46 protein-coding genes and 2 tRNA genes (1 of these 48 running past the window's edge) are annotated in these 47,788 nt (G+C 64.4%); 27 read left to right on the plus strand and 21 right to left on the minus strand.

Translation table 11 applies throughout. The features are described from left to right. Both QZM35_RS35040 and QZM35_RS35045 read right to left on the minus strand, forming a co-directional pair. Nucleotides 1-781, minus strand: partial view of an MFS transporter gene (locus QZM35_RS35040; RefSeq protein WP_301777633.1) — the 5' portion only. 587 nt of this gene lie to the left of the window's left edge; only the first 781 of its 1,368 coding nucleotides appear in the window; its start codon is at nt 779-781; its stop codon lies beyond the left edge, outside the window. A 159-nt stretch (nt 782-940) separates the two neighbouring features. Further along, the gene (locus QZM35_RS35045; protein WP_039368496.1) at nt 941-1,321 is read right to left on the minus strand and encodes a DUF5594 family protein; all 381 of its coding nucleotides are present in this window, start codon (nt 1,319-1,321) and stop codon (nt 941-943) included. Between the two features lie 117 nt (nt 1,322-1,438). Between QZM35_RS35045 and QZM35_RS35050 the strand changes: the two genes are divergently transcribed. Further along, nucleotides 1,439-1,840 carry a hypothetical protein gene (locus QZM35_RS35050; RefSeq protein ID WP_011352835.1) on the plus strand — a complete coding sequence of 134 codons (402 nt, stop codon included), beginning with the start codon at nt 1,439-1,441 and terminating at the stop codon, nt 1,838-1,840. Nucleotides 1,841-2,023: 183 nt separating this feature from the next. On the opposite strand, the gene QZM35_RS35055 is transcribed toward QZM35_RS35050, so the two are convergent. Further along, on the minus strand, nt 2,024-2,332 hold the full coding sequence (locus QZM35_RS35055) for a hypothetical protein (protein WP_089426063.1): 309 nt from the start codon (nt 2,330-2,332) through the stop codon (nt 2,024-2,026). A gap of 144 nt (nt 2,333-2,476) precedes the next feature. Here QZM35_RS35055 and eco point away from each other — a divergent pair, with 144 nt between their 5' ends. After that, nucleotides 2,477-2,977 carry a serine protease inhibitor ecotin gene (gene eco, locus QZM35_RS35060; RefSeq protein ID WP_089426062.1) on the plus strand — a complete coding sequence of 167 codons (501 nt, stop codon included), beginning with the start codon at nt 2,477-2,479 and terminating at the stop codon, nt 2,975-2,977. A 29-nt stretch (nt 2,978-3,006) separates the two neighbouring features. Here the strand turns inward: eco and QZM35_RS35065 are convergent, their stop codons facing one another. Then, the gene (locus QZM35_RS35065) at nt 3,007-3,621 is read right to left on the minus strand and encodes a TetR/AcrR family transcriptional regulator (protein ID WP_089426061.1); all 615 of its coding nucleotides are present in this window, start codon (nt 3,619-3,621) and stop codon (nt 3,007-3,009) included. A gap of 115 nt (nt 3,622-3,736) precedes the next feature. Between QZM35_RS35065 and QZM35_RS35070 the strand changes: the two genes are divergently transcribed. Further along, a complete protein-coding gene (locus QZM35_RS35070) occupies nt 3,737-4,477 on the plus strand; it encodes an SDR family NAD(P)-dependent oxidoreductase (protein WP_089431554.1) in 741 nt (246 codons plus the stop codon). Nucleotides 4,478-4,531: 54 nt separating this feature from the next. On the opposite strand, the gene QZM35_RS35075 is transcribed toward QZM35_RS35070, so the two are convergent. Together QZM35_RS35075 and QZM35_RS35080 are read right to left on the minus strand one after the other, a co-directional pair. Continuing rightward, entirely contained in the window at nt 4,532-4,864 is a 333-nt protein-coding gene (locus tag QZM35_RS35075) for a hypothetical protein (RefSeq protein ID WP_301777634.1), read from the minus strand. Between the two features lie 212 nt (nt 4,865-5,076). Then, nucleotides 5,077-5,153, minus strand: a tRNA-Met gene (locus tag QZM35_RS35080). Between the two features lie 699 nt (nt 5,154-5,852). Here QZM35_RS35080 and QZM35_RS35085 point away from each other — a divergent pair. After that, nucleotides 5,853-7,481, plus strand: coding sequence for an RNA-directed DNA polymerase (locus QZM35_RS35085; RefSeq protein WP_301777635.1), 1,629 nt, complete (start codon nt 5,853-5,855; stop codon nt 7,479-7,481). Nucleotides 7,482-7,636: 155 nt separating this feature from the next. Here QZM35_RS35085 and QZM35_RS35090 read toward each other — a convergent pair whose 3' ends face one another. After that, on the minus strand, nt 7,637-8,212 hold the full coding sequence (locus QZM35_RS35090; protein WP_217071201.1) for a recombinase family protein: 576 nt from the start codon (nt 8,210-8,212) through the stop codon (nt 7,637-7,639). Nucleotides 8,213-8,456: 244 nt separating this feature from the next. Between QZM35_RS35090 and QZM35_RS35095 the strand changes: the two genes are divergently transcribed. The 10 genes from QZM35_RS35095 (at nt 8,457) to QZM35_RS35140 (ending at nt 17,242) form a co-directional block, all read left to right on the plus strand. Next, nucleotides 8,457-10,871, plus strand: coding sequence for a DUF4238 domain-containing protein (locus tag QZM35_RS35095; protein ID WP_301777636.1), 2,415 nt, complete (start codon nt 8,457-8,459; stop codon nt 10,869-10,871). Between the two features lie 467 nt (nt 10,872-11,338). After that, complete coding sequence (locus QZM35_RS35100) at nt 11,339-11,851, plus strand: hypothetical protein (protein ID WP_059458612.1); 513 nt, start codon at nt 11,339-11,341, stop codon at nt 11,849-11,851. Between the two features lie 137 nt (nt 11,852-11,988). Beyond that, a complete protein-coding gene (locus tag QZM35_RS35105; RefSeq protein WP_081052901.1) occupies nt 11,989-12,252 on the plus strand; it encodes an AlpA family transcriptional regulator in 264 nt (87 codons plus the stop codon). Beyond that, nucleotides 12,252-12,536 carry a hypothetical protein gene (locus tag QZM35_RS35110; protein WP_301777638.1) on the plus strand — a complete coding sequence of 95 codons (285 nt, stop codon included), beginning with the start codon at nt 12,252-12,254 and terminating at the stop codon, nt 12,534-12,536. Before QZM35_RS35105 ends, QZM35_RS35110 begins: the two co-directional genes overlap by 1 nt. 364 nt (nt 12,537-12,900) lie before the next feature. Then, nucleotides 12,901-13,077, plus strand: a complete 177-nt coding sequence (locus tag QZM35_RS35115) for a hypothetical protein (protein ID WP_301777639.1) — start codon at nt 12,901-12,903, stop codon at nt 13,075-13,077. Then, the gene (locus QZM35_RS35120; protein WP_049035714.1) at nt 13,070-13,372 is read left to right on the plus strand and encodes a hypothetical protein; all 303 of its coding nucleotides are present in this window, start codon (nt 13,070-13,072) and stop codon (nt 13,370-13,372) included. The genes QZM35_RS35115 and QZM35_RS35120 overlap by 8 nt, the downstream gene beginning before the upstream one ends. Next, on the plus strand, nt 13,365-13,577 hold the full coding sequence (locus QZM35_RS35125) for a hypothetical protein (RefSeq protein WP_301777640.1): 213 nt from the start codon (nt 13,365-13,367) through the stop codon (nt 13,575-13,577). Before QZM35_RS35120 ends, QZM35_RS35125 begins: the two co-directional genes overlap by 8 nt. Then, the gene (locus tag QZM35_RS35130) at nt 13,570-13,917 is read left to right on the plus strand and encodes a hypothetical protein (RefSeq protein ID WP_011545898.1); all 348 of its coding nucleotides are present in this window, start codon (nt 13,570-13,572) and stop codon (nt 13,915-13,917) included. Before QZM35_RS35125 ends, QZM35_RS35130 begins: the two co-directional genes overlap by 8 nt. 9 nt (nt 13,918-13,926) lie before the next feature. Further along, nucleotides 13,927-14,253, plus strand: a complete 327-nt coding sequence (locus QZM35_RS35135; protein ID WP_004556769.1) for a hypothetical protein — start codon at nt 13,927-13,929, stop codon at nt 14,251-14,253. 127 nt (nt 14,254-14,380) lie between these two features. Beyond that, the gene (locus tag QZM35_RS35140) at nt 14,381-17,242 is read left to right on the plus strand and encodes a DUF927 domain-containing protein (RefSeq protein ID WP_301777641.1); all 2,862 of its coding nucleotides are present in this window, start codon (nt 14,381-14,383) and stop codon (nt 17,240-17,242) included. A 1,721-nt stretch (nt 17,243-18,963) separates the two neighbouring features. Here the strand turns inward: QZM35_RS35140 and QZM35_RS35145 are convergent. The 3 genes from QZM35_RS35145 to QZM35_RS35155 all read right to left on the minus strand — a co-directional run bounded on the left by QZM35_RS35145 (nt 18,964) and on the right by QZM35_RS35155 (nt 20,753). Further along, nucleotides 18,964-20,178: an integrase arm-type DNA-binding domain-containing protein gene (locus QZM35_RS35145; protein WP_301777642.1), complete on the minus strand. Its 1,215-nt coding sequence runs from the start codon at nt 20,176-20,178 to the stop codon at nt 18,964-18,966. A 163-nt stretch (nt 20,179-20,341) separates the two neighbouring features. Further along, nucleotides 20,342-20,416 (minus strand) — tRNA-Arg (locus QZM35_RS35150). A gap of 154 nt (nt 20,417-20,570) precedes the next feature. Then, a complete protein-coding gene (locus QZM35_RS35155; protein WP_006398668.1) occupies nt 20,571-20,753 on the minus strand; it encodes a rubredoxin in 183 nt (60 codons plus the stop codon). A gap of 199 nt (nt 20,754-20,952) precedes the next feature. Between QZM35_RS35155 and QZM35_RS35160 the strand changes: the two genes are divergently transcribed. The 5 genes from QZM35_RS35160 (at nt 20,953) to QZM35_RS35180 (ending at nt 28,950) form a co-directional block, all read left to right on the plus strand. Then, nucleotides 20,953-21,357, plus strand: coding sequence for a DUF4399 domain-containing protein (locus tag QZM35_RS35160; RefSeq protein WP_089426058.1), 405 nt, complete (start codon nt 20,953-20,955; stop codon nt 21,355-21,357). A 284-nt stretch (nt 21,358-21,641) separates the two neighbouring features. Then, nucleotides 21,642-23,627, plus strand: a complete 1,986-nt coding sequence (locus QZM35_RS35165) for an ATP-binding cassette domain-containing protein (protein ID WP_174976244.1) — start codon at nt 21,642-21,644, stop codon at nt 23,625-23,627. A 241-nt stretch (nt 23,628-23,868) separates the two neighbouring features. Then, nucleotides 23,869-25,851, plus strand: a complete 1,983-nt coding sequence (parE, locus tag QZM35_RS35170; protein WP_089426056.1) for a DNA topoisomerase IV subunit B — start codon at nt 23,869-23,871, stop codon at nt 25,849-25,851. Between the two features lie 69 nt (nt 25,852-25,920). Next, entirely contained in the window at nt 25,921-28,242 is a 2,322-nt protein-coding gene (gene parC, locus QZM35_RS35175) for a DNA topoisomerase IV subunit A (protein WP_301777643.1), read from the plus strand. Between the two features lie 249 nt (nt 28,243-28,491). Continuing rightward, complete coding sequence (locus tag QZM35_RS35180) at nt 28,492-28,950, plus strand: CopD family protein (protein WP_069248551.1); 459 nt, start codon at nt 28,492-28,494, stop codon at nt 28,948-28,950. A gap of 53 nt (nt 28,951-29,003) precedes the next feature. On the opposite strand, the gene QZM35_RS35185 is transcribed toward QZM35_RS35180, so the two are convergent. Further along, on the minus strand, nt 29,004-29,888 hold the full coding sequence (locus QZM35_RS35185) for a LysR family transcriptional regulator (RefSeq protein WP_089426054.1): 885 nt from the start codon (nt 29,886-29,888) through the stop codon (nt 29,004-29,006). A 114-nt stretch (nt 29,889-30,002) separates the two neighbouring features. On the opposite strand from QZM35_RS35185, the gene QZM35_RS35190 reads away from it, so the two are divergent. Continuing rightward, nucleotides 30,003-30,449 (plus strand): multidrug/biocide efflux PACE transporter, encoded by a 447-nt coding sequence (locus QZM35_RS35190; RefSeq protein ID WP_089426630.1) that lies wholly within the window; start codon nt 30,003-30,005, stop codon nt 30,447-30,449. A 57-nt stretch (nt 30,450-30,506) separates the two neighbouring features. Here QZM35_RS35190 and QZM35_RS35195 read toward each other — a convergent pair whose 3' ends face one another. The 7 genes from QZM35_RS35195 to QZM35_RS35225 all read right to left on the minus strand — a co-directional run bounded on the left by QZM35_RS35195 (nt 30,507) and on the right by QZM35_RS35225 (nt 38,864). Then, nucleotides 30,507-31,715 carry a chromate transporter gene (locus tag QZM35_RS35195; protein WP_089426053.1) on the minus strand — a complete coding sequence of 403 codons (1,209 nt, stop codon included), beginning with the start codon at nt 31,713-31,715 and terminating at the stop codon, nt 30,507-30,509. 202 nt (nt 31,716-31,917) lie between these two features. Continuing rightward, nucleotides 31,918-34,257 carry an EAL domain-containing protein gene (locus QZM35_RS35200; protein ID WP_089426052.1) on the minus strand — a complete coding sequence of 780 codons (2,340 nt, stop codon included), beginning with the start codon at nt 34,255-34,257 and terminating at the stop codon, nt 31,918-31,920. Nucleotides 34,258-34,476: 219 nt separating this feature from the next. After that, the gene (locus tag QZM35_RS35205) at nt 34,477-35,358 is read right to left on the minus strand and encodes a PhzF family phenazine biosynthesis protein (RefSeq protein WP_089426051.1); all 882 of its coding nucleotides are present in this window, start codon (nt 35,356-35,358) and stop codon (nt 34,477-34,479) included. A 13-nt stretch (nt 35,359-35,371) separates the two neighbouring features. Next, nucleotides 35,372-35,830 carry a RidA family protein gene (locus QZM35_RS35210; protein ID WP_011352811.1) on the minus strand — a complete coding sequence of 153 codons (459 nt, stop codon included), beginning with the start codon at nt 35,828-35,830 and terminating at the stop codon, nt 35,372-35,374. A gap of 42 nt (nt 35,831-35,872) precedes the next feature. Beyond that, a complete protein-coding gene (locus QZM35_RS35215; RefSeq protein ID WP_047852437.1) occupies nt 35,873-37,054 on the minus strand; it encodes a PLP-dependent aminotransferase family protein in 1,182 nt (393 codons plus the stop codon). A 151-nt stretch (nt 37,055-37,205) separates the two neighbouring features. Next, nucleotides 37,206-38,114, minus strand: coding sequence for a DMT family transporter (locus tag QZM35_RS35220; RefSeq protein ID WP_089426049.1), 909 nt, complete (start codon nt 38,112-38,114; stop codon nt 37,206-37,208). A gap of 57 nt (nt 38,115-38,171) precedes the next feature. Beyond that, the gene (locus QZM35_RS35225) at nt 38,172-38,864 is read right to left on the minus strand and encodes a VOC family protein (RefSeq protein WP_089426048.1); all 693 of its coding nucleotides are present in this window, start codon (nt 38,862-38,864) and stop codon (nt 38,172-38,174) included. 230 nt (nt 38,865-39,094) lie between these two features. Between QZM35_RS35225 and QZM35_RS35230 the strand changes: the two genes are divergently transcribed. From QZM35_RS35230 to QZM35_RS35245, 4 genes are all read left to right on the plus strand, one after another. Next, nucleotides 39,095-40,555: a PLP-dependent aminotransferase family protein gene (locus QZM35_RS35230; RefSeq protein WP_089426047.1), complete on the plus strand. Its 1,461-nt coding sequence runs from the start codon at nt 39,095-39,097 to the stop codon at nt 40,553-40,555. A 158-nt stretch (nt 40,556-40,713) separates the two neighbouring features. After that, nucleotides 40,714-42,612, plus strand: coding sequence for a molecular chaperone HtpG (gene htpG, locus QZM35_RS35235; RefSeq protein ID WP_089426046.1), 1,899 nt, complete (start codon nt 40,714-40,716; stop codon nt 42,610-42,612). 8 nt (nt 42,613-42,620) lie between these two features. Then, complete coding sequence (locus QZM35_RS35240) at nt 42,621-43,217, plus strand: chorismate lyase (protein WP_089426045.1); 597 nt, start codon at nt 42,621-42,623, stop codon at nt 43,215-43,217. Beyond that, the gene (locus QZM35_RS35245; RefSeq protein ID WP_089431546.1) at nt 43,217-43,693 is read left to right on the plus strand and encodes a DNA-deoxyinosine glycosylase; all 477 of its coding nucleotides are present in this window, start codon (nt 43,217-43,219) and stop codon (nt 43,691-43,693) included. The genes QZM35_RS35240 and QZM35_RS35245 overlap by 1 nt, the downstream gene beginning before the upstream one ends. A gap of 19 nt (nt 43,694-43,712) precedes the next feature. Here QZM35_RS35245 and QZM35_RS35250 read toward each other — a convergent pair whose 3' ends face one another. Genes QZM35_RS35250 through QZM35_RS35260 form a run of 3 tightly spaced genes read right to left on the minus strand, consistent with a single transcriptional unit; the run spans nt 43,713 to nt 44,564 of the window. Further along, nucleotides 43,713-43,967 (minus strand): hypothetical protein, encoded by a 255-nt coding sequence (locus tag QZM35_RS35250; protein ID WP_174976241.1) that lies wholly within the window; start codon nt 43,965-43,967, stop codon nt 43,713-43,715. A 13-nt stretch (nt 43,968-43,980) separates the two neighbouring features. Beyond that, nucleotides 43,981-44,289, minus strand: a complete 309-nt coding sequence (locus QZM35_RS35255) for a type II toxin-antitoxin system RelE/ParE family toxin (protein ID WP_089426040.1) — start codon at nt 44,287-44,289, stop codon at nt 43,981-43,983. Beyond that, nucleotides 44,286-44,564, minus strand: coding sequence for a YlcI/YnfO family protein (locus QZM35_RS35260; RefSeq protein ID WP_301777644.1), 279 nt, complete (start codon nt 44,562-44,564; stop codon nt 44,286-44,288). The genes QZM35_RS35255 and QZM35_RS35260 overlap by 4 nt, the downstream gene beginning before the upstream one ends. Before the next feature lie 169 nt (nt 44,565-44,733). Here QZM35_RS35260 and QZM35_RS35265 point away from each other — a divergent pair, with 169 nt between their 5' ends. The 3 genes from QZM35_RS35265 to mctP all read left to right on the plus strand — a co-directional run bounded on the left by QZM35_RS35265 (nt 44,734) and on the right by mctP (nt 47,638). Further along, entirely contained in the window at nt 44,734-45,651 is a 918-nt protein-coding gene (locus QZM35_RS35265) for a spermidine synthase (protein ID WP_174976239.1), read from the plus strand. A gap of 197 nt (nt 45,652-45,848) precedes the next feature. Further along, nucleotides 45,849-46,091, plus strand: coding sequence for a DUF3311 domain-containing protein (locus tag QZM35_RS35270; protein ID WP_011352801.1), 243 nt, complete (start codon nt 45,849-45,851; stop codon nt 46,089-46,091). Continuing rightward, the gene (mctP, locus tag QZM35_RS35275) at nt 46,088-47,638 is read left to right on the plus strand and encodes a monocarboxylate uptake permease MctP (protein WP_089426038.1); all 1,551 of its coding nucleotides are present in this window, start codon (nt 46,088-46,090) and stop codon (nt 47,636-47,638) included. The genes QZM35_RS35270 and mctP overlap by 4 nt, the downstream gene beginning before the upstream one ends. Nucleotides 47,639-47,788 lie beyond the last annotated feature (150 nt).

The raw sequence follows: 47,788 nt of genomic DNA on the forward strand, positions 1-47,788 counted from the left end.
TCAGGTCGACCGGCAGCAGCGGCGCCGGCTGCGACAGCTGGCGCTTCACGAAGAAGTAGCCGACGACGAACGCGACGGCCAGCTCGACCGCGACATACGCATGGCTTTCGCCATGGCCGAGCCCGTCCACGGCCGTGATCAGCAGCCCGAACACGCACGCGTTCATCACCGCGCTCGCGAAATCGTACGGTGCGTCGTGCAGCGGGTTGGCCGGCAGCGCACGCACGCTGCCGACTACCGCGGCGATGCCGATCGGCACGTTGACCGCGAACAGCCACGGCCACGACGCGAACGACAGGATCGCGGACGCGACCGTCGGCCCGATCGCCGACGACAGCGCCACCACCATCGCATTGATCGACAGCCCGCGCCCGAGCATCGACGACGGGTAGATCATCCGCACGAGCGCCGCGTTGACGCTCATGATGCCGGCCGCGCCGAAGCCCTGGATCACGCGCATCACGGCCAGCATCGGCAACGAGCCGGCGAGCGCGCAGCCGAGCGACGCAGCGGTGAACAGCGCGAGCCCCGCGATGTAGATGCGGCGATAGCCGATGCGCTCGCCGAGCGACGCGAGCGGCAGCAGCGTGATCGTGACCGCGAGCTGGTACGCGTTGACGATCCAGATCGAGGCGGCGTCGGATGCGTGCAGGTCGCGCGCGATCGTCGGCAGCGCGACGTTGGCGATGGCGCCGTCGAGCACGGCGAGCGTGATGCCCAGTGCGACGCAGACGATCGCCCAGTAGCGTTGCGGAAGCGGCAGGCCGGTATCGGCGTTCATGGCGGGAGCAGAGGCGTGGTTGTCCGCGCGCCCGGTTGCCGGTTGCGTGCGCAACCATGCGCAAGGGTGGAGGCGGCGATGAGCGGCCCGGCCGGCGCAACTGCACCGGAGCGGGGCCGGTCGAGTGTATCACCGGGCCGCATCGCGCGACGCCGGCGCTCAGCCTTCGAAGTCGAGGCCGCCGAGCCGCACGAGCGGGTCGGCCTGCGTGCGCGACAGGAGATCGATGTCGCGCGCGCTCTGCCATGCCCCCAGCTTTTTCGGCAGCGCGGCGAGGTAGTGCTCGAAGCGTTGCGGGCCGTCCGGCTCCATCAGCCGCTCGATTTCGTCGGTGTCCCAGGTCAGTTCGAGGTTCAGCGGATGGTCGAAGCCGCTGACGTGCTCGTGCGGCGCGCTGCGGATCTGCACGCGCGTCGGGTGACCGTGGCCGCCATACGGGACGACGTCGGTCAGCACGTGTTCGGCGAAGAAGGCGGCGATTGCCTGTGCGATGCGCGGGGCGAATTCGGTATCGAAACGGCGGGCGGTTTCCGGCTGCATGACGGCGTCTCCTGTATGCCGAAAATCGTAGCACGGCGACGGCGCCTTTCGATGGGCGTGATACCGGTAATCGCGCGTTACCACTTGCTGCATCTATTACGGCCGCAAGCCGCCACAATGCATCGCATCCAGTACCACTTCGCGTGGGAGTCCATCATGAAAAAAATTGCCGCAGTGTGTGTCCTCGCCGGTTCGCTTGCCGTGGCAGGCCCGGCGTCCGCGCATGGCCGCGACGGTGGCGCCGTCATCGGCGCGTTGATCGGCGGCGCGGTGCTCGGCGCGATCGTGACGTCCGCGATGAATCCGCCCGTCGCGTATCAGGCGCCCGCGTACCAGGCACCGGCTTATCAGCCGCCGACGTACTACCAGGCGCCCGCGTATCAGCAGCCTGCGTATCCGACCTACCAGCAGGCGCAGTACCAGGACGACGGCCCGAACTATTGCTACGACCGCTACCAGCGCGCGTATGTGTGCGGCGCGCCCGTCTCGGGTGGCTACGCGCAGCCGGCCGGCTGGTGAGCAGGCTGACGCGCGAAGCGTGAGCAGGCGGCGGTGGCGCCGTTCGCTTCACCGCACCGAACGACAAAAAGGCCCTCGCTTCATGCGAGGGCCTTCGTCTTTTGCGTGGCCGTCCGTTCGTCCGCGTGACGCGTCGGCCATCGTGGCGCGCGGCACGCGGATACAAACGGTTGCAAATGCGCGTCAGTGGCGATGGCCGCCGCCACCTCCGCCGCCATCGTTCCAGTCGCCGCGGTGTCCGCCGCCGCGCCCCCAGCCGTTGCCGCGGTTGCCGCGATCGCCGTCCCAGCGATGGTAGTCGCGCCGGCCGCGATCCCAGTCGCGTCCGCCGCCACCGCCCCAGATATTGACCGTGCCGTACACGGGCGAAGGGGCGTACGCGTAGCCGGGATCGGAATAGTAAGGCTGCCCGTAGCCGTATCCGGCGTCCGGGGCGACGACGCAGCCGGCCAGCAGGGTGGCGACGCCGGCGGCAGCAATGAGCTTCAGCATGATGTTCTCCGTTGGTTCCCGTATAAGTACCGCGCAAGGGGATTGCCAGCTGTTTGCAATTGTGTCGTCAAATTACAGCGGCGTAAGGTCGTGTGACGGAAGTGTTAGCATCCGGGGCTCATTTTGTTTTTCAGGAGTACATCGATGAAATTCGCGATCCGGGCCGCACTGGCCGCCTTCTGCGTGACGACAGCCGCCGCCTGCGTGGCGGGGCCCGCTTCGGCGCCCGCCGTGACGGCCGAGTCGATCAAGATGTTTCCGCAGGCAGCGGCCGGCCAGCAGCGCGTCGTGATCGCGCTGCCCGCGCTCGAGAACGAAGGCGATGCGCGCGTCGAGCTGATGATCGGCAAGACGCTGCAGACCGACTGCAACCAGCAGTGGTTCGGCGGCGAGCTGACCGCCGAGGACGTGAAGGGCTGGGGCTATACGTACTACCAGCTCACCGACGTGAAGGGGCCGGCCTCGACGCTGATGGCATGCCCGGGCCAGGCGCCGCAGCAACGGTTCGTGCAGGTGCGCGGTGACGGCCAGCTGCTGCGCTACAACAGCCGCCTGCCGCTCGTCGTCTATGTGCCGGACGGCTTCGAGGTGCGCTATCGCGTGTGGCATGCGTCGAAGGACGTGCAACACGCAGCAAAGCAGTAACGTTACGGCGCGGCCGCGGCCTCCTGCCGCTACGCGCCGCCCGTACCGACGAGCGCTGGCCATGCGGCCAGCGCGGCTTGCGCGACGGCCTCCAGATCGCGACGGCTCGCACCGTCGCGCGCCTGGATCGACATCCCCTGCTGGACCGTGACGTAGTACCGCGCGATCGCATCGAGGTTCGCTTGTGCGGCGATCTCGCCGGTCGCGACCCCTTGCATGAGACGTTCGCGCAGGTGCTCGACCGTGCGCTCGCGCATCGCGATCAGCGTTTGCCGAACCGTATCGGAGCGCTCGGCCGGATGCAGTGCCGACAGCACGATCAGGCAGCCGGCCGGCTTCGACCGCCGCGTGAACACGCGTGCGGTATCCATCAGGTAGTTCCGTACGGCGTCGTGCGCGCTGCCGGCCTGTTCGACGCCGCCCCAGATTTCCCGCCCCTCCGTTGCGCTGTAATGCTCGAGCGCCAGCCGGAACAACGCTTCCTTGCTGCCGAATGCCGCATACAGGCTCGGCGACGCGATGCCCATCGCGGCCGTCAGGTCGGCCATCGACGCGCCTTCGTAGCCGAGGCGCCAGAACACCTCCATCGCGCGATCCAGCGCCGCTTCCTTGTCGAAGCTTCTCGGTCGGCCCCGTTCAGCCATTGCGTCCGTTCCTTCATCGATTTCTGTATCGATCGATAAATTAAATCAATTGACTGTGTCGCGCAACTTGCCACATTCTGTGTCGGTCGTTACATAAATTAGGAAAGGAACCGACATGAACCGACTTCAGGGCAAGCGTGCACTCATCACGGGCGGCAGCCGCGGCATCGGTGCGGCGATCGCGAAACGGCTGGCGGCCGAGGGCGCGGACGTCGCGATCACCTATGAGAAATCGGCGGAGCGGGCGCAGGCCGTCGTCGCCGGCATCGAGGCGCTGGGCCGCCGCGCCGTTGCGATCCAGGCCGACAGCGCCGATCCGGTGGCCGTGCGCGACGCGGTCGATCGTGCGGCGGAGGCGTTCGGCGGTCTTGACATTCTCGTCAACAACGCGGGGATTTTCCGGGCCGGCGCGCTGGACGACCTCACGCTCGACGATATCGACGCGACGCTGAACGTGAACGTGCGCGCGGTGATCGTCGCGTCGCAGGCGGCGGCGCGGCATCTCGGGGAAGGCGGGCGCATCGTGTCGACCGGCAGCTGCCTCGCCACGCGCGTGCCCGATGCGGGGATGAGCCTCTATGCCGCGAGCAAGGCCGCGCTGATCGGCTGGACGCAGGGGCTTGCGCGCGATCTCGGCCCGCGCGGCGTCACGGTCAACATCGTGCATCCGGGGTCGACGGATACCGACATGAACCCGGCCGACGGCGAACATGCCGGTGCGCAGCGTTCGCGGATGGCGATCCCGCAGTACGGCAAGGCCGACGACGTGGCGGCGCTCGTCGCGTTCGTGGTCGGGCCGGAAGGGCGGTCGATCAACGGGACCGGGTTGACGATCGATGGTGGTGCGAACGCGTGAGTGCGTGAATGCCGACGCCCGGCGTGAGTTTTCGACCGGGCGGCGTTGCGTTCGTTATCGGCAGCCGAGCCGGTGATGCTCGGTTTCGAGATCGGCGCGCTTGTCGTAAGCGCGCAGCTCGTTGCGGGGTTTGCCGTCCGGGGCCATTCCGCGCACGACCTTCTGGCCGCGGTCGGGGGCGTGCGTGACGGCGTCGATCCCGGCGGCCAGTTCACGGCAGCGTGCGTTGGGGGAGGGGTTTTCCGCGTGCGGGGCTGCGGCGTTCGTGATGTTGGCGATGCCGGGGCTGACATAGCGCGGCTTCGCGGGTGCGGTAAGGGTGTCGGCGGCGTTTGCCGTGCCGGTCATCGCTGAAAGCGCGGCGAGTGCCGCGATCGCTCGAATCATTGCGGGAGTCCGGATGCTGAAGAAGGTTCGGAATTCTACGCAATATGGGGCGCAGGGCCGTGGCGATCGGGCGGGATGCGATCGTGTGTCGCAGGGGACGTCGGCGGCTGAATGCTCCTCGACCCGTATGTGATGCTGGCAGGCCTTGAGCACGCAGCAGTGCATGCGCAAAGCAAAAAGCCCGCTTGCTTTCGCAGAGCGGGCTTCGGTATTGGTTGCGGGGGTAGGATTTGAACCTACGACCTTCGGGTTATGAGCCCGACGAGCTGCCAGACTGCTCCACCCCGCGGCGCGAAGTGTACTAGGGCTGATGTGGAGAGTCAATCGATTGGTGATTTGCGTCGAATGGAATCGGCGGCTCACTTTCAACAAGCGCGAGATCCGGCGTGCAGGTTGGCTGCCGATGCTTCCCGATCCGCTTCGACGTCAGGCGCTTTTCGTCGCCGCCGTTGCGGTATGCGATCGTGGGAAAGTGGATGAGGCCATGAGGATGGCTGGTCCCCGACAGAATTCATATCGCTAGGCTGGTAGTGCTTTTTAGGCTCCGCTCTTTCCAAGATACCAACAAAAATACCAACAGATATCTAAGCATAGGCTCGATCGGGTGCGAGGCTAGCTGTACGCAACCATCTAGCGCGGCCGGAAGCGAAAAACTCTGGAGATTTGGAGACAAGAACTCGTTTCTTCCTGTCGGCCTTGTCTGGTAAGGCTGTGACTATCTCCAAGTCTATCTCCAGAACACACATTTTCTTGGAGATAACGTTGGAGATACATCGCCACGGGCATGGCGATTGCGCGGCTGCTTTACGAGTTGCCTCGCAGTCTGGGACGTTGCGCGCAAAAGAACTCCCCGCACCGCCGCCTTCCGGCGCGTGAATAGGGTGCCATGGATTTTGTATTACTATGCAAGCGAAAGTTGGGGCGTCGATCCGGGGGGCGATCTTGTGGGAAATCGCTCGATGCCAACGTAAGACATTGGGGAGATTCGATGAAGATAGATAATGCGATTAATTTGGCAATCGAAAATATCCTGAAAGAAGGGTTGACTGACGTCGAGGTATTCGCTCGGCCGTTTGAGGTGGATTTGCTGAAAAATCAAGACATCTTGGATGATGTAAAGGCGAATATAAAAACGACTCTAAAGGAGTCTCAGATTAAGGGGGTGGGGTTTACTCCGATATCGCATATTTTGGTGCCAAAGAAAGAGCTTTTTGATTTTAGAAAATGTGCGATTATTGAGCCGGTGGATGAGGCGAGGTATTTGTCTCTGGTGCTTCAAATTGCGGATCTGATTGAAGTCAAGAGGCCGAATAAAAGTAAGAATAATGTGTTTTCTTACAGGTTTCATCCTTCCAAGGGGTACTTGTTCGATCAAAAATACAACTACACCTCATTTAGAGAGCATGTTTCAAGGAAGTCGAGGCAAAGAAATGTAAATGTCGTTGTCTCTTGCGATATTTCGAATTTCTATGATCGATTAAATTTGCATAGGCTTGAATGCATTCTTTCCTCGAATCCGAAGATTGATAAAAAGATAATTCTTCAGATCAACGAGCTTTTGTTGTTTTGGTCTGGTCGCGATTCATATGGTATCCCGGTTGGTTCCAACGCAAGCAGAATATTGGCTGAGGCTGCTTTAATAGAGGTCGATAATTTTCTAACCTCTCATAAAATCTCTTACTGTCGATTCGTTGACGATTTCAAGTTATTCGCTCCTGATGCGGCGACCGCCCACAGGTGGCTGGCACTTTTGGTTGATCGACTTTCCAAGGAAGGGCTGTTTCTAAATACGGGGAAAACACAGATCAAGGATGTGTCTGTCGTCGCTGAACCCGAGCCCGAGGCAGAGGCTGACGCAGCGGTAGTGCCAGAGGCGGACGCTCAAAGCGAGGATGAGACGGCCAAGTCATCCGATCCAGTGCCGGAAAGGAATCGAGACGAAGTTGCGCGCATCATCAGAGGATATTCTGGTCTGATTCCAACAAAATTCAGGGCACTTACAGCATCTGAGCTAAATAGACTCCGCGAAGAGGATATATCGGATCGGCTTGATAAGATTTCATCATCGGTGCTGATTGATCCAACTAATTTGGTTGCGTTGGTGAAGGCATGTGTCGCTAAGGCCGACCCTGTTGGGTTAATGGAGGTTGTTAAGAATTTGAATAAATTCCCGCAATTTATCCCCTACGTGATTGATGCGATTATCAAGAATGAAGGTATTTTTGGTGACTCGCACGTGAATGAATTGAGTGGGTACTTGTCATATTGGCTTGATAGGGATCATGCTCCGGAGTTTGTGTCGATATTCGTTATCAGGTTTTTTGGTCATGGGAGATTCAAAAGCAAGTCCATGTTGATGGAGTGCTTTAGGAGGCTAAGGCGGAATGACGGGAGCTATATCGGTCGGGCGCTCTTGGAGCAACTGGAGCCAATCGTGGAACGTGGGGAAGTTATTGAAATTAGAGACTATTTTGTACGGGCTGATCAGTCTGAGCGGAGGCAGATATCGAAGATGGTGGACATCCATCTAACGAAAGGTGAAAAGCGGCCATTCTTCAAAAATTCACTGTCTCAGTCGCAGGATATTTTTTTGAGGCACATGGAAAACTTATTTTAATAATAAAAAGAATTGGTCGACTGCTTCGGAGTGAGTGTAGGCAGTCAATCCGATAGTCGGTCGGCTATCGCGAGTTCCGCTCTTCGTTGTTCTTTTGATGGAATGCATGCCGAATGAAGGCTACTTCGTGAAAAGTAACTTTGACCGATTAAGCTCTAGGTCGCGTCGCGTATCCGCATGATCGTCTGGCGGCTTGTGCCGTAGCGCTTCGCGAGACTCGCTACGCTCGCGCCGGCGCTCAGGTGTCGACGCACTTCGCCATGCTGCTGCTTGCTTAGAGCAGATGGCCGCCCAATGACTTTTCCTTCTGCCTTCGCCCGTGCGATACCAGCCTGAGTCCGTTCGATCAGCAGGTCGCGCTCGAATTCGGCAACGGCGTTCAATACTTGCATTGTCATCCGTCCGGCCGCGCTGCTCAGGTCAACGCCGCCGAGTGCAAGGCAATGAATCCGGATGCCTCGATCGGCCAAAGTTTCGACGGTTGCGCGGACGTCCATGGCGTTCCGGCCGAGTCTATCGAGTTTGGTTACGATCAGCACGTCGCCTTCTTCCATCTTCAGTAGCAACTCCGAAAACCCCGGCCGCTGGTCTGCGCTGACGCTACCAGAGATGCTTTCGGTAACGACTCGTCGTTTATCGACCGAGAAGCCGGCCGCTTCGATTTCACGTAGTTGGTTGGCTGCAGTCTGATCGGTCGTGCTGACACGGGCGTATGCGAAGGTTCGCGACACGGTACGTACTCGATATGTTCGAAAGGGGTGTCCGAATCATACCCTATGTCCGAAAATATAAATAGCTTACTTTCGGACATGCCTGCGCACCCGTGTCCGAAAGGGTTCGGTTTCGGACATGCGGTTAGATTGACGGCCGACAGCCGAGCAATCGATCCGCATCGTCTGTTGAGTATGTCCGCTCACACGAGCGCATTAGAATGACTGTTCATCGAGCGCTCCCATACCCCAGCGTATTGCGAACATGGACCAGCAAATAACGCGCAAGAATCACTATGTCCCGCAGTGGTATCAACGAGGTTTCCTGACGCCGCAGCAGTCACGACTGCATGTGCTCGATCTCGCACCGCAAGACAGGACTCTCCCGAACGGAATGGTCGTCTCTGGCTCGCCGCTCAGTGAGTCCTCACCGAAGTACGCGTTCGTCGAACTTGATCTTTATACGACCCGCTTTGGAGACATTCTGAACGACGAGGTTGAGAGGTTGCTCTTCGGTCCGATAGACAAGAGTGGTGCTGAGGCTGTTCGTGCTCTGATCGAAAATAAACCTCAGCAGATACATAACTATTTCTCAGCCCTGTTCGATTTCCTTGACACGCAGAAGCTCCGAACACCGAAAGGGCTTGACTTCCTGCTAGAACGCTATGGTCAGATAGGGCAGACTGCCCTAATGGTCGAGATGCAACGCTTGCGCGACATGCATTGCACTATGTGGACCGAAGGTGTTCGCGAAGTCGTCTCGGCCACAAACTCGCCTGTCAAATTCGTTGTCTCGGACCATCCGGTTACTGTGTATCACCGAGAGTTTGCCCCCGACCACAGCGCTTGCAAATATCCGAACGATCCCGGTGTCGAATTGGTCGGCTCACAGACCATCTATCCTCTCAATGGCAACTATTGCCTAATTCTCACTCATATCGAGTACGCCACGGCTCCTTCGTCTGTAGATGTTCTGGCGAAGCGAACGCATGCACGCTATAGGGGAACCGGCTATGTCCGGACGGACGCCTTCATCCGGACCCGCGAACTATCGTCCGCTGAGGTAACCGCGGTTAACTACGTGCTCAAGGCGCGCGCCAAAAGGTACGTCGCTGCAGCAAAGCCTGAATGGCTCTATCCCGAAGATACCAACGCGTTAAGCTGGCGCGATATTGAGCAGATCTTGTTGCCGCGTGACGAACTGTGGAGATTCGGTGGCGAGATGGTCATGGCGTTCAACGATGGAACCTATCACTTCCAAGATGCCTTCGGTCGGACTTCAAAGGCTCACGAGTACTTGGCGAAGACTCCGCCTGAGGGTGAGCCAGCCGCAGATGATTACTGCCCTTGCGGAAGTGCACGACGATACGCCGATTGCTGCCAACTGCTCCCGACGCATGAGCGGCCAACCTGGACAATATACGGAATACGCGAGCGCAATATCGCTCTTTGCAACGCAGTTTCAGACATTCTTGGGCTGAACAAGGGCAAAGACTGGATCGACGTCCGTCGCGAGCTCTGCGACGATCAGGTGAAACGCATTCACGAGATCTACGAATTCTTGTGGCCGACGGATACGCTCCTGCGTGAATTGCTACCGCGTCCCAATGCAAATATTTCCCGGGGTGTCTTCTTGGGGCCGGTAGATGTACGTTCACTTCTATTGGAAGTCACGCCGTGGCTTGATTACTTTGATGAGTTAGTCATTCCACATCCTTTCCCAAATGCCGCCGGTTTGCGGCCAGAAAGCAGTCCGACGAAGTCCCCGGCGCTGTTTAGAGATCAAACGCTAAGGAATGCGCTCATGCTGCTTGAGCTTGAGCGCTACATACGGTCTGGGAGGATTCATCTCATCCCTGATCCAATGGACGTCGACGAGTTTTACCGTGCCGAAATACTCGCGTCAGTGAAAGGAGTACCGGAGCGCGTGCAGCTCAGCGAGCGCGACAAGCGCCACACGAGTGCGCTGGCCAAAGACGATCATATGAGGTGGACGCTCCGCGCGGAAGCAGACAACCTACTTGCATTCGTCAAACGTACTACACCCGATATTGCACCAGACTTGGCCGAAAAGGTCGTCGAGCGTTTGAAACGGGAAATCGAGGCTGATCCGCTGATTCTGCTCCAACCATTCCCGAAGGGAAAAAATGGTGGGCAAATGATGATGTATAAGTCCTTTGGCGTCGACACGGGACTCTTCATCGCCTCGATGACAGGCGCCGTCCCGTACTGCCATTTGGACGCGATTTGGGGAAGACTTCATGCAGCCACTGACGAGCGAGCGAAGGGGCGAGCGGTTGCTGAAGACCGAATTGCGGCAAAGTTTCGAACGGTGGATGTGTCGTTACGTGTCCCGGGTATGAACGAGCAAGGTGATGAGGACCTGAACACGGATAGTCTGCGGGAAGTTATCCGTCTGTTTGTGGCCGTGGCGGCAAGTAATGACCCGAAAGACACCGCGCGACTAGAAGCTGCCTTGACTGCTCTGCGAGAGCAGCCGCAGAGCGTCCCTCCGTCGAGCATATTGGTGCATCTTGACGCCTCCGCTCCGGATGGCGGATTCCTAACAACCAGCGCTACCCGCTTGGTTCATACGTACGGGCTCACGACCCGCATCAATCCAGTGTCACTGGCGTTTCATTTCGTTTGGGCGGACCAGCAGGCGGGCGAGCCAGCATGACGGATGTTCACCCAACTGTCGCACGGCTCTTGATCTGCGACGTGTGTTTTCACACAATTGCCCGCTGGCCTTTCATCAAAATCGTAGTGCTATGAATTCGCTACGACGGCTTATTTCTTCTCTTCGCTGAACAGCAGGTTATGCAGGTTCAAACTTGAGATACCCATCGGTTCGCGTCGCAGGTCGTGAGAAAATAACGCCCGTCGAGCCTAGGGCGGCCACCTGAAAACCGGACACCTTCACCGGCCGGCTCGACGTTCTTCGTGAAGGCCGCACAGAAGGGTGCGCGATTGCTACGTACAAAGACACCTAGTTCCGCTCTCAAGCACAAACCACGCGCCGGTTTTCGCTCACGGCGCTCGAGGCAATGTGTGAGAAGAAGCATTCTTTCTTTCGCCGCCGTCGACGCGAAACACCGAGCGTCTCAACCTTTTGCTGCGGACGGCGGTGAAAGCCCATTCGGGCGGATGCAAGACATCATTCCACGCGATGTTCCGGTTGGGGAGGCGATGGCCTTGCTGGCCGGCCTGCTCGTCAAGTGCATTGACGAGGATGATCTGCGCACGGCGCAAGAGCTGATGAAGCATGAGTTGTTTAATAGCCGTACGTTGGAAGGCGTGGTGCTGTACGCGCGTCGTGAAACGGAATCTGCACTGCTCGAACGAATTAATGCTTTGCATGATCAGCTTGCCGAGCATGCTGAAGAGCGCGACATGTCGCAGGCGCATTTGGCGCAGCTCCAAGCTGAACAACGAGAGCGGCAAGATCAGGCCATGCGCGAGAGGCAAAAGGCGATCAAACCGGCTCAGGCTGCACGGCTTGCTGGTGCAAAGAATACAAAGATCGTCGAAGAATTTAACAGGCGTCGGCGTAGCGGTGAGGACTTTCAGGGGCGCAATGTTTGCTCAGATATTGCGGCTCGCTTCGGCGTCACGGCTGATCACGTGCGCAAGCTGAAACGGGCTTGGCTTGCCACGTGAATTGATAAAACGCGATTGACGCACCGATAGTCTTGTTTTGAATGATGCTAAACGCGATTGTCGATACGTCGGTCGCGTTTGGTCCTTCAAGCTCCCGGTTGTGCCGATGGTGGCACAGCTACGCTCAGGGAGCACAAATGTCTGCAAGCAACACATTCGCATCACAGGCCCCGATCGGACTGCCGCTTGACGGCTTTTCGCGTTGGAGTGACCTGCGTCCCTTTGTTCCGTTGTCCCGTGAGACCGTTCGGCAACGCGAATTGGAAGGGCGGTTTCCGCGTGCACGTCGTTTGACGCAGCGTTGCACCGTCTGGTCGAACAGAGAGATTCATCGCTGGATGGCCGACCCGTTGACCTATCGCACTGCCGACGTGGCGAGCGAAGTGACGGAGGGCGCGTGATGACGAACAGCGTGAATGTTACGAACGCGCGTGCAGCAGCGCGAGAAGCCAAACGAGACGCCGACGCGGCATTCTACGCGAGTGAGTTGGAGCGTCAGCGTCAGCGGTTCGCAGCCGCGCTCGGGCGCTGCGTTGATGAAGCCCGGCGCGAGGCAGCTTGTTGGATCGCGGCGGCTGCGACTGTGTTCGAACGTGACGCCGAACGCATGCCATCGCGTGCCAAGCGTGCCGTCGAACTTCTCAAGCACGCCGTATTCATGCTCGACCCGAAGGCCCCGGCATGACGCCGCATCAAAGTTACTTTGCCGTGGTGAGATGCGCGGGAAGCCGAGCGCGTCACGCTGCTGCCGCTGGTCCGTCCCGTCCTCGATTTGCGAATCGCGGCAGTGCGCAGTATCCTGTGTCTGTCGCTGAGACAGCAGCGGCCCGGATTGGCGTCCGGAATCTGAAAACGGCGGACGACCGCCATCTGGCGGTATTTTTTCGTCCGCGCGTCAACGCACGCCTTCAATGGTCGGGCCTTGGCGGGGGTGCCTTCGGGCACGCCGGTTTCCGTTTTCGCCGGTACGCCAACTCCGCCATGTGCCCGGCCACCCCAATTGGCGTTGGGAGCCGGGTTCGTTACCACGAAAACGGAGGTCGCACCCAATGCGCCAGTTGTCGCACGCCCGTACCGGGCAGCAATCCCACCTCATTCAATCGATTGTCCGCACAGCACTGCGCGACGCGGCAACCGCAAGCACGTATCAAGACGCGCTCGATGCAACCGGCGCGGCACTGGCCGCGATCGCCGCGCTCGTCCGCGCGGAGGTGCGTCATGGCTGAGCTGCGCTGCAAGATCGGCGATCTGGCGATCGTCACGAAGTGCGATGCACGTTCACGCATCGGTATGCTGGTCGAGGTGGCATCGGCTCGCCCGACGCCCGATCACGATTGGCGCGTGCGGATCTTGGGCGGCCCCGTCTCGGGGCGTAGCGTCTGCGGTCGCCGGTCTGGCGACTTCATGCATGCAGCCGTCCATGACTGGAACCTCACCCCTATTCGCGGCGAAGCGGAGCTGGATTGCACGATCGACGTTGGGCAACTCCTCGCGTCGATTCTGGAGGTGCGCCATGTCTAAATTCCGCCTGCCGAACGAAGTCACGATGATCGCCACGTGTGCGGCCCATCAGTTCGCCCAGCTCGAAGCCCTGTTCGATGCTGTCCGTTCGCATCTTGCTGAGGGCACCTACGAGCGAGCGCTCGTCGACATGGGGCAAAGCGTTGCGAGCCGCTATTCGGCTGAAATGCGCCGCACTGCGCAGCCGGAGGTGTGCCATGACTGACCAGCGCATCCGAACCGCGGTTATCAATGGATTCGACAACGCACCGCCGCTGGATACGGGCGCTCCGATTGAGCTGCAATTCGCCGTCGACCTGGGCGCGATCTGCGCCGACGCGTGGCTCGACCTGAAAGGCGACGTGCGCCTGCACGACTACGCGGCGCATCAAGCCGCCGCGTTCGCACGCGGCATGGAATCCGCCATGCAGGACGCGGGCGACGTCGACGCGCATCGCGTCACGATCAGCCGCCAAGCGTTCGCGGCCGGCCTGATGGGGCGCGTGCAGCAGCATCTGTTTGCGGCGCTCGGGCTCGTCACGCGCGAACCGCGCACGACGCACTGAGGGGCGGTCATGGCAAAGACGAACAAGAACGCCGTGCAACCGCTCGCGTCGCACTTCGTGGCCGAGGTGAACCGGCCCGACCGTAACCGCATCGGCACGCGGATCAGTGACGCCATGGAGCTGCTGGACAGCCTGCATTGGGCGGCCGACAAGGCCATGTCCGACGACGACTACTGGCTTGTGCTGAGCCTGTTCCGCGCGTCCCTGCCGTCGATCGGCGCAGCGCTGGAGGCAGCCAACGACGCCCTTGGCGAGTCGCGGCTCGGCCGCTACGTCTACAGCAACGACGTCACGGCGGGCGGTGCGGTTCTGTCGGTGCCTCGCGCGGCCGGCTGACGTTCCGCCGCTAGGCATCGTCGAATCATTCAATTCTTCGCGCGTCGGGTAGCTGCTTGCCCGATATGGACTACTAATCGAAAGTCGACCGACGCGCGTCCAGTGGGAACCTATGAGTAACGCACCCATGTCCGAATTCGAGCGGGCGAGAGTCGCGCTCGGTTATGTTCCGCCCGACGACCGCGACACGTGGCGTCAGGTGGGGATGGCGCTCAAGGCCGAGTTTGGCGAGGAGGGCTTCGCCCTCTGGAACGAATGGAGCCAAGGCGCGCAGAACTACAACGGCAAGGACGCGCGCGATGTGTGGAAGTCGTTCAAGGGCGGCAAGATCACCATCAACACGCTGTTTCACCTCGCCAAGGTTGGCGGCTTCGATCCGCGCGCGCATCGAGCAAAGCCGATCGATCCAGCGGAGCGCGAGCGGCAGAAGGCCGAGCGCGCGGCACGCGAAGCGACCGAGCTGGCCGAACTGACCGAGAAACAGCAAGCCGCGTCGGCGCTCGCTGAATCCATCTGGTCGGCGGCCGAGCCCGCGCCGGCCGATCACCCGTACCTCGTTCGCAAGCGCATCCCGGTCGACGCGCTACGCGTCTATCGCGGCGGCTTGTGCATCGGCACGGCCGCGTGCGACGGCGCACTCGTCATCCCGGCGCGTGACGCGGACGGCAAGCTGTGGACGCTGGAGTTCGTCCTGACGGACGGCCAGAAACGCTATCTGCCGAACGGCCGCAAGGCGGGCTGCTTCTCGTTGATCGGCGGCCCGCTATCTTCCGCTCCGGCCACGCTGCTGATTGGCGAGGGTTACGCCACGTGCGCGACGCTCGCGGCCGCGACCGGCTATCCTGCCGCCGTCGCGTTCGACGCCGGCAACCTGCACGCGGTCGCAACGGCGCTGCGCGGCCAGTATCCGGACGCCCGCATTGTCGTATGCGCCGATGACGACCACACGACGAAGGGCAATCCGGGTGTGACGAAGGCCCGCGCGGCGGCCGAGGCCGTCGCCGGCATCGTGGCCGTGCCCGACTTCGGTTCGAACCGCCCGACGAACGGGACCGACTTCAACGACCTGGCTGCGCACGTCGGCCCGGATGCGGTGGCCGCTGCCGTGCGCGCTGCGCTCGCACCGGCCGGCTCGACCGACGTCGACAAGGGCAAGGTCGCTCCAGCCGCCGCGAAGCCCGCCAAGCGCCCCAAAACGGCCCGCGCGCAGGATGGCAAGTCGCGGTTCGTCGTTGATGACAAGGGCGTGTGGTTTCACGGCTTCAACAATCAGGGCGACCCACTGCCGCCGCATTGGGTCAGCACGCGTATCGACGTGATCGCGGAGACGCGAAACGAGATGAACAGCGAGTGGGGCTACCTGCTTGAATTCACGGACCGCGACGGCATCCTGAAACGGTGGGCGGTGCCGGCGGGGCTCTTTGCCGGCGACGGCACGGAGCTGCGCCGCATGCTGCTCGATATGGGCGTGAAGCTCGGCGTGACGCAGATCGCCCGCACGCAGATCGCGAACTATGTGCAGATGGCGCAGCCGGACGAGCGCGTGCGCTGCGTGCCGCGTGTCGGCTGGCATCACGGCGCGTTCGTGCTGCCCGATCGCGTGATCGGGACGGGTAAGGAGGCGCTGATCTATCAGGCAGACACGCCGATCCAAAGCCAATTCAAGGAGCGCGGCACGCTGGACGACTGGCAGCGCGAGGTCGCGGCCTACTGCGTCGGCAATAGCCGGCTACTGTTCTGCGTCGCTACCGCCTTCGCTGGTCCGCTGCTGCACTTCTCCGGGCTCCAGTCGGGCGGCTTTCACTTGCTCGGCACGACGTCCAAGGGCAAGTCGACGGGCGGCGTCATCGCCGCGTCCGTGTTCGGCTCGCCGGACTATGTGCGGAGCTGGAAGGCGACCGACAACGCGCTCGAAGCCGTGGCCACGCAGCATAGCGACGCGCTGCTGATCCTCGACGAAATCGGGCAGGTCGAGCCGCGCTTGGTCGGCGATGTGATCTACATGCTTGCGAACGAGTCGGGCAAGGCCCGCGCGTCGCGTAGCGGCTCGGCAAAGCCGGTTCTCACGTGGCGGCTGCTGTTCCTGTCGAACGGCGAAAAGAGCGTGTCCGCGCTGATGGCCGAGGGCAACAAGCCCATGAAAGGCGGTATCGAGGTGCGCTTGCCCGCGATCCCGGCCGAGGTCGGCGAAATGGGCGTCGTGGAGAAGCTGCACGGCTTCCCGACGCCGGCCGCGCTGATCGAGCATCTAGAGCGGCACGCAGGCATGCACTACGGCACGGCCGGCCCCGCGTTCATCGAATGGGCGTCGTCGCAGGCCGGCGAGCTGGCCGAGCATCTGCGCATGCGCGTCGACGAGCTGGTCGGGCAATGGGTGCCGGACGGTTCGCATTCGCAGGTCGCGCGCGTCGCCAAGCGGTTCTGCCTCGTTGCGGTGGCCGGCGAGCTGGCGACGGCGCACGGGCTGACCGGCTGGCCGCAGGGCGAAGCGGTCGAGGCCGCGCGTCGCTGCTTCGAAGGCTGGCTCGAACTGCGCGGCGGCACCGGCAATTCGGACGAGGCCGAAGCCGTGCGGCAGGTACAGCATTTCCTCGCCGCACACGGCGACAACCGTTTCGTGTGGATGAACCGGGCGCAGGACGACCATCGGCCGAACGTGCCGCATCGAGCGGGCTTCAAGCAGCACGTGAAGCGCGACGAGCGCCGCACGCCCATCGCATCCGATCGCGAGTACTACGCCGAGTTCGGCGGCAAGATGAGCGCCGACGATGCGGAAAGCGTCGAGACGGAATACCTGATCGAAGCGGCCGTGTTTCGCAAGGACGTGTGCGCCGGCTTCGATCACAAGATCGTCGCCAAGGCATTGATGAAGCGTGGCGTGCTGATGCCGCGTAGTGACGGCTATCCGTACCGGCAGGAGTACATCCCCGGTCACGGCAAGTTCATGGTCTATCGCGTGCTGCCGTCCATCTTCACGCTTGAGCTGTGAAATGCACCGCCGCCGTCCGGGAGGGCGGTGGCGGGCGTTCCTTTGCGCGGCATTTTTGGCCCGTGCGTCAGAGTTACTTTGAGCGATGTGCACCAGATGGAACTGGGCGGGCGCTGGCCGTGAATCTTGCCGCAGCCGTAACAATCCAGCCCGGTTTATCTCCAGTATCTCCAGCGTTCTCCAAATCGTTTGGAGACACACGAAGCCTTACTCCATAAGGCTTTGCGGCCGATTCAGGCGTTTATCTCCAAATCTCCAACTCGTTTTGCACTGAGCGGACAGGCGTCGATCGCCTGTATCGATCGCGAAGCCAGACGGGGCACGGCTCTCCGGGATTTGAGGTGCGTCGCCAACGCGTTTTTGAGGGGGGTGTCCGCGATGCGCCCCGATCGGGCATTGTTGCGCCTGCTGCAAGTGTCAGGGCGGCCGGAAAGCTGGGGACCCTGCGTCTAGGGCAAAGACGCGGGGGCTCACACCCGCGTATTTTCTCTACTGACGGCGGGTATAGGGGGGCCACATAATAATAAAGGGACAAATCATTCAATTACCCAATGGCTAGGCTGTTTCCGATTTACTGATGGGAAACGCACGGAAGGGGGTCATAAACATGCAGCGACGGTAACGACCGAGCGCCTGCCGTCTGCGGGCCCGCCCTGACGAGATGTTGGTAATGTTTCTCGGCATTGCGTCCCGGTAACGCAGTGGAGCACCGCCGTAGATTTTCGGAGAGCGCGATACGTCGCCCGACGTTCCATCAACGGGCATTCGCGTTCATCGCCTGAAATTCGGTCCTCTGAAAACTGTCCACTCGGCCTGGTCGTCGCTAACGACTCGTCGTTGGCCTGCGGTAGCTACCTGTATTGCTGAGCGGATCTCGCTCGATCAGAATAGCTTTCCAAATTTCGGGGAGGCAGCGATGGCCAAACCTGTAGTGTCAGCGTCTATGTTCCGCTGCGCTCGACCGATACTATTTCGGACCGGGCACCCTAGCTATCCGTTTTCGGTTTGCGGGTCGGGTTTCGTCGTCCGCTATTTCGATAAGGTATTTGCAATAACGAGCCGTCATGCAGGGGCCAACTTTAGTCTCGCTGACACCCGCGTCCAGTATCACCCAAACGCACCAGAAGTTATTGTGACATCGCGCTGGTACGTTATTCACGGTGGCAACGCGTCCGATACGGATCAGTACGATTTCGTCGTTCATGAAGCCGACGGCGCGCGGTTGGACACATCGCTGTTCGGAGATTATCTCCCCTATACCTTGCCCGACATAGGTGCGCCGCCGGCTTTTGACGGGGGTTCAATCTTTGCTACCCAAGGATATCCGACGCACTTACGGAAATTCGATTGCGATACGGAATGCGAGTCCATCATCTCTAGCGCGATGCTAATGGACGCAGAGTACCTAGGCCGTTGCAAGACTGCCGAGATGCACCGACTCCGAGTCCACTGCGCGAGCCAGATAGAGTCGTTTGATGGAATGAGCGGGGCACCGGTTTTTCAGGTGTTGGCAGATCATGCGTACGAGGGAAAACTGTGGTTCGCTGGGATGCTGCTCCGGGGTACCCCATCGTCCTGCGAAGTGCAGTTCCTCGGCTACGAGAAAATAATTGGTGTACTCGCGCGGATTGTGAACGGCGACGTCGCCCTAGATTACGCCGTTCCTCCAATCAAAATTTAACGCGCGGCTAACCCTCTGCGGTCGCGAGGGCGCGGACTCGCTATCGGGCTGACGCGATATGGACTATCTCGGCCCGCGCCTTAAGGTGGTCGAGATGATCGCCCCATACCTGCATCATTCGTCTGCGTTCCGGCAGATACTCGGCATGGACGTAAGCGGCCGTCACTTGATTGCGTTCGGCGTGTGCCATCTGGCGCTCTACAACGTCCCGGCCGAAGCCAAGTTCACGCAGAGCCGTGGCCGCAAGCCCGCGAAACCCGTGCCCGGTCATTCGCGACTTGTAGCCCATGCGATAGAGCGCGTAAAGCATGGTGTTGTTCGATATGTGGCTTCGGCCTTGCACACTGTAGAACACAAAGCGATGCTGGCCGTTGAGCGCGCGGAGCTGGGCGAGCACGTCGAGAGCTTGCCGTGATAGTGGCACGATGTGAGGGTCGCGCATCTTCATGCGCTCCGGCGGTACGCGCCATTCTGCGGCGGCTTCGTCAAACTCTGACCACTCCGCACGGATCATTTCCGTTGTCCGCACGAAGGTCAGTGCCATCAGGCGGAGCGCGAGCCGAGTGACTAGGTCGCCTTGATAAGCATCGATGTCGCGCATGAGCTGCGGAATCTCCGTCGCCTTGACGCGGGCCATGTGCTGCACGCCGGGGCCCTTCTTCAAGACCGTCTGCGCATCGATGTCGGCCGCCGGATTCCTGGAGCATCGCCCGGTCATGATCCCGTACTGGAAGACCGCGCGAGAGCGCTGAAGAATCCGCTTCGCTGTCTCGCGCACCCCGCGCGCTTCAACCTCGCGAACGATGCTGAGCATCTGCGGCGAGTCGATCTCCGCGATCGGGCGAGGGCCGATCTTCGGGAATACATCGACTTCAAGCGAATTCAGCACCTTCTCTGCGTAGCCGTCGCTCCAGCCTGGACGCTGCGAGTCGTACCACTCGCGCGCTACCGCTTCGAACGAGTTTGCCGCCGCGATTTCGGCGGCCCGTTTCGCATCCTTCTTCGCTTCGCCGGGATCGACGCCGGCCGCGATCTGCTCGCGTGCCTCGTCGCGCTTCTTCCGTGCCGTCGCGAGCGTGACGGCCGGATAGACGCCGAGGGCGAGCGTCTTCTGCTTGCCAAGGAAGCGGTAGGACAAGCGCCAGTACTTCGCGCCATTCGGTTGGACGAGCAAGAACATCCCGTTGCCGTCCGTGAGTTTGTACGGGGCCGCGCTGGCCTTCGCGTTCCGTACCTGCACGTCAGTGAGAGGCATTGTTGGTATCTGTGTTGTTGGTATCTGCTGATACCAACAAAAATACCAACACTTTCTCCGGCTGTCACTGAGCAACGTTGGGTAACGATGGGCGCGAGAGGGCCGCCAGACGGGCTTGAGCGGGGAGTTTCTTGTGAATCTCGGGGATGGTTTGGGGCTTGGCTGGTCCCCCCGACAGGAATCGAACCTGTATCTAGCGCTTAGGAGGCGCTTGTTCTATCCATTGAACTACGGGGAGAGCCATGTCCAGGGAACGCAAAAAACGCGAACCGGACGGCGGTGTGGACAGCGCGCAGAGTATAGCAAACGCGTGGCGCGTCGGCGGGGCGGAATGCATGCCGACGCGCGTGATCGCGTCATCACCCGCGATCGGAAATCAGAGTGTCAGCGAATCAGAAATCGACGACGACGAAATCTTCCTTGCCCACATCGCACAGCGGGCAGCGCCAGTCGGCGGGAATGTCGGCGAAGCGGGTGCCGGGCGCGATGCCTTCGTCGGGCAGCCCTTCCGCTTCGTTGTAGACCCACCCGCAAATCAGGCAGACCCAGCTCTGGTATTCGGTTACTTCGCTCATGTAGCGCTCGGGAAAATGGAAATCCGGTGATGCCGTCCGCGGCGTGGCCGGCGGACGAAAGGCGCAATGGTACCGGAATTTCGTCGAACGGCTCCGCAACGTCGTTTTAAACGTACGCATCGCGAACAACGCAACCGAAACACGCCTGCCGTGCGTGCGGTGTATGCTTCCGAGGCTGTCCAATCATAAGGAGAATGCGATGCTGAACAGAAAGTGGATCGCAGGTGCGGTATGCGTGGCGGCGATGGCCGTGTCGACGATGGCGCGGGCCGAGGCGCGCGTGTATTTCGAAGCGCCGAGCGAGGGCGCGACGGTGTCGAACCCGGTGCACGTGAAGTTCGGGCTCGAAGGAATGGAGCTTCGACCGGCCGGCGACAACACGCCGAACACTGGCCATCATCACCTGCTGATCGACGGCCGGCCGATTCCGAAGGGCGACGTGATCCCCGCGAGCGAACGTTCGCTGCACTTCGGCAAGGCGCAGACCGAGACCGACATCAAGCTGCCGCCCGGCCAGCACACGCTGACGCTGCAGTTGGGCGACGGCATGCACCGCTCGTACGGCCCCGAATTGAGCTCGACGATCACGGTCAACGTGAAGTAATTGCACGTGCCGCGTACGGACGCCCAGGGCGTCCGGCGCGAAATGGTCGATCGGACGGCCGCAGCATCCGGCCGACGCAGGCGTTTTGCCCGGAACGCACGCCCGGCGTTCCGCGAACGGAAGCCGGGCGCGCCCGGCGCGTGCCAGCGAAGCGCATTGCGTCGATGCGCTTCGATCGACGCCCCGCCTGCCTGCCGCCAAACGCACGTTCCAACCCGCCTCCCAACCCGTTTGCCGGCCTTATCCGTCCGGCCATACCGGCAACGCCGCCCGCGACCGGTACAATGGGCGCTTCCGATTTCTCTCTTCGCCGTCTCCCCATGTCGCTCTATTCCATTTCCGGTGCGCAGCTCGCGTTCGGTCACGTCGCGTTGCTCGATCACGCGGATTTCTCGCTGGAAGCCGGCGAGCGCGTCGGCCTGATCGGCCGCAACGGTGCGGGCAAGTCGTCGCTGCTGAAGATCGTCGCCGGGCTCGCGAAGCCCGACGACGGGCTGGTCACGCGCCAGCAGGAACTCGTGACCGTCTACGTGCCGCAGGAGCCCGAATTCGAGCCGGGCGCGACGGTGTTCGAGGCAGTCGCATCGGGGCTCGCGCACACGCGCGAACTGCTCGAAGAATATGATTCGATCGCGCACCGCCTCGCCGATATACCCGAAGGGGCCGAGCACGATGCGCTGCTCGCGCGGATGAACGTGCTGCAGTCGTCGCTCGATGCGCACGACGCGTGGAGCTGGCGCACGCGCGTGTCGATGACGCTCGCGCAGATCGGCCTGGCGGACGTCGATGCTCCCGTCGACGCGTTGTCGGGCGGGATGCAGAAGCGTGTCGCGCTGGCGCGCGCGCTGGTGCTGCAGCCCGACGTGCTGCTGCTCGACGAACCGACCAACCACCTCGACTTCGACGGCATCCGCTGGCTGGAAGAACTGCTCGTCGCGCAGCGCGCCGGCCTGCTGTTCATCACGCACGATCGCGCGTTCCTCGACCGCGTCGCGACGCGCATCGTCGATCTCGATCGCGGCCGCCTGCTGTCGTACCCGGGCAATTTCTCCGCGTACCAGACGCGCAAGGCACAGCAGCTCGAAATCGAGCGCGTGGAAAACGAGAAGTTCGACAAGTTGCTCGCGCAGGAAGAAGTGTGGATCCGCAAGGGCGTCGAAGCGCGCCGCACCCGCAGCGTCGGCCGCATCGCGCGGCTCGTGCAGATGCGCAACGAGCGCGCGGAGCGCCGCAACACGCTGGGCAACGTGAAGCTGGATGTCGCGCAGGGCGAGAAGTCCGGCAAGATCGTCGCGGAGCTGACCGACGTGACGAAGCGCTACGGCGGCCGCGCGGTCGTCGATCGTTTCTCGACGACGGTGATGCGCGGCGACAAGATCGGCTTCATCGGCCCGAACGGCGCCGGCAAGACGACGCTGCTCAAGCTGATTCTCGGCGAACTGAAGCCCGACGAAGGCACGGTGCGCATCGGCACCAACCTGCAGGTCGCCTATTTCGACCAGATGCGTGCACAGCTCGACCAGGAGAAGAGCCTCGCGGATACCATCAGCCCCGGCAGCGAATGGGTCGAGATCGGCGGCGTGCGCAAGCACGTGATGAGCTATCTCGGCGATTTCCTGTTCGCGCCGGAACGCGCGCGTTCGCCGGTGAAGTCGCTGTCGGGCGGCGAGCGCAACCGGCTGCTGCTCGCGCGCCTGTTCGCGCGTCCGGCCAACGTGCTGGTACTCGACGAACCGACCAACGACCTCGACATCCAGACGCTCGAACTGCTCGAGGAGCTGCTGGCCGACTACGACGGCACGGTGCTGCTCGTCAGCCACGATCGCGCGTTCCTCGACAACGTCGTGACGTCGGTGATCGCGGCCGAGGGCGACGGCAAGTGGCGCGAATACGTGGGCGGCTTCAGCGACTGGCAGATCCAGAGCGCGCGGGCCGATCAGCTCGCGCAGCAGGAAGCCGCGAAGCGTGCGGTCAAGGAAGCCGCGCCCGTCAAGGAAGAGGCGGCGAAAAGCGCCGCGGGCCGCAACACGCAACGCACGGTGAAGCTGTCGTTCAACGAGCAGCGCGAGCTCGATTCGCTGCCGGAGAAGATCGCGGCGCTGGAAGAGGAGCAGAAGACGATCAATGCGCGGCTCGAAGACGGCTCGATTTTCGCGAAGGATCCGCAGGAAGGCACGCGCCTGACCGAGCGGTTCGCGGCGATCGACGACGAATTGCTCGAAGCGCTCGAGCGGTGGGAAACGCTCGAGGCGAAGCGCAAGCCCGCGTAAAACGCAGACGCGTCGCGCGGCCGGCGGCCGCCGCGCGCGATTCCGCGATTGGCGTGCCACGCGGAACCAGTAAAATACCGCGCGTCCCGGGCAGCGCAGCGCACGCCGCGCGCCCGCTTTCGGAGCAGTCCAAGCACACCGTTGTTTCGATTCGCTTTTTTACGGAACTCAACGTTTTGTCCACGACGTTATCCACACGAGGTGTGGACAACGTCCCGATGAATGACGAAATTCAGCGCCTATGTCAACGAAGAAACCCAGCGCGGCCTATAGCGAAGCATCGATCAAGGTGCTCAAGGGTCTCGAGCCGGTCAAGCAGCGGCCCGGCATGTACACCCGTACCGAGAATCCGCTGCACATCATCCAGGAAGTCATCGACAACGCGTCCGACGAGGCGCTTGGCGGCTACGGCAAGCAGATCACGGTCACGCTGCACGCCGACCAGTCGGTCTCGGTCGAGGACGACGGCCGCGGCATCCCGTTCGGCATGCACCCTGAAGAGGGCGTGCCGGTCGTCGAGATCGTATTCACGCGCCTGCACGCGGGCGGCAAGTTCGACAAGGCCGCGGGCGGCGCCTACACGTTTTCGGGCGGCCTGCACGGCGTCGGCGTGTCGGTGACGAACGCGCTGGCGACACGCCTCGACGTGACGGTCTGGCGCGACGGCAAGATCGCGGAACTCGGCTTCGCCGAAGGCGACGTGGTGAAACCGCTCGCGACGCAGGGCGCGGGCCGCGGCGAGAAGAAATCCGGCACGCGCGTGCAGGTGTGGCCGAATCCGAAGTACTTCGATTCGCCGAACCTGCCGCTCGGCGAACTGCAGCGCCTGCTGCGCTCGAAGGCCGTGCTGCTGCCGGGCGTCGAGGTCGTGCTCGTCAACGAGAAGTCGGGCGAGCGCCAGACGTGGAAGTATGAAGACGGCCTGCGCGGCTACCTGCTCGACGAAATGAACGGCAGCGAGCTGCTGATCCCGCTGTTCGAAGGCGAGCGCTTTGCCGATTCGCGTTCGGGCGACGACACCTTCGCCGAAGGCGAGGGCGCGTCGTGGGTCGTCGCATGGAGCGAGGAAGGCTCGCTCGTGCGCGAGTCGTACGTGAACCTGATCCCGACGCCGGCCGGCGGCACGCACGAATCCGGCCTGCGCGACGGTCTCTACCAGGCAGTGAAAAGCTTCGTCGAACTGCACAACCTGCAGCCGAAGGGCGTGAAGCTGCTCGCGGAAGACGTGTTCGCGCGCGTGTCGTTCGTGCTGTCCGCGAAGGTGCTCGATCCGCAGTTCCAGGGGCAGATCAAGGAACGCCTGAACAGCCGCGACGCGGTGAAGCTCGTGTCGTCGTTCTCGCGTCCGGCGCTGGAGCTGTGGCTGAACCAGCACGTCGAGCACGGCAAGAAACTCGCCGAACTCGTGATCAAGCAGGCGCAGGCGCGCACGCGCGCCGGCCAGAAGGTCGAGAAGCGCAAGAGCTCGGGCGTCGCGGTGCTGCCCGGCAAGCTGACCGACTGCGAGACGGAAGATATCGCGCGCAACGAGCTGTTCCTGGTCGAGGGTGACTCGGCAGGCGGCTCCGCGAAGATGGGCCGCGACAAGGAATACCAGGCGATCCTGCCGCTGCGCGGCAAGGTGCTGAACACGTGGGAAACCGAGCGCGACCGCCTGTTCGCGAACAACGAGGTGCACGACATCTCGGTCGCGATCGGCGTCGATCCGCACAGCCCGGATGAAAGCGTCGACCTGTCGAACCTGCGCTACGGCAAGATCTGCATCCTGTCGGACGCGGACGTCGACGGTTCGCACATCCAGGTGCTGCTGCTCACGCTGTTCTTCAAGCATTTCCCGCAACTGATCGAGCGCGGCCATGTGTGCGTCGCGCGCCCGCCGCTGTTCCGCGTCGACGCGCCCGCGCGCGGCAAGAAGGCCGCGCAGAAGCTTTATGCACTCGACGAAGGCGAACTCGAGGCGATCCTCGACAAGCTGCGCAAGGACGGTGTGCGCGAGACGCAATGGAGCATCAGCCGCTTCAAGGGTCTCGGTGAAATGAGCGCCGAGCAGCTGTGGGATACGACGATGAACCCCGACACGCGCCGCCTGATGCCGGTGAAGCTCGGCGAGCTCGACTACGAGGCGACCGTCGCACGCATGACGATGCTGATGGGCAAGGGCGAGGCAGCCGCGCGACGCGGCTGGCTCGAGGAAAAGGGCAACGACGTCGAAGCGGACATCTAAGCCGAACACCTGCGCGGCCGGGCATGACGCCCGGCCCGGCCTTACGTCACTTACGAATACGGAATTCAGATGGACGACAACACTTCCGATCTCTTCGCCAGCTCCGATGCACCGGATGCCGACGCGCTGACGCTCGGCAACTACGCGGAGCAGGCGTATCTCAGCTACGCGGTCAGCGTCGTGAAGAGCCGCGCGCTGCCCGACGTGTGCGACGGCCAGAAGCCGGTGCAGCGCCGGATTCTCTACGCGATGAACGAAATGGGCCTCGGCCCGGACGCGAAGCCGGTGAAGTCGGCGCGCGTGGTCGGCGACGTGCTCGGTAAATACCACCCGCACGGCGACCAGTCGGCATACGATGCACTGGTGCGTCTCGCGCAGGATTTCTCGCTGCGCTACCCGCTGATCGACGGGCAGGGCAACTTCGGCTCGCGCGACGGCGACGGCGCGGCGGCGATGCGATACACCGAAGCCCGCCTCACGCCGATCGCGAAGCTGCTGCTCGACGAGATCGACCAGGGCACGGTCGACTTCATGCCGAACTACGACGGCTCGTTCGAGGAGCCGAAGACGCTGCCGAGCCGCATGCCGTTCGTGCTGCTGAACGGCGCGTCGGGCATCGCGGTCGGTCTCGCGACCGAAATCCCGTCGCACAACCTGCGTGAAGTCGCGGGCGCGGCGGTCGCGCTGATCCGCAATCCGAAGCTCTCGCACGCGGAGCTGATGAACCTGATTCCCGGCCCGGATTTCCCGGGCGGCGGGCAGATCATCTCGAGCGACACCGAAATCGCGGCGGCCTATGAAACCGGCCGCGGCAGCCTGAAGGTGCGCGCGCGCTGGAAGATCGAGGATCTCGCGCGCGGCCAGTGGCAGCTCGTCGTGACCGAGCTGCCGCCGAGCACGTCGGGCCAGAAGGTGCTCGAGGAAATCGAGGAGCTGACGAACCCGAAGCTCAAGCTCGGCAAAAAGACGCTGACGCCCGAGCAGCTCAACACGAAGAAGGCGATGCTCGACCTGCTCGACGCGGTGCGCGACGAGTCGGGCAAGGAAGCGGCGGTGCGGCTCGTGTTCGAGCCGAAGTCGCGCACGATCGACCAGACGGAATTCGTGAACACGCTCCTCGCGTACACGAGCCTCGAGTCGAACGCGACGCTGAACCTCGTGATGATCGGCGCCGACGGCCGGCCGGGCCAGAAGGGCCTGCTGACGATCCTCGACGAGTGGGTGAAGTTCCGCCAGCTGACGATGACGCGCCGGTGCCGCCATCGTCTCGCGAAGGTCGACGACCGCATCCACATCCTCGAAGGGCGGATGATCGTCTTCCTGAACATCGACGAGGTGATCCGCATCATCCGCGAGTCGGACGAGCCGAAGGCCGCGCTGATGAGCGCGTTCGGGCTCAGCGAACGGCAGGCGGAAGATATTCTCGAAATCCGGCTGCGCCAGCTCGCGCGGCTCGAGAAGATCAAGATCGAGAAGGAACTCGAAGCGCTGCGCGACGAAAAGGCGAAGCTCGAGGAACTGCTCGCGAACGAAAGCGCGATGAAGCGGCTGATGATCAAGGAGATCGAGGCCGACGCGAAGCAGTACGGCGACGATCGCCGCACGCTGATCCAGCAGGAAAAGCGCGCGACCTTCGAGGCGAAGGTGGTCGACGAGCCGGTCACGGTGGTCGTGTCGCAGAAGGGCTGGGTGCGTGCGCTGAAGGGCCACGGGCTCGACCCGGCCAGCTTCTCGTTCAAGGCCGGCGATCATCTGTACGCGGCGTTCCAGTGCCGCACGCCGGATCGCCTGATCGCGTGGGGCAGCAGCGGCCGCGTGTACTCGGTGGACGTGTCGGTGCTGCCGGGCGGGCGCGGCGACGGCGTGCCCGTCACGTCGCTGATCGAGCTCGAGTCGGGCTCGCACCTGATGCACTACTACGCGGCGCCGGCCGACCAGCAACTGCTGCTCGCGTCGAGCAACGGCTTCGGCTTCCTCGCGAAGGTCGGCGACATGGTGAGCCGCGTGAAGGCCGGCAAGGCGTTCATGACGATCGATGCGGGCGCGGCGCCGCTCGCGCCGATGCCGGTGCTGCCGAACGCGACGCAGGCCGCGTGCCTGTCGAGCGGCGGCCGCCTGCTCGTGTTCGGGATGGACGAGATGAAGACGCTGTCCGGCGGCGGTCGCGGTGTGATCCTGATGGCGCTCGACGACAAGGAAACGCTCGTGCAGGCGCTCGCGATCGATCCGGCCGGCGTCGTGCTGATCGGCACCGGCCGCGGCGGCAAGACGATGGACGAAACGCTGTCGTATGCGGGGCTGGCGCCGCACGTCGGCAAGCGCGCCCGCAAGGGCCGCGCGCCGGACACGAAGCTCAAGGTCGTCAGCGAACTGCGTCCGCTGCTCGGCTGACGCTACGCACGTTCGATCGCCCGGTTCAGCCGCGATCGAAGGCCGCACCTCCGCTTCGGCGGACGTGCGGCCTTTTCTTTTTGACGGGGATTCGGGTAAGCAAGCGTGGCGCTGTCACGCGGAACTTGCAAAATAATGTGAAATCGCGCCTGGGGTCTGAACCGCTCGGCGACAATCCGGTCGAACGTCGCTCGATGCCGCGTACGACGCGGCCGTTCGCCGCACCCCACTCCTCACAGGATCGCCGTCATGTCCCATGCTGTCTCCGTCGCGCTGTTTCTTCATCTGCTGGCCGTCGCCGTGTGGGTGGGCGGGATGGTCTTCGCCAACTTCTGCCTGCGTCCGGCGCTGTCCGACCTGTCGCCGCAGCTGCGGTTGCCGCTGATCGAGGGCGTGTTCGGCCGCTTCTTCAACTGGGTCTCGGGTTCCGTGATCGTGATCCTGCTGACCGGCGGCTTCCTGCTCGTGCAATTCGGCGGCGCGCACGCGACGTGGTCGCTGCACGCGATGGCCGGGCTCGGCGTCGTGATGATGCTGATCTTCGGGCATATCCGGTTCGCGCTGTTCCCGCGCATCCGCCGTGCGGTGCAGGCGCAGAAGTGGCCGGACGGCGCGCGCGCGGTGAATACGGTGCGCCTGCTCGTGCTCGTGAACCTCGTGCTCGGCGTCGTCACGATCGGCGCGGCGGTGTTGTCGCGCGGTTTCTGATTGACCGCAGCCGGCCGGCCCGCGCGCAGCCGCGGGTGCGCCGGCAAGCGCCGCTACGCGGCCAGCATCGCATCGAGCAGCCATGAGCCGACCGGTCCGAGCGGCCGGTTGCGCGACCAGACCGCATCGACCCGCACACGGCGCGGCCAGCCGCGCGCACGCAGTTCGCACAGCCGATCGCGCGCGAAGTGGTCGACCATCCAGCGCGGCAGTTCGGCCCAGCCGAACCCCAGCACGGCCATCTCCAGCAGCATCAGGTAGCTTGGCGCCAGCCAGTGCTGCGTGCCGACGACGATCCGGTCGTCGGCGCCGCGGCCTTCCGTTTTCACATAGGTATTGAGGCGCAGTTCGCGCACGTCGCGCAGCGCGGCGTGCGGCACGTCGGTGTCGCCGTATTCGGCGAGCGCGTGCGTGCGGCCGACGAACAGCCCGATTTCCGATTCCTCCGCAATCGTCGCCGCGCCGATATCGGCCGGGTAGGCCGCGCGCGCGGCCATCAGCCCCAACTGCGCGCGCCCCTGCTGGATCAGGTCGAGCACGTCTTCGTGCTCGGCGATCTGGCATTCGAGCTCGAGCGCCGGAAAGCGCCGTTCGAGCGCCATCAACGTTTCCTCGTAGCGCTTCGACTGGTACGTATCGGACACGACGAGCGTCAGCCGCGCTTCCTCGCCACGCGCGAGCCGCGCGGCCGTCCGGTCGATCGCCGCGCCGGCCTCGAGCGCGCGCTGCACCTGCGGCAGCAGCGCACGCCCGGCATCGGTCAGCGTCGGTGCGCGCGTCGAGCGGTCGAACAACTGCACGCCGAGATCGATCTCGAGGTTCGCGATCGCCTCCGACACGGTCGACTGGCGCTTGCCGAGCTTGCGCGCGGCGGCCGTGAACGAGCCGAGCAACGCGGCTTCGGCGAAGGCGAGCAGGGCTTCGGGGGCGTGGCGCATGCGGCGCTCCTGGTGGGTGATATATCGGTAAAACCGATGATATCAAACTGGATTCATACGGTTATGCCGATCAGAATGGCGGCCATGTACGAAGTAGACGAATCGGAGGGAATCATGAAACAGGTCAACAAAACGGTGACGGAACGGCTGCTGCATGCGCTGACGTTCGAGCTGGTCGCGATCGCGCTGTGCGCGCCGATCGGCGCGTGGCTGCTCGACATGCCGGTGTCGCACGTCGGCGTGCTGACGGTGATGGTGTCGCTGATCGCGATGGCGTGGAACATGGCGTTCAACACGCTGTTCGACCGCTTCGAGCGTCGCGCGGGGCTGACCCGCACGCTCGGCATGCGGATCGCGCATGCGGTCACGTTCGAGCTCGGCCTCGTCGCGATGGTGGTGCCGGTCGCCGCGTGGTGGCTGAACGTGAGCCTCGTCGAGGCGCTGCTGCTCGACCTCGGCATCGTGCTGTTCTTCCTGCCTTACACGTTCTGCTTCAACCTCGCTTACGACGCGCTGCGCGCCCGCTGGATGGCACGCCGGGTCGCGATGCAGGCAGGTTGAGGAGGGCCTGGACGGGCGAATGCCGGTAGAACCCGGCGGGGCGGTGGTCGCCGCCCGTCAGCGCGCGGCGGCCAGCAGCCACACGCCGCAAGCCACCGCGACCGTGCCGTACACGGCATAGACGGGCACCTTGAAGCGCGCGAAGCACAGCGTCGCGAAGGCGCCCGTCAGCCAGTAAACGGGGTCGACGGGTTCGCGGTGCAGGATTCTCACGACGGCGACGACGAGAAAACCCGTGGTCGCGGCACGCAGCAGGCGCATCCCGTGCTCGAAGCGCGAATGGCGCTTGAGCCGGGACAGGTGGTTCTGCGCAAACACGACGAGGCATCCCGACGGAATGAACAGCGCGGCCGTCGCGAGCAGCGCGCCGACCCAGCCGTCGGTCAGGTAGCCGAGAAACGGGACGACGTTCAGCAGCGGCCCCGGCGCGACAGGGGACAGCGCGAACGCCAGTGTGAAGTCGTGATCGGAGATGCCCGTTGCGGGCGTGACGAACAGCGTCTTGAGCACGGGCAGCGCGGAAAAGCCGCCGCCGAACAGCGTCATGCCGGCGCCGGCGAGACGCGGCCACAGCAGCGTCGCCTGGTAATCGCCGGGCAGCGGCACCGCGAACAGCGTGACGAGCACGCCGAGCAGCACGAGCAGGTTGCGGTCGCGGGTCGACAACGTGAAATCGACCGCGTCGCGTTGCGGCGGCCCCGTGAGCCAGCCGGCCGCGAACGCGGCGAAGAGAATCCCGACGAAGGCGGCCGGATTATGTGCGAAACCGAGCAGAATCGTCGACAGCGCGGCGATCAGTTGTTCGCGCCGTGTGCGCGCGAGCGAGCGCAGCTGCTTGACCCACGTGACGCCGATCAGCGCGGCGAGCACCATCCCGAAGTGATTGATCAGCATCGGTGCGGCGAGCGAGCGCACGAGCGGCGTGCGATAGAAGATCGCGAACAGCGTCATCAGGATGGAGAACGGCAGCACGCTCGCGATGCCGGCGATCCATGCGCCGATGCGACCATGCAGGATCTGGCCGACCTGCACCGCCACGTTGCAGCCGACGGGGCCCGGCACCAGCCAGGCCAGCGCGACGAGGTCGCCGAAGACGTTGGGCTCGATGCGCTTCAGCCGCTCCACGTAGTGGCGTTCGAGCTGCGCCATCATCGACAGCCCGCCCCACGAGACCGCCGAAATGCTGGCGACGACCTTGAACAGGTCCCACAGGGACGCCTGCGCCTGTTCGATATCAGCGGTCGCTTCGATTTCGACGGTAGTCATGTTGGTGGTATGAGCGCGGGGCCCGATCTCTCGCGTGTGGCCATGCCGGCGGCCCGCCGACACGTTGGCCCTCCCAATTGTCCGCCGCGCACCGTGACACTGCCATGCGCGAAAACGCTAGTTCATGAACTAAACAATTGGATCGGAAAACGAAACAATGCCGGCGCACGCAATAGCGACCAAGGCCACGGCCGCGCTGCGCTTACGCGCCCGTGCTGCCGGTCGCGCGATGCGCGATCACGTTCGGCGCGTCGCCGCGCACGCCGAAGCGTGCGATCAGCGCGGGAATCGCGTCGGCCGGCACCGGTCGCGAGAACAGGAAGCCTTGCGCCTCGATCTCGCCGAGCGCGGCGAGCCATGTGATCTGCTCCTCGGTTTCCGTGCCTTCGACGACGACGGTCAGGCCGAGCGAGCGCGCGAGATGCACGATCGACGACACCATCACGCACACGCTGCGATCGTTCGGGATGGCCTGCACGAACGAGCGGTCGACCTTCAGCGTGTCGACGGAGAAGCGGTGCAGGTACGACAGCGACGAATAGCCGGTGCCGAAATCGTCGAGCGCGATGCGGATGCCGAGCTTCTTCAGCGCGACGATCTTCTCGGACACGAGCTCCGGATATTCCATCATCGCGGTCTCGGTGATCTCGATCTCGAGCCGGTTCGCGTCGATGCCGGTGTCCTGTAGCGCCTGCGAGATCGTCTCGATCAGGTCGCCGCGCCAGAACTGCACCGGCGAGATGTTGACCGCGAGCGTCAGCGTGTCGTGGCCTTCGTCGCGCCAGCGCGCGATCTGCTCGCACGCGGTGCGGATCACGAAGTCGCCGATCGGCACGATCAGGCCGGTCGATTCGGCGATCGAAATGAATTCGTTCGCGGAGATGACGCCGTGCTCCGGATGATCCCAGCGCGCGAGCGCTTCGAAGCCGGTGATGTGGCGGTGCGTGAGGTCGATCTTCGGCTGGTACGCGAGGAACAGCTGCCCCTCGGCGAGCGCGACGCGCAGTTGCTGTTCCCAGCGCATCAGGTGGTCGGCGCGGTGCGACAGGTGCGGCGCATAGAACTGGTAGCAGTTCTTGCCGGCGTCCTTCGCGCTGTACATCGCGAGATCGGCCTTCTTCAGCAGGTCGATCTCGCTCTCGTTTGCCACCGTGTGCAGCGCGATGCCGATGCTCGCATGCAGCACGAACGAGCTGCCGCGCACGTCGAACGGTTCGCCGAACATCCGGATGATCGCTTCCGCGAGCCGCACCGCGCGCCGCTCGACGTCGTCGCCCTTCATCACCACGACGAATTCGTCGCCGCCGATGCGCGCGAGCGAGCCTTCGTCGCCGACCGCATCGGACAGGCGCGACGCGGTCATCTGCAGCACGATGTCGCCGGCGTTGTGGCCGAGCGTGTCGTTGACGGTCTTGAAGTTGTCGAGATCGATGAACAGCAGCCCGAGCCGCGACAGGCTCGCCGGCATCGACACGTCGTTGCGCAACCCGCGCAGCGTCGCATAGCGGTTCGCGAGGCCGGTGAGGAGGTCGTACTCGGCGAGCTGCGTCATTTCGCGCTCCCGGCCGAGCAGCTTGCCGATCAGGCCCGTCGCGACGCCAAAGAACGCGAGCATCGCGAGCGTGATGAAGCTCGTCATCAGCAGGTAGACGTTGCGCGTGTGGTAGTAGTCCGCGAATTCCTCGGTTTGCGACAGCCCGACCATCACCGCGAGCGGGTAGCCGTCGAGGTGGCGGTACGACACGATGCGCGTCACGCCGTCGATCGGATCGATGATCGTGCCCGTCACGCGCTCGGCGATCGGGTAAACACCCGACGCGGAAAACGCGCCGGGCGCATTGCTGACCGAGCCCGTGCGCCGCGCGAGCACCGCGCCGGTATCGGACACGACCGCGATCACGCCTTCCTTGCCGATCGCCGCGTTGTTGTAGAAGTCGTTGGTGAAGTAGCTCGGGTCTTCCGACACGACGACGATGCCCGCGAAGCTGCCGTCCGGGTTGTTCAGGCGCCGTGTCATCTGCAGCGTCCAGTGGCTCGACACGCGGCCGAGTACGGGCTTGCTGATGAACAGGCGGTCGTCGTTGTGCGCGAGGTGGACCTTGAAGTGCTCGCGGTCGGACAGGTTGATCGGCTGCGGATGCAGCTCGGCCGTGTTCGCGAACAGGATGCCCTTCGCGTTGACGAGCGACACCTGGATCAGCGTGTCGCTCGGCACGACGCCTTTCTCGACGGCGCTGGCGAGGTTGAAGCGGGCGGGCGACTTCTCGAATTCGAACTTGACGAAGCGGGTGATCTGGTCGACCTGGTGGATCGCCTTGACCGTATGCTGCTCGAGCGCGGAAGACAGGATCGCCGCGGAAGCCGCTGCTTCCTTGTACGCACTGTCCTTTTCCACCGACAGACGCGCGATGATCACGGCCCACAGCAGCGCGAGCGCCAGCATCCCGAGCAGCGGGATCGCAAATAGCGCACGCCGGCGCGATTTGCGCGGCGCGCGTAGCGGCCGGGGCGGCGGCGTGTGGTTGGACCGGGCGGAGCTCATCGAAGCGGGTGGCGTCCTGCTCGCGTGCGCCATCCGTCTGGATGGCTGACTATTGGTTGGGGTTGTCCCGACGTCTGTTCGTTCGCGGGACACGCAACCATGGACAGACCTCCGAAACAACGGATTAGGCCCGATATTACTGGTTGGAACGTTTTTGCGATAGTTGGGCGAATCGTAGGGGGCGCCGGACGGGCCGGCGCCATCGCACATCGCGAAATGTCAGGCGGGTGACAGGAAAGTGCCGTCGACGACGGTGACGACCTGGCCGCCGATCCACGTGGTGCCGTCTTCGTCATAGCTGACGAAGATGCGGCCGTCGCGGCCGATCGCCGTACCCTGGCGGGCCGTATACGACTGGCCGGGGCGGCGTTCCTGCCGCGTCAGCAGCCCGGCGAGCGCGGCGTTCGCGCTGCCGGTGACGGGATCCTCGCCGAAGCCGAAATTGCCGCCCGTCATCAGGCAGCGGACTTCGAACGTCGCGGGGCCGCCTTCCGCGTGCGGCGCGTAGACGGCGACGCCGTCCATGCCGTAGCGGTGCGTGAGCGCCGCCAGCGCGGCCGGATCGGGCGTCAGGCCGATGCAGGCATCGGCCGACTTCAGCCGCACGACCAGCCATGGCGCGCCGTTGTCGACCGCGCACGGTTCGGCATCCAGATCGAGCGCGTCGCTGCGCAACGCGGCAGCCAGCGCCGCGTAGTCCGAGCGGTCGAGCGGCGTGACGCGTGCCGGCGGCGCGGCGAACGCCCAGCCGTCGGCCTGCTCGCGCAGCGCGACCCGGCCGACCCCGCACTGCTGGATCAGCCGGCCCGGCGTGCGCGGCCGCGCGCCGCTTTCCAGGAACGCATGCGCAGTGCCCAGCGTCGGGTGGCCGGCGAACGGCAGTTCGCCCTCCGTCGTGAAGATCCGGACGCGGTAGTCGGCTTCCGGATCGGTCGGCGTGCAGAGGAACGTCGTTTCCGACAGGTTCGTCCAGCGGGCGATCGCGAGCATGTCGTCGTCGCCGAGCGAATCGGCGTCGAACACCACGGCGAGCGCGTTGCCCTTGAACGGTACCGACGTGAATACGTCGACCTGCTTGAAACGGACGAGACGGCCGGGCATCGGGCTGCGTTCGTTACGCAACTTCGGCGATCAGCTCGATCTCGACGCACGCGCCGAGCGGGATCTGCGCGACGCCGAACGCCGAGCGCGCGTGCTTGCCGGCGTCGCCGAACACTTCCGCGATCAGTTCCGACGCGCCGTTCGTCACGACGTGCTGTTCGGTGAAGTCGAGCGTCGAGTTGACGAGGCTCATCAGCTTGACGATGCGCGTGACCTTGTTCAGGTCGCCGGTGTGCGCGTGCAGCGTCGCGAGCAGGTCGATCGCGATCGAGCGGGCGGCGGCCTTGCCGTCTTCCGTCTGCAGATCCGCGCCGAGCTTGCCGGCCCAGACCTTGCCGTCCTTCTTCGCGATGTGGCCCGACAGGAACACCGTGTTGCCGGTTTGCGCGCTCATCACGTAGGCGGCGGCCGGTGCGCCGGCGGTCGGGAGCTCGATGCCGAGCGACTTCAGCTTGTCGTAGACGTTAGCCATGGATTCGATTCCTCGTAGAGAGTCGTGACAGGAAAAAGGGGATCAGAGACGCTCGCGCAGCAGCTTGCCGAGGCGCGCGACGCCTTCCTCGATCTTCTCGGGCGGCACCGTCACGAACGACAGGCGCAGCGTGTTCTGCTGTGCGTTGTCCGCGAAGAACGGCGCGCCCGGCACGAACGCGACGTGGTTGTCGACGGCCGTGGCGAGCAGCTTCATGCTGTCGATCTGCGCGGGCAGGTTCACCCAGATGAACATCCCGCCTTCCGGGCGGTTCCACGTGACGCCTTCCGGCATGTGGCGCTCGAGCGCGCCGAGCATCGCGTCGCACTGCGCGCTGTACAGCTCGCGGATCGTCGGGATGTGCTCGTCGAGGAAGCCGTCCTTGATCACTTCGTGCGCGATGCGCTGCGTGAGCGTCGGCGTGTGCAGGTCGGTGGCCTGCTTGGCCTGCACGAGCTTGAAGTGGAGTTCCTCGGGCGCAATGATGTAGCCGATCCGCAGGCCCGGTGCGAGCACCTTCGAGAACGTGCCGAGGTGCACGATGTGATCGGGCGCCATCGACAGCATCGTCGGCAGCGGCTCGCCGCGATAGTTCAGCGCGCCGTACGGATCGTCTTCCAGCACCGGGAACGGGCTCGACTGCGCGAACGCGGCGAGCGCGCGGCGGCGCTCGACGGGCAGGCGGCGGCCGGTCGGGTTCTGGAAGTTCGGCTGCGCGTACAAGAGGCGCGCGCCTTGCGTGAGTTCGGGCGTGAGGCCGTCCGGCAGCAGGCCCTGCTCGTCGGTCGGCACCTGCACGTAGCGCGGCTCGTACAGCGAGAACGACTGCAGCGCGCCGAGGTAGGTCGGGGTTTCGACGAGGATCGGGCTGCCCGGATCGACGAGCGCCTTGCCGAGCAGGTCGAGCGCCTGCTGCGAGCCGGTCGTGATCAGCACCTGCGACACGCGCACGCTGTAGCGCTCGGCGATCCATTCGCGCAGCGGCAGGTAGCCTTCGGTCGCGCTGTACTGGAGCGCGGCGGCCGGCGCGTCGCGCAGCACGCGATCGGCGGCGGCGCGCATGCGCTCGGCCGGGAACGTGGCAGGGGCGGGCAGGCCGCCGGCGAACGAGATGACCTCGGGGCGTTCCGTGACCTTCAGGATTTCGCGGATGGCAGAGCTCGTCAGCTTGCGTGCGCGTTCGGAAAGCTGCCAGTGCGGCGGATGCAGGTCGCTCGGATTCATAGTCTCCTCGTTCGGATATCGTGGTCAGTCAAGAAAGGTCGTTCGGGCAAATCGCTTCGACGCCGCCGGGTGGGCGGGCACGAGCGCGATCGAGCCTTCGCGGCCGGGTGGGCAAACCGATCAGGCAAAACGTCCATTATGGCGCAGCTGTTCAGCCGGCGCGAGCCGGTTGCGCGGCGGTGGCGACCGCCGAGCGGCGCCCGAGCACCACGGTGGCGATCACCGCGGCTGCGAACAGCCACGTCGACGGCGTCACCGTTTCGCCGAACAGCAGCGCGGAAAAGGCGATCGTGAAGAAAATCTGCAGCAGTTGCACCTGGCCGACGCGCGCGATGCCGCCCATCGCGAGCCCCGCGTACCACGCGAAAAAGCCGATGAATTGCGAAAAGAGGGTCACGTAGCCGAACGCGAGCCACGTGCGCAGCGCGAGCGGGCCCGGATGCGCGGCATGCTGCGTCCACGCGAGCCAGCCGACCGGCAGCACGAGGAACGGCGCGGACACGACGAGCGCCCAGCAGATCACCTGCCAGCCGCCGATCTGGCGCGCGAGCCGCGCGCCTTCCGCATAACCGAGCGCACCGATGCCGACCGCGACGAGCATCAGCGCGTCGCCGGCCTGCACGGTGCCGCCGCCGTCGCGCAGCGCGAACGCGATCACGAGCGCGCTGCCGGCCACCGCGCTGGCCCAGAACGCCTTCGACGGCCGCTCGTGCGACAGCCAGGCCGCGTACAGCGCGACGAACAGCGGCTGCAGGCCGTTGACCACCGCACCGTGCGACGCCGGAACCGTTTTCATCGCCCATGCGGAGAACACCGGGTACGCGATGATCACGCCGAGCGACGTGATCGCGAGGCTTTTCAGCTGCGCGCGGGTCGGCAGCGGCTCGCGGCGCCACCACAGCAGCAGGCCGGCCGGCACCGCGGCGGCGAGCGCGCGGCCGAGCCCGTTGAGCAGCGGATGGAGTTCGGCGACGACGATGCGCGTCATCGGCAGCGTCAGGCTGAAGATCATCACGCCGATGAGGCCGAGCAGCATGCCCCGGGTTTCGCGCGAATTCATGAAGTGGGTGTCTCCGTGTTGCCGGTATGGGTGTAGTTCAGCGAGGCGGCAGGGTGTTCAGCGCAGCGTGCGTGCGCCCTGCGGCGTGTCGAATTCGGCGACCAGCGCGGGTGGGCCGTCGGCGGCGTCGAGGTCGAGCAGGTGGGCGGCGCCGAGCCAGTCGAGCTGCTCGCGGAGTGCGTCGGCGCGCGGGTGGGCGCCCTTGAGCGCTTTCAGCGCGACGCCGTCGCCCGGCAGCGATTCGGCCGGGTGGCGCGCACTGTCCCACTGGATCAGCGACGGCAGGAGGCCGTCGCCCGCGCCTTGCCACGCGGGGAACGTGCCGTCGTCGGGCACGGTGAGGCCCCAGCTCAGGTCGCCGCGCCGCATCGCGACGACCGGCGGGATGCGCGCCGGGTACTGGCTCTGCCACAGCGCGAGCTGGCGCGGACGGTCGACCCGCGCGACCCAGTGCGCGAGAAACGGGCCTTGCGCAAGCCGCGCGTGCATGGCCGGATCGTCGAGCCCGAACAGCCGCGCGCGCGGCGGCTCGGCGCCGGCGTTCGGCGCAGGCGCATCGGGATCGATCGCGATCACTTCGAGGTAGAGCCCGCCCCATACGCCGAACAGCGCATTGTGGGTCCGCATCAGCGGGTGGCGGCCGCCGCCGGCCGGTTCGATGCCGAGCGCGTCGGCGACGTGGCGGACGCCTTCGTCGAGCGTGCGCGCGGCGATCACGAGATGGTCGAGTGTCAGGGAGCGGGCTGGCATGAACGTCGGTCGGGAAGCGAAAGTGTCATGGTGGGCAGGCGATGCGCCGGGCGGTGGCCGGACCGGCCGGCGTACCGGACGCGATGCGGGCCGGTGGGCGCGGTGCCAGGTGCGGCGGGGCCGGAACGGTGGCCGCACGGCCGCCATTCCGGTCAACTGTAATCGTCGCTACCGGCACAGTAACGGTACAATCGGCGCGATAGCCTTCGGTACAGTTGGAGCTGCCGCCCATGTCCACCGTCCCACTCGCCCAGATTCCCGTGCCGCACGACACGGCCACGCTCACGCTCGTCGACCAGCTTGTCCAGTGGGCGCGACGGCGCATCGACGAACGCGTGTTCCGGCCCGGCATGCGGATGCCGTCGATCCGCAAGCTCGCGCTCGACAAGAGCGTGTCGCGCTTCACCGTCGTCGAGGCGTACGAGCGCCTCGTCGCCCAGGGTTACCTCGACTCGCGGCGCGGCTCGGGCTTCTACGTGCGCGAGCGCACGGCCGCCGGCCCGCAGCCGGCCGACGGCGTCGCACGCGTGGCCGAGGCCGCGCCGGTGCACAACACGATCGACGTCGTCTGGCTGCTGCGCAACATGCTGCACACCGTCAGCCCGGAAAAGGGGCCGGGTCTCGGCTATCTGCCGGGCCGCTGGCTCGACGGCGAACTGATCACCGGCGCGCTGCGCGCGCTCGGGCGCCAGTCCGGCGCGCAGATGCTCGGCTTCGGCACCGCGCAGGGCTTCCTGCCGCTGCGCCAGCAACTGCAGACGCGCCTCGCCGAAGTGGAGATCGGCGCGAAGCCCGAACAGATCGTGCTGGTGTCGGGGATCACGCAGGCGATCGACCTGATCGCGCGGATCTACGTGAAGCCCGGCGATGCGGTGATCGTCGGCGATCCGGCCTGGTTCCAGATGTTCGGGCGCTTCGCGGCGCAGGGCGCGCAGCTCGTCGGGATGCCGTACACGCCGGACGGCCCCGATCTCGACGCGCTCGAAACGCTCGTGCAGATGTGGCGACCGAAGATGCTCGTGATCAACTCGGTGCTGCAGAACCCGACCGGCACGTCGCTGTCGGCCGCGCAGGCGTTCCGGATCCTGAAGCTCGCGGAGGCGTACGACTTCCTCGTCGTCGAGGACGACGTGTACGGCGACCTGTGCCCGCCGAGCTATCCGGCCACGCGCCTCGCGAGCCTCGACCAGTTGAAGCGCGTGATCTACCTCGGCAGCTATTCGAAGACGCTCGCGGCGAACCTGCGGGTCGGCTATGTCGCGTGCGCGCCGGAGATCGCGAAGGCGGTCACCGACCAGAAGATGCTGGTGGGGATGACGACGCCCGAGCTCAACGAGCGCGTGCTTTACAAGATCCTGACCGAAGGGCATTACCGGCGTCACGTCGAGCGGCTGCGCGCGCGGCTCGACGGCGTGCGCGACAAGACCGCGCGGATGCTCGAGCGCACGGGGCTCGGCCTTTTCACGATGCCGGCGGCCGGAATGTTCCTGTGGGCCGACACGGGTGTCGATTCGGACGCGCTCGCGGCGGTCGCGCACGAGGCCGGCTTTTTGCTGACGCCGGGCAGCCTGTTCTCGCCGCAGCAATCGCCGTCCACGTGGATGCGCTTCAACGTCGCGAACTGCGGCGATCCCGCGCTGCCGGCGCTGCTGTCGCGCTACATCGATTCGGCCGTGCGCCGCGCATCGTGAAGCGGCGCGGCACGCCCGCCCTTGAAATCGGGCGTGCCGCCTCCAGATACGCGCGCAAACCGCTAGCGCCAGGCGGTCGCCTTTCACGGGCCGGCCGGCGTCGCGCGCCGGGCGCTCGCGGCACCCTATTCAAGTTCAAGTAAGAGGAAACAGCATCCATGGCACATGAAACGATGAGCTTTCAGGCAGAGGTCAAGCAACTCCTCCACCTGATGATCCATTCGCTCTACAGCAACAAGGAAATCTTCCTGCGCGAACTGGTGTCGAACGCGTCCGACGCGGCCGACAAGCTGCGTTTCGAAGGGCTCGCGGACAACGCGCTGTACGAGAACGATCCGAACCTGCGCATCCGCATCGGCTACGACAAGGCCGCGCGCACGATCACGATCGACGACAACGGCATCGGCATGAGCCGCGACGAAGCGATCGCGAACCTCGGCACGATCGCGCGTTCGGGCACCAAGGAGTTCTTCACGAAGCTGTCGGGCGACCAGCAGAAGGATGCGGCGCTGATCGGCCAGTTCGGCGTCGGTTTCTACTCGGGCTTCATCGTCGCCGACAAGATCACGGTTGAAACGCGTCGCGCGGGCCTGCCGGCGAGCGAAGCCGTGCGCTGGGAAAGCGCGGGCGAGGGCGATTTCACGATCGACGCGATCGAGCGCGCGCAGCGCGGCACGACGATCACGCTGCACCTGCGCGAAGGCGAGGACGACCTGCTGTCGTCGCACCGCCTGAAGTCGATCATCCAGAAGTATTCCGACCACATCGCGCTGCCGATCCTGATGCAGAAGGAAGAATGGGATCAGGAGAAGGGCGAGATGGTCCTGAAGGACGAGGACGAGACCGTCAACCAGGCGAGCGCGCTGTGGACGCGGTCGAAGAGCGACGTCACCGACGAGCAGTACACGCAGTTCTACCAGCACATCGCGCACGACCACCAGGATCCGCTCACGTGGACGCATAACCGCGTCGAGGGCCGCAGCGAATACACGCAACTGCTGTTCGTGCCGTCGCACGCACCGTTCGACCTGTGGAACCGCGACTATCGCGGCGGCCTGAAGCTGTACGTGAAGCGCGTGTTCATCATGGACGACGCCGAGCAGCTGTTGCCGCAATACCTGCGTTTCGTGAAGGGCGTCGTCGATTCGGCCGACCTGCCGCTGAACGTGTCGCGTGAAATCCTGCAGGAAAGCCGCGACGTGAAGGCGATCCGCGAAGGCGTGACGAAGCGCGCGCTGTCGATGCTCGAAGAGCTCGCGAACGCGGAAGAGGATGCCGGCAAGGAGAAGTACAAGACGTTCTGGGGCGCGTTCGGCCAGGTGCTGAAGGAAGGCCTCGGCGAGGATCACGCGAACCGCGAGCGCATCGCGAAGCTGCTGCGCTTCGCGTCGACGCACGGCGACACCGACGCGCAGGACGTGTCGCTCGCCGACTACGTGTCGCGCATGAAGCCCGAGCAGAGCAAGATCTACTACGTGACCGCCGATACGTGGCAGGCCGCGAAGAACAGCCCGCATCTGGAAGTGTTCCGCAAGAAGGGCGTCGAGGTGCTGCTGCTGACCGACCGCGTCGACGAATGGATGCTGTCGTTCCTGCACGAATTCGACGGCAAGCCGCTCGCGAGCGTGGCACGCGGCGACCTCGACCTCGGCGAGCTGAACGACGAGGAGAAGAAGGCACAGGAGCAGGCGGGCGAGGCGATCAAGCCGGTCGTCGAGAAGATGAAGGAAGCGCTCGGCGACAAGGTGAAGGAAGTGCGCGTCACGTTCCGCCTGACCGATTCGCCGTCGTGCCTCGTCGCGGACGACAACGACATGAGCGGCTACCTGCAGCGCATGCTGAAGGCGGCCGGCCAGAACGCGCCGGCGATGCAGCCGATCCTCGAGATCAACCCGGAGCACGCGCTCGTGAAGCAGCTGAACGCCGACAGCGCCGATTTCGGCGACTGGTGCCATCTGTTGTTCGATCAGGCGCTGCTCGCCGAAGGCGGCATGCTCGACGATCCGGCAAGCTTCGTGAAGCGGACCAACGCGCTGCTGCTGTCGCGCGCCGCGTGAACGCACGCATGCGATTCGACGGCGGTCAGGCCGGCTGGCGCGAGACGCCTCGGCCTGGCTGCACGCTCGATCAGCGTGACTGGCTGACGCGCGGCGGATCGCTGACCGCGCACCTCGCGCGGCTCGGCCGCGTGAACGTGCGCGTGACGCGCGAGGCCGTCGACTGCCCGTGGTTCGACGAGCCGGACGCGCTCGCCAGTGCGCCGCGCGCGCCGATGTGGGTGCGCGAGGTGATCCTGTCGGTCGACGGCACGCCGTTCGTCGCCGCGCACAGCATCGCGCCGCTCGCGGCCAGCAAGGGCGTGTGGCAGGCGATGCGGCGGCTGCGCACGCGTCCGCTGGCGGAGCTGCTGTACAGCGATCCGCAGGTCGAGCGTTCGGCGCTCGTCAGCCGGCGCGTGATCGCCGGCCATCCGCTGTATGCGCTGGCGAGCCACGCGCTTGGCGCGGCGCGTGCGCCGCATTCGTTCGCCGCGCGGCGCTCGGTGTTCCAGCGTCACGGCAAGCCGTTGATGGTCACCGAGTGCATGCTGCCGGCGCTGTGGCGCCATCTCGATGCGCACGGCGACGGGCCGCGCTCGGGCGGGCCGGACGGAGGCGCGTGATGTTGCGGGGTTTTCCGCCGGTCGTCGCGGCGAATACGCACACGATGATCCTCGGCAGTTTTCCGGGCGAGGCGTCGCTCGATGCCGCGCAGTATTACGCGCATCCGCGCAACCAGTTCTGGAGGCTGCTTGGCACGGTGCTCGGCGAGCACGGGCTGCACGAGTTCGCGTACGACGCGCGGCTCGAGCGTGTGCTGTCGCACGGGATCGGAATCTGGGATGTCTTGGCCGCGTGCCATCGCGAGGGCAGCCTCGATTCGGCGATCCGGCATGCGAAGCCGAACGATTTCGCGTCGTTGCGCGAGCATGCGCCGTTGCTCAAGCGCGTGTGTTTCAACGGCAAGACGGCGGGGCGGTTTGCGGAGGTGATCGGCGCGGCGGGGTACGACACGCTCGTGCTGCCTTCGTCGAGCCCGGCGAATGCGATGCTGACGTTCGAGCAGAAGCTTGCGCAGTGGCACGGGATTCGTGCCTGACGAATGGACGGATCGTCGCTTATTCGTCCTTGCCCCAGCGCCATTTCGGTTTTTCGCCTTTCAGCCAGCACACGATCGTGAGCGCGGCCACCAGCACCACGATGCAAGCCGCGAACGCCAGCGGTGACTGGGCGGGCGGCACGTGCGTCGCAACCACGACGATCCCGATCACGAAGAGCAGCAGGACGACCCAGCCTTGCCACGCGACCGGCAACCCCCATCCCCAGCCGTAGCGTTTCGCCGGAAACCAGATCTTCTTGTCGGTCGAGTTCATGAGACCCTCGTCGTCAGTGGTAGTCGCTTTCCCGCTGGTGACGCACGGCAAGGATCGTCACCGTATGGCTGTCGTCGATTTCGAACAATGCAACATAGCCGGACGCACCGAACGGGATGATCAACTCCCGCAGAAACGGCATCGACGGATGGACTTTACGGCACGTGAACGGGGAGGATTCGAGCGTAGCGATGCCCGAAGCAATGGCCGCCAGCGCGCGCTCGGCCACGTCGACATCGGCCTCGTCCCGATCGACGACGAACGCATAGAGTCGGTCCAGATCATCGGTTGCCGCAAGCGTAAAGCGGACCGTATACGTCATTGAGCCTGACGCTTCCTGTCACGGAGTGAATCGAGCCGCTGACCCAGCCGCTCGAGAACCTCGGACGACGATACATATTCGCCAGTACGGCGGGCCTCGTCCCGTGACGCAAGGCCGCGTGCAATAAATTCACTGTGGAGACGGCGGCGTTCGATGCCTTCGCGGATCGATTGCTCGACGAAACTCGACAGCGTTTCGCCTTCCTGAAGGACATCTTCGGCGGCGTCGCGCAGTTCCGGTTCGACCCGAACCGACGGAAAAGTGGCAGTTTTCATCATTGGCCTCAATGCATCGCAATTGCGATGCATTATCGTCCACGTTGCCGGTGGCTGCAAGTCGGCTGATCGGCCGAGTATCGCCAGCGTCTATCGTCGGCGGCTCCAGCCCTCCGCCAATGCTATCCTCTCGTCCGCTAAAACCAGCTTCACCCAGCGAGATTCACACATGACCCGACTGATCAAGCGCGCGTCCGCCGAGGCGCGCGCGTCCAAGCGCAGCAAGCCGTCCGCGTACAACGGCTCCGAAAAACTCCAGCCGCCGCGATTGAAGCGCCGCCCGGACATCGACGAGCACGACGACGTGCCCGTGCTCGAAGCCCCGCGCAAGCCGCGCTTCGCGCCCGTCACGTTCTCGGAAGAGGGCGGCGTGCGCTTCCTGCACTTCGGTACCGAATGGGTGCAGGGCGCGATGCGGATCTCGAAGCCGCTGCATATCGAGCTCGAATACGCACAGCAGATGATGGCGTGGCTGCTGTTCCTCGAAACGCCCGCGCGGATCGTCCAGCTCGGGCTCGGCACCGGCGCGCTGACCAAGTTCTCGCACCGCTTCCTGTCGCACGCGAAGGTCGAGGCCGTCGAGCTGAACCCGGCCGTGATCGTCGCCGCGCGCACGATGTTCGCGCTGCCGCCCGACGATGCACGTCTCGCCGTGCATGAAGCCGACGCCTGGGATTTCGTCAACGATCCGGCCAACCGCGGCACGACGGGCGCGATCCAGATCGACCTGTACGACGCGACCGCGCGCGGCCCCGTGCTCGACAGCGTCGCGTTCTACCGCGCGGTGCGCGGCTGCCTCGCCGACGCGGGCATCGCGACGATCAACCTGTTCGGCGATCATCCGAGCTTCGTGCGCAACATGAAGCACCTGAACGCGGCGTTCGATCACCGCGTGATCGCGCTGCCGGAAGTGCATGACGGCAACCGGATCGCGATCGCGTTCTCGGGCCCCGCGCTCGACGTGTCGTTCGCGCAGCTCGACGAACGCGCGAAGCTGATCGAGGACACGCTGAAGCTGCCCGCGCGCAAGTGGGTGAAAGCTTTGAAAGAAACGACCGGCGCACGCGACACCGCGTTCGCGATCTGACGCTTCATGCACCGGCGGCATGCCGGTGCAACCACGCGACAAGGGGCGGATCACTCGGGTTCGCCCCCGCTTGACCGCGTGCTAGCGGCTCCTATACTGGCGCGAAGCCAGGGGAGCCGCAGCCTACCCGTTTTGCGCTCCTCTCGGCGCCGTACCCGCTCAACAAGATCGATAACCGGGAAAGATGAGGAGACGTCATGGCTCACGATGCCGACGCCAACCGGGCCGCCAAGCGCTGGCTCTGGCTGCTGGTACTGCCGCTGATCGCGATGGTCTGGGTACCGTCGTACAGCAAGATCGAACCGCAATGGTTGGGTTTTCCGTTTTTCTACTGGTACCAGCTGCTTTGGGTCTTCATTAGCGCGGTGATCACCGCGTTCGTGTACTTCAAGACCAAGAACGCGTGGAAGGCGAGCGGCCCGCAGGGAGGTGCACGATGAATCTCGGCGCAACCTTCGTCTTCGTGCTGCTGTTCATCGGTGTCACGATCATCGGTTTCCTGGCCGCGAACTGGCGGCGCGGCGATCTCGCCCATCTCGACGAATGGGGCCTCGGCGGCCGCCGCTTCGGCACGATCGTCACGTGGTTCCTGCTCGGCGGCGACCTCTACACGGCCTACACGTTCGTCGCGGTGCCCGCGCTCGTGTTCGGCGCCGGCGCGATGGGCTTCTTCGCGCTGCCGTACACGATCCTGATCTACCCGTTCGCATTCGTCGTGTTTCCTAAGCTGTGGAGCATCGCGAAGCGGCACGGCTACGTGACGTCCGCCGACTTCGTCAACGCGCGCTACGGCAGCCGGATGCTCGCGCTCGCGATCGCGGTGACGGGCATCGTCGCGACGATGCCGTACATCGCGCTGCAGCTCGTCGGCATCGAGGTGGTGATCGGCGCGCTCGGCTTCGACACGACCGGCTTCGTCGGCGACCTGCCGCTGATCATCGCGTTCGCGATCCTCGCCGCGTACACGTACACGTCGGGCTTGCGCGCGCCGGCGATGATCGCGATCGTCAAGGACATCCTGATCTACATCACGATCGCCGCGGCGGTCATCGTGATCCCGGCGAAGCTCGGCGGCTTCGGGCACATCTTCGCGAGCGTGCCGCCTGCGAAGCTGCTGCTGAAGGCGCCCGACGCGATGAGCCTGAACGGCTACAGCGCGTACGCGACGCTCGCGATCGGCTCGGCGCTCGCGCTGTTCCTGTATCCGCACTCGGTGACGGCGATCCTGTCGTCGTCGTCCGGCAACTCGATCCGTCGCAACATGGCGATGCTGCCCGCGTATTCGTTCGTGCTCGGCCTGCTCGCGCTGCTCGGCTACATGGCGCTCGCATCGGGCGTGAAGGACATGCCGCAGTACGCGCCGTACTTCAAGGCCTTCGGCCCGAACTTCGCGGTGCCCGCGCTGTTCCTCCAGTATTTCCCGTCGTGGTTCGTCGGCGTCGCGTTCGCGGCGATCGGCATCGGCGCGCTGGTGCCGGCGGCGATCATGTCGATCGCGGCCGCGAACCTGTACACGCGCAACATTCACCGCGAGTTCGTGAACCGCAACATGTCGCACGAGCAGGAAACGCATGTCGCGAAGCTCGTGTCGCTGATCGTGAAGGTCGGCGCCGTCGCGTTCATCCTCGGGCTGCCGCTGACCTACGCGATCCAGCTGCAGCTGCTCGGCGGGATCTGGATCATCCAGACGCTGCCGGCGATCGTGCTCGGCCTGTACACGCGCGTGCTCGACCATCGCGGCCTGCTGGCCGGCTGGGCGGCCGGCATCGTGTGCGGCACGTGGATGGCGATCTCGCTGAAGCTGGCCGGATCGATCTTCACGATCCACCTGTTCGGTCTCGCGATTCCCGGCTATGCAGCCGTGTGGTCGCTGATCGTGAACCTGGTGGTGGCGGTGGTGGTGAGCGTGCTGGTGCGCGTGATGGGCATGGCGCACGCGGAGGATCGCACGCGGCCGGAGGACTATCTCGACGTGGTGGAAGGCTGACGCCGCCTGCACGGCCACGCAATGAAAAAGCCCGACCGGCCTATGAACTGCACCCCAAAAGTTGGACATCGATCCAACCTTTGGGGTGTTTTTCATGAGCAAGTACACGGAGCAGTTCAAGGTATCCATTGCAGAGGAGTACGAGTCCGG

This window comes from Burkholderia sp. AU45274, assembly GCF_030482505.1.
Classification (GTDB): domain Bacteria; phylum Pseudomonadota; class Gammaproteobacteria; order Burkholderiales; family Burkholderiaceae; genus Burkholderia.

What these genes read in the sequence shown, in the direction of transcription:
- QZM35_RS35045 (WP_039368496.1), bottom strand. Translation starts at nt 1,321, where the DNA reads ATGCAGCCGGAAACCGCCCGCCGTTTCGATACCGAATTCGCCCCGCGC.
- QZM35_RS35050 (WP_011352835.1), top strand. Translation starts at nt 1,439, where the DNA reads ATGCATCGCATCCAGTACCACTTCGCGTGGGAGTCCATCATGAAAAAA.
- QZM35_RS35055 (WP_089426063.1), bottom strand. Translation starts at nt 2,332, where the DNA reads ATGCTGAAGCTCATTGCTGCCGCCGGCGTCGCCACCCTGCTGGCCGGC.
- eco (WP_089426062.1), top strand. Translation starts at nt 2,477, where the DNA reads ATGAAATTCGCGATCCGGGCCGCACTGGCCGCCTTCTGCGTGACGACA.
- QZM35_RS35065 (WP_089426061.1), bottom strand. Translation starts at nt 3,621, where the DNA reads ATGGCTGAACGGGGCCGACCGAGAAGCTTCGACAAGGAAGCGGCGCTG.
- QZM35_RS35070 (WP_089431554.1), top strand. Translation starts at nt 3,737, where the DNA reads ATGAACCGACTTCAGGGCAAGCGTGCACTCATCACGGGCGGCAGCCGC.
- QZM35_RS35075 (WP_301777634.1), bottom strand. Translation starts at nt 4,864, where the DNA reads ATGATTCGAGCGATCGCGGCACTCGCCGCGCTTTCAGCGATGACCGGC.
- QZM35_RS35085 (WP_301777635.1), top strand. Translation starts at nt 5,853, where the DNA reads ATGAAGATAGATAATGCGATTAATTTGGCAATCGAAAATATCCTGAAA.
- QZM35_RS35095 (WP_301777636.1), top strand. Translation starts at nt 8,457, where the DNA reads ATGGACCAGCAAATAACGCGCAAGAATCACTATGTCCCGCAGTGGTAT.
- QZM35_RS35100 (WP_059458612.1), top strand. Translation starts at nt 11,339, where the DNA reads ATGCAAGACATCATTCCACGCGATGTTCCGGTTGGGGAGGCGATGGCC.
- QZM35_RS35105 (WP_081052901.1), top strand. Translation starts at nt 11,989, where the DNA reads ATGTCTGCAAGCAACACATTCGCATCACAGGCCCCGATCGGACTGCCG.
- QZM35_RS35110 (WP_301777638.1), top strand. Translation starts at nt 12,252, where the DNA reads ATGACGAACAGCGTGAATGTTACGAACGCGCGTGCAGCAGCGCGAGAA.
- QZM35_RS35115 (WP_301777639.1), top strand. Translation starts at nt 12,901, where the DNA reads ATGCGCCAGTTGTCGCACGCCCGTACCGGGCAGCAATCCCACCTCATT.
- QZM35_RS35120 (WP_049035714.1), top strand. Translation starts at nt 13,070, where the DNA reads ATGGCTGAGCTGCGCTGCAAGATCGGCGATCTGGCGATCGTCACGAAG.
- QZM35_RS35125 (WP_301777640.1), top strand. Translation starts at nt 13,365, where the DNA reads ATGTCTAAATTCCGCCTGCCGAACGAAGTCACGATGATCGCCACGTGT.
- QZM35_RS35130 (WP_011545898.1), top strand. Translation starts at nt 13,570, where the DNA reads ATGACTGACCAGCGCATCCGAACCGCGGTTATCAATGGATTCGACAAC.
- QZM35_RS35135 (WP_004556769.1), top strand. Translation starts at nt 13,927, where the DNA reads ATGGCAAAGACGAACAAGAACGCCGTGCAACCGCTCGCGTCGCACTTC.
- QZM35_RS35140 (WP_301777641.1), top strand. Translation starts at nt 14,381, where the DNA reads ATGTCCGAATTCGAGCGGGCGAGAGTCGCGCTCGGTTATGTTCCGCCC.
- QZM35_RS35145 (WP_301777642.1), bottom strand. Translation starts at nt 20,178, where the DNA reads ATGCCTCTCACTGACGTGCAGGTACGGAACGCGAAGGCCAGCGCGGCC.
- QZM35_RS35155 (WP_006398668.1), bottom strand. Translation starts at nt 20,753, where the DNA reads ATGAGCGAAGTAACCGAATACCAGAGCTGGGTCTGCCTGATTTGCGGG.
- QZM35_RS35160 (WP_089426058.1), top strand. Translation starts at nt 20,953, where the DNA reads ATGCTGAACAGAAAGTGGATCGCAGGTGCGGTATGCGTGGCGGCGATG.
- QZM35_RS35165 (WP_174976244.1), top strand. Translation starts at nt 21,642, where the DNA reads ATGGGCGCTTCCGATTTCTCTCTTCGCCGTCTCCCCATGTCGCTCTAT.
- parE (WP_089426056.1), top strand. Translation starts at nt 23,869, where the DNA reads ATGTCAACGAAGAAACCCAGCGCGGCCTATAGCGAAGCATCGATCAAG.
- parC (WP_301777643.1), top strand. Translation starts at nt 25,921, where the DNA reads ATGGACGACAACACTTCCGATCTCTTCGCCAGCTCCGATGCACCGGAT.
- QZM35_RS35180 (WP_069248551.1), top strand. Translation starts at nt 28,492, where the DNA reads ATGTCCCATGCTGTCTCCGTCGCGCTGTTTCTTCATCTGCTGGCCGTC.
- QZM35_RS35185 (WP_089426054.1), bottom strand. Translation starts at nt 29,888, where the DNA reads ATGCGCCACGCCCCCGAAGCCCTGCTCGCCTTCGCCGAAGCCGCGTTG.
- QZM35_RS35190 (WP_089426630.1), top strand. Translation starts at nt 30,003, where the DNA reads ATGAAACAGGTCAACAAAACGGTGACGGAACGGCTGCTGCATGCGCTG.
- QZM35_RS35195 (WP_089426053.1), bottom strand. Translation starts at nt 31,715, where the DNA reads ATGACTACCGTCGAAATCGAAGCGACCGCTGATATCGAACAGGCGCAG.
- QZM35_RS35200 (WP_089426052.1), bottom strand. Translation starts at nt 34,257, where the DNA reads ATGAGCTCCGCCCGGTCCAACCACACGCCGCCGCCCCGGCCGCTACGC.
- QZM35_RS35205 (WP_089426051.1), bottom strand. Translation starts at nt 35,358, where the DNA reads ATGCCCGGCCGTCTCGTCCGTTTCAAGCAGGTCGACGTATTCACGTCG.
- QZM35_RS35210 (WP_011352811.1), bottom strand. Translation starts at nt 35,830, where the DNA reads ATGGCTAACGTCTACGACAAGCTGAAGTCGCTCGGCATCGAGCTCCCG.
- QZM35_RS35215 (WP_047852437.1), bottom strand. Translation starts at nt 37,054, where the DNA reads ATGAATCCGAGCGACCTGCATCCGCCGCACTGGCAGCTTTCCGAACGC.
- QZM35_RS35220 (WP_089426049.1), bottom strand. Translation starts at nt 38,114, where the DNA reads ATGAATTCGCGCGAAACCCGGGGCATGCTGCTCGGCCTCATCGGCGTG.
- QZM35_RS35225 (WP_089426048.1), bottom strand. Translation starts at nt 38,864, where the DNA reads ATGCCAGCCCGCTCCCTGACACTCGACCATCTCGTGATCGCCGCGCGC.
- QZM35_RS35230 (WP_089426047.1), top strand. Translation starts at nt 39,095, where the DNA reads ATGTCCACCGTCCCACTCGCCCAGATTCCCGTGCCGCACGACACGGCC.
- htpG (WP_089426046.1), top strand. Translation starts at nt 40,714, where the DNA reads ATGGCACATGAAACGATGAGCTTTCAGGCAGAGGTCAAGCAACTCCTC.
- QZM35_RS35240 (WP_089426045.1), top strand. Translation starts at nt 42,621, where the DNA reads ATGCGATTCGACGGCGGTCAGGCCGGCTGGCGCGAGACGCCTCGGCCT.
- QZM35_RS35245 (WP_089431546.1), top strand. Translation starts at nt 43,217, where the DNA reads ATGTTGCGGGGTTTTCCGCCGGTCGTCGCGGCGAATACGCACACGATG.
- QZM35_RS35250 (WP_174976241.1), bottom strand. Translation starts at nt 43,967, where the DNA reads ATGAACTCGACCGACAAGAAGATCTGGTTTCCGGCGAAACGCTACGGC.
- QZM35_RS35255 (WP_089426040.1), bottom strand. Translation starts at nt 44,289, where the DNA reads ATGACGTATACGGTCCGCTTTACGCTTGCGGCAACCGATGATCTGGAC.
- QZM35_RS35260 (WP_301777644.1), bottom strand. Translation starts at nt 44,564, where the DNA reads ATGAAAACTGCCACTTTTCCGTCGGTTCGGGTCGAACCGGAACTGCGC.
- QZM35_RS35265 (WP_174976239.1), top strand. Translation starts at nt 44,734, where the DNA reads ATGACCCGACTGATCAAGCGCGCGTCCGCCGAGGCGCGCGCGTCCAAG.
- QZM35_RS35270 (WP_011352801.1), top strand. Translation starts at nt 45,849, where the DNA reads ATGGCTCACGATGCCGACGCCAACCGGGCCGCCAAGCGCTGGCTCTGG.
- mctP (WP_089426038.1), top strand. Translation starts at nt 46,088, where the DNA reads ATGAATCTCGGCGCAACCTTCGTCTTCGTGCTGCTGTTCATCGGTGTC.